We start from the raw sequence: 57,671 nt of genomic DNA, 5'->3' as shown, positions 1-57,671 counted from the left end.
AGGTCGAAGGCTTATTGGGGATATTCATCAACATTTATGCAGCAGTGCGCGCACGAACTGACTTATTCTGCCCAACAAATCGCCCACGACGATTTTCACTTTGTTGGGGCGTTTTCCTCTTTTATCAATCAAAACTCATCACCCTTAGGCTTCTATGCACTTCAGCGTATTTCCCGTGAAGAAGCAGAATTATTGGCGTTGTTTGTTTGCCCAACTCAAATTGGTTGCGGTTTAGGGCAAGCGTTACTGCAACATGCAATAAGTGTGGCAAAATCACAGCATTTCACTTCGCTCGTGATCTACAGCGATCCAAATGCAGCCGCCTTCTATGCAAAAAATGGCGCTAGACGAGTAGGCACGCAGCCTTCAGGTAGTATCGCAGGCCGTGAACTACCGGTTTACCAGATACAGTTGTAACTAGCTCTTAGGCTGATTTGATCTGTGAGTACTTCATGGCATTCAACATCTATTTTTACGTCTTATGGATAGTTTGGCGTGCGCTATTGCGCTTTTTTCAGCAAAACTAGGGCTTTGCCTACTCAAAGTGAGCGTAAATTCTGATAATATCGCGGTATAAACTCGTCCGTTAACAGTGAATTTTTCATGTCAGATCGCGTTATTCGAATTGCTACGCGCAAAAGTGCTTTAGCCATGTGGCAAGCAGAATATGTTCAAGCCAAATTACTTGAAGCTCATCCCCAACTTAAGGTGGAATTGGTGCCTATGTCGACACAGGGCGACCGGATTTTGGATACGCCATTAGCCAAAATTGGCGGCAAAGGCCTGTTTATTAAAGAGCTCGAAGTCGCCATGAGCGAAGGCCGCGCAGATATAGCGGTGCATTCAATGAAAGACGTACCCGTTGATTTCCCAGCAGGCTTTGGCTTGCATTGCATATGCGAACGGGAAAACCCCTATGACGCATTTGTATCAAACACCTATGCCAGCATCGAAGAATTGCCTCAAGGCGCAATAGTCGGTACATCCAGTTTGCGCCGTCAGTGCCAGATTCGCAGCGCCCGCCCAGATTTAACCATTCGTGACCTGCGCGGTAACGTTAACACGCGTTTAGCCAAATTAGATGACGGCCAATACGATGCCATTATTCTGGCCGCTGCTGGTTTGATCCGCCTTGAAATGCAAGATCGCATCAAAACCTATATCGAACCTACTGTGTCCCTGCCCGCTGTTGGCCAAGGTGCTGTAGGCATTGAATGTCGTAACGATGACACTGAGCTAATCGAATTACTCAAGCCGCTAAATCACAGCGACACGGAATCACGGGTCAGAGCCGAACGTGCCATGAACGCCAAATTAAATGGTGGGTGCCAAGTGCCTATCGGCAGTTATGCCGTCTTAAACGGTGACGAACTGTATCTACGTGGATTAGTCGGCTCACCCGATGGCAGCGTACTTTTACAGGCTGAGAAACGTGGCAATGTGAATGATGCACTTAGCATCGGCGTTGATGTGGCTGAGCAACTGCTTAAAAAAGGCGCGGGTGACATTCTTCAGGCGTTATATAAAGATTAAACTATGACTGTGCTGATATTCCGCCCAGAGCAAAAATGCGCCCCAAGCGCAGCGCGCTTTATTACTGCGGGTTTACCTGCGGTTGGCGTCGGCCTGATTAGCACACAAGCCAGTCATGAAGCTCTGAGCTCATTGCCGAGCGCACTTAGCGCCCTATCCTCTGGTGACGGTATTATTGTAACCAGTACGGTAGTCAGTCAGCTATTGGCGCAGCAGCGCATTGAGCTACCAAATTCCGCGACAATTTTTGCCGTTGGTAGCAGTACTGCCCAAGGTCTACGGGCACAAGGTTACGACGTGACTGTGCCTCTCGTGCCTACCACCGAAGGCTTGTTAGCATTGACGCCCCTGAAAGAAATAGCAGGGCATAAAGTTGTTATTATAAAAGGCCAAGGCGGCCGTGAAGATTTAGCCCAACAACTTACCCGGCGCGGCGCTACTGTTTTGCTAGCAGATATTTATCAAAGGATAAAAATTGCCACGCCTAAAGCCACACAAGAGTGGCAAGCAGAGCAGATTAGATGCATCATTGCTACCAGTGGTGAAATAATAGATACGGCGTTTGAGCATTTCGATGCTAAGTGGCTACAATCTTTACCTTGGATTGTGGTAAGCCCACGAACTGAACAAATTGCCGTAAAACAAGGTATAAAGACAATATTTGTCAGCGATGACGCTAGCGACCAGGCACTTATTCGCCGTGCCAAGGAATTTTTGGAGCATTAAATGGCAAACCAATCAGATACAAATAATTCATCAGGCGGCAAGCCAAAGAGCGACACGCCTCAAAATAAGCCAGAACAACCGAAAGATAAGTCCAGTAGCGCACCTTCAAATGCGCCCTCGAGTCCAGCAACGAGCACAGCGTCCACAGCGGTAATAACCCCTGCTGCGCCAAAAGCGGAGTCGGCTGCTCATGGCACGAAAAAGAATCCTACAGCTCCTTTGAAAAGCGACAACAACGTGAAAAAGACGACCAGTGCAAGCGATAGTTCGGGTACACCTAGTGCCACTTCCCCCACCAAAAATCAAAAAAATCAGAAGCCGGCTAAAACCGGTGTTTTGTGGTTTGTTACTATCGTCAATCTGCTGATTTTATTATTGATTGTGGCCGGTGCTTATTGGGGCTGGACACAGTGGGAGCAGCAAAAGCAGACTCAACAGTCGACCCAAAGTGAGCAACAAGACATTCTAACGCGCCAAGCGCAGCAAAATCTGTCTATTACTGATGAAGTGAAAGAGCAAAATAGTCGTCTTGAATCACAGCTACGTAGTGTCAACCAAGAGCTACAAAGCGCTCTTAAAGAGGCGGAGGCTGCGAACAATCAATCTCAGGCCAATAAGCAAATGCTAAGCAGTATCGCCGGTCGTCGCCCTGCTGATTGGTTACTTGCTGAAGCAGACTTTTTAGTCCGCATGGCTGGTCGTAAGTTGTGGTTAGAGCATGACCTAAAGACCGCGATAGCCATGCTGCAGTCAGCTGACAGTCGCCTACAAGACTTAGACGACCCAAGCTTACTGCCCGTACGAGAACGCTTGGCGAATGACATTCAAACTTTGGCCCAAGTCAATCCTGTGTCGTTATCGTCTATCGCATTGCAAATCAGTGCGCTGCTGTCCCAAGTTGACCAGTTACCACTTAATACCTTCGAACGCCCTGATATCGCGCCCCAAGGCGGTGAGGACGTGTCCGATTCAGTCGATGATTGGAAAGCCAACTTATCTCGCGCATGGGCAGCATTCACCAAAGACTTCTTTAGCTATAAAAAGAAGGAAATCGAAGTTCAGCCTTACATGTCGGCACAGCAACAATGGCTGGCGACTGAGCAACTAAAGCTTTCTTTGCTACAAGCCCAAAGCGCCGTGTTGAAAGAGAATATTGAGCTTTATCAACAATCATTGCAAAACGCGCAACGGGTGCTAGACGAAAGCTTCGCTGTTGACGAGAGCGCAGTAGTGCAATTTGACCAACGTATTGAAGAATTGGCTGAAACCGATATTGAGCGCGTCTATCCAAGTCAGTTTAACGCAGCCCCGGCGCTGCAAGACATCATTCAGCAACGTATCGACAATGTCTTCGTTAACGGAGCTAGCCAACCATGATAAGAATTTTAATGGTCTTCGTGGCCTTGCTTATTGCCGTGTTGGTTGGCTCTTTAATATTCGACGACAAGGGCTATGTGTTTATTGATTTCGCTGGCTACGTTGTTGAAATGAACGTGTTTTCCATGGCGATAATGACGATCCTGGTTATCGTAGGTTTGTTACTCTTTTCATGGTTAATCAAAAAGTTAATCATGATCATCTCAGGCTCAAAAAACTGGCTAGGCAACTGGGGTTCACGTAAAAAGAAACGCGCATTCACCAATGGACTTATCGCATTGGCCGAGCAAAACTTCCTTGAAGCTCGCAAGCAACTTGCCAGTATCGAGCAAGAAGATTTCGATGGCTTAAACTTGCTTGCCGCCGCCGAAGCAGAGCTACAACTGCAAAACCCAGCAGGTGCGCAAGAATACTGGCGCTTAGCCACGTCTTACCCTAAATCAGCCTTTGCTGCCCGGTTATGTCTGGTACGCGATCACTTGCAAAATCAGCACCCGGTCAAAGCCCTCGACATTTTGGATGAGCTCGACGACAAACAAAAACGCCAACGTTCCGTCCTGACTCTGCGAGCACAAGCATTGGTTCAAGCGGGTAAATGGCAAGAATTAAAAGACCGCTTACCCTCTTGGAAAAAAGCCCTAGGTGAACATTACGAACACTATATGCAGTTAGCATCAAAAGGTAACTTTGCCGAAATCGCCAGTAAAGAGGGGGCAAACCAGCTGAAAGAAAATTGGCATTCACTGCCTAAGTCGACAAGACGCGACCCTGCTTTACAAGCAGCGTACGTTAAGCAGCTCATTGACCAAGGTATGCATATCGATGCCGAAGCAGCACTGGGCGAGTATCATAAAAACAAACCCCACCCTATGTTGTTACCTCTTTATAAAGAGTTAAAATTGTCTCAGCCAACCACGTCGCTGAAACAGCTAGAACAATGGTTAAAAGCAGACGACATGAATGTCGAGCTACTCTCGACCTTAGGTGCAGTTGCCTATAACGCCAAGGATTTTAGTTTGGCCGAAAAAGCCTTAAGCAAAGCCATTAAGCTGGGCAATCGTCAGCAAGATATATTGCTGTTAGCAAAGATAAAAGAATCGCAACAAGACAATCAGCAAGCCCTGGCTCTTTACAAACAAAGCTTGGCCCAACCCAATGAACTGACTAAAGCGGAATAAGATGCGACATATTATTGCAAAAGCGAAATGGCTACTGACCATTTCGCTTTTTTTTGTAAGCAGTACAGGCCTGCAAGCCGAAACAGATCGCACCTCTCCAGCGTTTGAACTGGTGGTGCTAGGCGACAGTGGCGGTATACAAGACGGAAACTTGAGCGCCTTTTTGCTGCGCTCTGTCACCGAGCCTAACTATGTGGCATTAGATGCAGGCACCTTGGTCAATGGGATAAATCAAAGCGTTGAGCAAGGCGCGTTCGACGAATTGGCCATAGTGGATGATGATAAATGGGGTAAAGCGGGTAGCATTTTGCGTCATCATGTTAAAGGTTACTTAATAAGCCATGCTCATCTCGATCACATCAATGGCATGCTAGTGGCATCTCCAGAGGACAGCAAAAAAAGCATTTACGCGATTCCATCAGTGAACACCATGATCGGTGAAACCTACTTTAACGGCAAAGCATGGGCTAATTTTAGCGACCGAGGTATTCCTCCTATGCTAAACAAATACCAAGTAGTGGACTTGCTACCAGGCAAAAAAGCAGCAATCGCCAACACTGCGCTAAATGTCACTGCTTTTAGCTTGAGCCACCCAGTAGAGTCCAGCGCGTTTGTGATTGAGCACGGGGACGATATATTCGTTTACTTCGGTGACACTGGCCCAGACATAGTGGAAAAACAAGGCAAGTTAGACGCCATCTGGACATATCTCGCTAAACAGATAAAGCACAAAAAACTGCGGGGCATGATTATCGAAACCTCGTTTGAAAACGACCGCCCCCATAACTTATTGTTTGGCCATTTAACGCCCGAGTTGCTGATGAGTGAGCTCGAGAGCTTCGCCGCTAAAATAGGTGGTGAAAAACCCCTTAAGGGTCTGAATGTGGTGATCAGCCATATCAAATATACTTTGGCAAAAAACGTCGACCCTAGAGCTAACATCAAACAACAACTGGATGAAGCAAACAACTTAGGCCTTAACATCATTATTCCACAGCAAGGTCAGAAGCTGCAGTTTTAGCCTAAATGAGTAAGTGATGATGGCCCCACAAAAAAGCGTATTGAATACAATTCAATACGCTTTTTTTATATTTGTATATGACCTCAGGCTACAAGCAGAGCTCGCGCAAGGGAATGGTTGCTGCACCAATTGAGACAGGGTGCTTCTCTATGCCCGATACCACAATTTTAGGCATTGGGCGCTTCGCACCTCGGCGAAATTGTGCATACACGTCGATACGCGGAATGACCATTTCAGCCAACTCTTTAGGGATATGCCCGCCGATGATAATCGCTTCTGCATCCAATAAAGCAGAGCAACAGGTGGCGACTAAATCAAACGAATCTTGCACCTTGAAAATCCATTCTTCTACACCTGGCCAGTTCGGATCAAACTCTTCATGCAAGTTATAAATGGAGCTGAATTTCACACCATTTTTCTTCAAGATCCGCTTCAGTAATTCTAAATTGGGATGAGCGTAAATTTTTGATGGCAACATATCGCCCAACTCACCGGCATTACCATAGGTACCTCGCAGCACCTCCGTGTTGGTCACAACGCCGCCACCAAAAGCTGATGAAACAAATAAATAAACAAAGTTCTTATATTGGCGACCCACGCCCGCTACACCCTCACCTGCCGCCGCGCCTGTGCCGTCATTCACCACCCAAGTAGGCAATGTAAAGTGACTTGAGATAATCTGCACAATATCCACTTGTGACCATTCTTCAAGCATATGGTGGGTGTTCATCTTGCCATCCATTGAGCTAAAGAAACCTGAAATTCCAACCCCAATCCCTAGTACGCGCGACTCATCGAGTTTACAGCGCGCACTTAGTTCAGCGATAAGTTGTTCCGTCGCCTCAAGCACATGTGCAATGCTCATGTCGTCCATTTCGCGGAACTCTGTGGCCATGACATTGCCTGCAAAATCCATCACCGCCACGCCGACAGCATCTAATAATATCGATACACCAAAGGTGCAGGCATAGTCAGGGTTTAGCTCGATGCCAAAACCCGGTTTACCTTTAGGATTAGGGATCATCTCTTCGGTTTGACGCAGCACCTTTGATTGGGTCAGGCCTTTTAATAAGCGGGATACGGTTTGCTGAGGAATTTTGGTGGCAGACACCAATTGGCTTTGGGTGACACGCTGTTCCCAAAAGACAATTTTGATAATATCGCGCTCAATATCTTGGAAAAGCTTACTGCCTTTTCCGAGTTTAAAACCAGAACGCAAATATTGACTGTTGTCGATTGAGAACATAAGTAATACATCTACCTTAAAATTGCTATAGCCTATTTGAAAGCTCAAATAAGAACAAGCAGTGTTATTTTTAAAGCGTTATATTTCAATGCCTAAGATAAGTAAAGCACCCTAGTTAGGGCGCTTAGTGTCAGCATCTAACTGATTTACACTCAGGCTATTCGATAATAATCGCTCTAAAGTCATTAACGTTGGTGTTCGTTGGACCGGTAATAACCAAATCGTCGATGGCCCCGAAAAATTTATGGCTGTTATGCGAGGCTAATAACTCAGCAGCACTGACGCCCGCAGCAGCTGCACGATTTAGAGTAGAGCTATCAATGTACGCACCTGCAACATCCTTACTGCCATCCACACCGTCAGTGTCACAGGCCATAGCAGATATCCCCTCAATGCCGTCAAGCTCTAGTGCTAATGCCATCAAATACTCTTGATTAGGCCCACCGTCGCCATACTCTTTGCCTACGGTAACCGTTAGCTCACCGCCTGAAAATAACATCACTCGCTCGCCATTCGCTCTGCATGCTAATGCTTGCTGAGCATGAGCTTTAGCCACGTCACGAGCTTCCCCTTGAATTTCGTACCCGAGCACTTTGGTTTGCCAACCTTGTTGCTGTGCTACCGCAATGGCGGCATCAATTGCATGCTGAGCGTTGGCCACAATATGATACTCACTCGGCGCGCTATGTTTTGGTGCCACTTCAGGTTTAGCCAAGTAGTTGGCAATACTGCCTACCGGTGTCCAATGGTATTTTTGCAAGATAGCGGCCGCTTGTGCCTTGGTTGAAGGGTCTGAAATGGTTGGCCCAGAAGCGATATCCGCCGGGTTGTCACCCACCACGTCCGATATCATCAAGGTCACGTGTTTTGATTTCGCCGCTTGGGCGAGCCTGCCCCCTTTGACCAAGGACAGCTGTTTACGCACTGTGTTTATTTCATCAATGCTGGCACCGCTGCGCAGCAAAAACTGATTTAGTTGCTGCTTATCTGCGAACGGTACGTCATCCACAGGTAAACACATCAATGACGAGCCGCCACCAGAAATCAGAAACAAAATCGGGGTTGTTGCGGGTGTCTCGCGCACTAAGTCGAGTAACGCTTTACCTGCCACCAAGCTGTTATTATCTGGCGTGGGATGATTTGCCGTGAGCACTTCAATTTTACCGGTGTCACCTGCGCTTTCATATCCGTAGCGGGTCACAACCGCGCCGTAGCACTTGTCACCTAACACTCGGTAGGTTTCGGCGGCCATTTCAGCTGCAGCTTTACCCGCCCCCACAACACAAATGCCGTTGCTTGTATCAAGCTTGCTTAACTGCTCGGCCATGCAAGCACTGGGCTTACAGGCCGCAACAGCGGTGTTGAATAACTCGAGTAGAAAAGCGTGATATTTCATTCTTTAACCTTAAACAAACGCGGTGGGGATATATAAACAAAAGGCGATCATAGCGGCGAACATACCCAGTAACAGGACGATGTCTTTGGTGGTCAAAATTGACAGAGACACGGGCGCAGCTGCGGCTTCTTCTTCGCTTGGCTGGTAAGTAAAAGGTTTGACTTTGCTCATCATCATTGCCATCACAATCGTGACGACGAAGCCGATAAAGTTCCACCAGAACCAGAAAATTTCAGGCGCTATCATCGAGATAAGCAAGTTAAATAGCACCCCGCTAATAAGCCCAATGTTGACGTGTAAACCCGACGTGCTTTTGGTTAATACTGCTAACAAGAACACGGCAAGAATAGGCCCGTAGAACAAAGAGCCGACCTTGTTAATCGCCTCAATAATCGTTGGCGCGATGTTGCCAGCATAAAGAGATAGCACCAAAGTAATCGCGCCCCACACTAAGCCCATGTATTTAGCCAATTTCAGGTAGCCGCCTTGGCTTAATTCTTTATTAGTTATGCGGCAGTAATCTTCAATGGTCACCGCAGACAGCGAGTTAATTGCCGAGCTGAGCGATGACATAGCGGCAGCCAATATTGCGACAACCAATAAGCCGATAAGTCCATGAGGTAAGTAATTTAAAATGAACATCGGCATCATCCAGTCTGGATTATCCGTCGGGATCTTGGCCATAAAGCTAGGCTCAGTCATGGCTAAAGTACCCACAATCAAACCCGAGAAACAATACAAAATTGTGATAGGAAAACGAATAACGCCATTGGCTAAAATCATATAGCGCAGGTTGTCAGGATCTTTTGCTGACAACGCACGCTGGGCTTGGGTTTGGTCACAGCCGTAATATGACGCGTAAAGTACCACACCACCGAATATCATTGGCCAGAAGCCAAAGCCATCGCCGCTAAAGCCGAACGAATCAAACTTAACCGCTTGCAGGCGGTCTGCATCAACATTGGCAACAAATGAATCCACGCCACCTAGGTAATACAAGCCGTACCCGATACAGGCCACAGTGCCTAAGATGATGATAACCATTTGAATGGCATCGCCGTAGACCACCGCTTTCATACCGCCTTGCAGCGAATAAAGCACGGTAATGACACCGGTTAATAAAATGGCTTGCCATGCTTCGATACCCATGGTGCCTTGCAAAATAAGCGATACGGCGTAAATCATAATACCGGTCGCAAATGCCCGGCTAAACTGAAACACAATACTGATCAACACACGAGTGGAGCGACCAAAGCGCATTTCTAAATAATCGTAAATACTGACAATGCCAGCGCGGTAAAGCTTGGGCAGAATAGTCGCCAGAATAAGGATCATGGCCAGAGGCACACCTAATTCGTACGACAGCCACTGCATGCCGCCACCTTCACGCAATCCCACAAAGGCGGGGGCAGAGATAAAACTAATTGCTGATAACTGAGTGGCCATGACCGACAACGCCAAGGGTTTCCAACCTAGACTTTTCCCACCCAGAAAATAGTCACTTTTATTTGTCTGTTCTCGCAACATAAATCCCATGACTAACAAAGCCACCAAATACAATGCAACAACCAAAAAATCTAGAGTATTCATAATTTTATTCACATATCTGCACGAACGTAAACCATACCGCTGGTGCTACTAAATTGAAAGAACGGTGAATAGTTGCTCACTGAGATACCTTTCAGTGAGCAAGCTATTCAACCTAAATGGCGCAAGGAAGCGCCAGTACACACAAACTTACTTTAGAAATCATATCGTGCTGTTAAGCTCACTCTGCGTGGCAAGACTGGGCGACCCACGAAGAACTCGCCACCCGACACTTGGCTGTTACCTTGACGAGGTGAGCCTTCGGTAATGCCGTCAGTGTCGAACAAGTTCCATACACTGACGCCGACACGAATTTGCTGATCGTTATTTAGCTCCCAAGAATAACCGGCACTTAAGGTCGCAATAGTGTGGCTTTCCAGTTCGACTGAGTTATCGTCGTTCGCATAAGCATCACCGAAGTAACTCAAGCCTAAGCGCGCATCAACAAAGCCATTGTTATAAGAAACCGCAAGATTACCCGAGAACTCAGGCTGTCTTCTTGGTTGCTTACCTACGTTACCGCCTTCGCTAAATTCAGCGTCTTGGTAGGTCACGTTACCCTCAAGGATCACTTCGTCTGTCATATTCCAGCGAGTAATCACTTCAGCGCCTGTGGTTTCCGTTGATTGCTGCTTCACCACTTCTAGCAAGCCGCCTGAGCCATCATTTTCGAAGTCCACTGAACGGCGATTATCCAAGTTCGCTATGAACAATGACGCATCTATGTATAAATCTTCTGGGAAATACTTAAAACCAATCGCGCCCAGGGTAATATCTTCGCCCTCGTAGCTTTGTGGTTCACCGTTTTCGTTAAACGTGATACTTCTGATCTGCGGGAAGAAATAACCGGTTGACGCATTCGCGTATAGGTTCAGGTCTTGATCATCCATTTTGTACAACACAGCCGCCGAGAATGCCGCTTCGGTTGTAGCCACTTCACCGTAAGTAAAACGCCCGTTACCTGTGGTGTTAACTTGTAAGTTCGGTGCTAATGATGGGTCGTCATTTACCACAACCACTTCACTGCCTTCAGATTTAGTTGTCCCTTCAGCACGTTCAACACGCATACCGACGTCGAGTGCCCATTGGTCATTTTCCATCTGGTCCGTTACGTAAAACGCCATACGCTTACTGGTTAAATCTTTATTGGTGTAACTTGTGCCTGGCCCGACAATACCGTTTTTCGAATATTGCACTGTATCACCCGCTTCATTGGTAAAAGACAAGTCAACCAAGCGCGCGCTGTCGCCATTGCTAAAATCGGCTAAATAGCTGGAGATAATGTTGTAATCCATCTGCGATGAGTTGATGAAGAAGGTACCGATATTCACGGTATGGTCAAAACCGCCTGCCTCTATGTCACCTGTTAAGTTGAATTCAGTACTGAAGAAATCGCCGTCGCGCTGGCGATCTAATAAGCGGTTACCGAATAACAAGTAATCTTCTGGCAATGCATTGCCTGTTTCAGACCATGTATAGTTAGCGCTGCCTAGTGAGCTTAAAACGTCACCGTTTGCGGTGCGACCTAGGTTATTCGCGTAACCTTCTTGCGTTTCTGGCGTGTTGGCAATGCCGTCGCCATCCAAGAATAAATTGAACTGGTGGTCATAGCTGGCGACTTTCGCTTTACCCGCTAAGCGCCAGTTGTCGGTTAACTCTTTTTCAAAATCAACCCCAAATGAACCGCCTTCTGTAAGTACACCATTTCGAATAGGTGACTCGTAAGTGCCATCGGCTGTGTCGTAACGTAAATCGGCTGCGGCAACGGTTTGAGCCACATAGACGGTTTCGCCATCATTACCGGTTAAACGCTCGCGGCTGTCACCTTCAAGCGGTAAAGGAAGGAAAAACTGCACTTGGTCATCAATCATTTGACCGTGGAAGGTAATATGGCCATCGTCGAATTCTTTACGAATGTTACCTCTAAGTTGGTAACCCTTGGTTTCTAAGCCTGTTTCTAAAGGGCCTTCATCGTAACGATAGAAACCAGAGATCGCGTAATACAAGTTTTCATCACTGGATAACGCACCGCTATTATAGAAGTCTGTTCTAACACGGCCTTCTTCGGCGATTTCGACCTGCACTGTGGTTTCTGGGTCGTCACTGCCCGTACGCGAAATATAGTTGATAATGCCGGCCACTGACCCTGGGCCAAACAAGTTAGACACACCACCACCGACGTACTCGACTCTTTCTATGCCGATGTCAGGACGGTAGTAAACATCTTGTGCTGACGATGTCATGCCAGATTGAAAAGCGGGCATGCCGTCGTAATTAAGGGGAGTAAACTGAAATTGACCACCAGAGGGTAAACCACGAACGAATGCGTTGGTTGCGACTTCACCCCCGCCCCCCTCTACTTTAATACCGGGAACACTCATGAGTATGTCAGCTTGACTCGAAAAACCTGTGTTGGCGATTTGGTCTTTACCAATCAAGGTCGTTTTGGCTGGGGTGTCTGCTTCAGTACGTGCAACACTAGAACCGGTAACAATAATATTTTCATACTCATCATTGTCAGGGGTTTCCGTATTTGCTTCTTGGGCCATTAATGGGGTGGCAAAAAGTATCGAAACTGCACAGGCAATAGGTGTCATTTTCATGGTGTTCTCCAACTCTTTTTAAGATGGTCAATGTCAATGGTGTGTATTCGTCACTTATTCGTTATTAATGTGGCGAACGTTCATTTAATGTTATTAATTTGTTACTTCGAAACGGATTAAAACACACGAAAAAAACATTTACAACCCATAATGAGTGCTTTAAGATTCATTTATCGTCTGATAATCCAAAAAGAGCACCCGTTATGACTACCAACGTTAATAAAGTACATTCTTTAGAGACTGCAGCATTAATTAAGAAAGCCCAGGAGACGCTAGTTGCCAATGACTTAGGTGGCTACACCGTACCAACACACGGTCTGTACCCTTTTCAATGGAACTGGGACTCCGCTATTACTGCATTAGGTTGGAAGCATTTCGACGAACCACGTGCTTGGCAAGAAATCGAAGTTTTGTTCGACGGCCAGTGGGATAACGGCATGGTGCCGCACATACTATTTCATCAAGACTCCACCACGTACTTTCCTGGTCCAGACATTTGGGGCTCTGACAAACGCGTGAAAAGTACTTCTATTTCCCAGCCGCCGGTTGTGGCCACTGTCATGAAAGACATGTTAGATACGGCGGACGATAAAGCCTTTGCTTTGAGTAAAGTTGAGTCACTGTTTTCGAGCTTAGTGGACTATCACTTATGGTGGTATAACGAGCGTGACCCGCTAAATACTGGCTTAGTGGTAAGCTACCACCCGTGGGAATCAGGCATGGACAACAGCCCCGCATGGGATGAAGCCTTGCACGATGTACCTTGCGTAGATTGGGCCTACGAGCGCCGCGACTTAGGTCATGTCAACTCAGCCCAGCGCCCCCATAAAAGCGAATATGACCGCTTCTTGTTCTTGGTCGACTTCTTTAAAAAGCACAAATTCGACAGCGAAGTGATCTTCAATGAGTGCCCCTATAAAGTGAACGACATCGGTATCATTTCGATATTGCACAGAGGCAGTAAAGATATACTCGCTTTGGGTGAAACCTTAGGTATTAAAGACGATCGCTTAGACGTTATCGCTCAACGTATTGCCCTCACTGAAAATGCCATTAATACCCTGTGGTGTCCTGAAGCAGAATACTTCTATTGCCGAAACGTACTCACTGACACCCTATGTAAAGTGCGTACCTCTGCCGGGATGTTAACCGTGTTTGCAGGTTTGGCTGATGCCAAGCAAAAAGACATTTTGAACAGCAAAGCCAAACAATGGAACGAAGCCAGCCAGTATTGTATGGCGTCAACTCACCCCGAAGAAAGCCGCTACGAACCCCAGCGTTACTGGCGCGGGCCTATCTGGTTACACATTAACTGGATGATTGCACTGGGCTTTGAAGCTGAAGGTTACCAACAAACCGCAGATAAATTACGCAATGACTGCCGCGCCCTCGTTGACTTGTCAGGCTATTACGAATACTTCAACCCTGAAACAGGCGAAGGTTGTGGCGGTAAAGACTTTTCATGGACAGCCGCCATCGCCTTGCATTGGTTACTGTAAGGGCAACAAGAAAATGAATATCACGAATAACACCCCATCGTTTCATGCTCCAGCGTTTTTGGTTGAGCATATTAATGACACGCTTAAATTTTATGAAACTAACGTAGACGACCCCCATGGCGGTTTTTACCAAAACTTTTTAGACAATGGCGAGGTGTTCGACAAAGGCACTCGTCACTTAGTCAGCTCAACCCGTTTTGTGTTTAATTACGCCCGTGCGTACCAAGAATTTCGCACTCCGAAATACCTTGAGCGGGTCAAGTCGGGTATCGAATTCATTCGTAATGCCCATTATGTACCTGAAACGGGTGGCTATAATTGGTTATTAACTGTGCAAGACGGTGACGTGACGGTGCAAGACCAAACCAATCACTGCTATGGTTTTGCATTTGTGATCCTGGCCTACAGCTGGGCGCTGCGGGTGGGTGTTATAGAAGCTCGCGAGTACCTGAACGAAACATGGAATACCATGGAGCAACACTTCTGGGATGCACAAGCCGGTTTATACAAAGACCAATGCAACGCCGATTTTAGCGTGTGCGATAACTACCGCGGGCAAAATGCCAACATGCACACCTGTGAAGCGTTGATAGCAGCGTATGAAGCCAGCGGCGAGCGCCACTTTCTTGATCGCGCCATCGCCCTAGCAGATAAAATGACCAACCAACAAGCTGCCCTTATGGGTGGTTTGATTTGGGAACATTACGACCTCAACTGGCAAGTGGACCTTGAATACAACAAAGACGATCCGAAAAACCTGTTTCGTCCTTGGGGTTTTCAACCGGGTCACCAAACAGAATGGTCAAAGCTATTGTTGTTTATCACTAGGCACGACCCGCAGCCTTGGTTAGTCGAGCGCGCTAAAGCCTTGTTCGATGAATCACTTGCCGTCGCGTGGGACAAAGAGCATGGCGGGATATTCTATGGGTTCGCCCCAGATATGAGTATTTGTGATAACGAAAAATACTTTTGGGTTCAGGCGGAATCTATGTGCTGCGCCGCATATTTGTACCACCATACTGGTGACGCTACCTACGCGGATTGGTACAACAAAATTTGGCAATACTCATGGCAGCATATGGTTGATCACCAATACGGCGCTTGGTTCAGAATACTGACCCACGACAACCAAAAAATTGATCAGCTTAAAAGCCCAATCGGTAAAACTGACTACCACACCATGGGTGCTTGCTACGACGTACTCGAACTAGTGCGCCGCCACCCAATGGCGTAAATAACACCACGCTTAGCTGTCGCAACGCTTGTAAACGCAATAAGCAATGCCAGCCCGGCAAAAAGGTAACAGGTAGTACTAGCCTGCATGAAACACTGTGTCCCCCTTGGTTTCATGCGGGCTTTTTATTGTTTGCTTATCAGTGCAATGACTCGCCTGAGCATAACATTGGTATTAACCAGCGAACTTATGCCAAGGCCCTTTGATGGCTAGGGTTCTGGTAGGTGAATACAAATTAACAAACAAGACTGAACCATCAGGCGAGAAACACGCCCCAGCCAATTCGGTTTGCATATGTAAACGCGCAAAATCGTATGCTTCACCTTTCGGGGTAACACCGCGTAAGTGGTTTTCTACCACGTCAGTATATTGGTCTTCGCACACCAAAAGATGGCCGTAAGGAGTAACGGTCAGGTTATCGCCGAAGTTGTACAACGATTCATCCTCGCTTTGTAAGAACAGCTGCAACCTGCCCGGCGCGTCAGCCTCTTGTGGCTGGCCCTCGAAAGCCGATGGCTGATAGCGCATAATCTGCCCTAACTGCTTGCTACCGCCATTGGTGCAGCAAAAATACAATTCGTTGTCTCCCCAGTGGATCCCCTCACCACGAGCAAACAAAGCGGCCCCGTCTTTATAACCTCGAGCACGCAAGTCGTCTTCAGGGCTTTCGGGGTTATCTAAGTTTACCCAATGGGCATCTACCCATTCTTGTAGCGGCATCTGCTGAGCTTCCCAATTGCGCGTATCGTAACCTTGGCTGCCTTTAACGCCGTTAGTACCGTTGAGCACTAGAGCTTGCAGTTGGCCGCCTTGGTCGAGCTGCCCGCGCTGATGAGGAATAAATCGATAGAACAAACTGTCGCCGCGATCCTCTGTCAAATACACAATCCCCGTGCGTGGGTCTACCGCAGCGGCTTCATGGTTAAAGCGCCCCATGGCGGTTAACGGCTTTGGCTCAATTAAGCCGTTTGCCGTGGCTGGCACTTCAAAAATATAACCATGGGACTTGGCGACACCTACACCTGCTTTAAGCACTGACTCTTCACAGGTTAACCACGTATTCCAAGGGGTCGCACCACCTGCGCAATTACGCACCGTGCCAACCAAGGTTAAAAACTGCTCTTCAAGGGTTTGGGTTTTCAGGTTGTACACCAGTTTACTGGTCCCCCCAGGTAGCGCCACGCCATCGTCGGTCTGATCATAAGCCATGGTGCTCTTATGCTGCTGAATGCTCTGCTCAGCTTTGATTAAGTCGCGTGGATGCAACTCATGGTTACGAATAAGCGCCACGCGCTCTTCGTCCAATGGGAAACAGCCCATGCCGTCGGCTCTATCCGGCACGGTGAAACCATCAGACATTTTTTCACCTAACTGAGAAATAACCTGATAATTAAAGCCAGCTGGCAAATCTAAAACCTGTTTGGGATCAGCCAATAACGGGCCAAACCCATGCGTACTGGCTAATGCAGAAGCCGCGTTCACTTTTCCAAAATAACTTGCCGTTAAACCACCAAACGCCAATGCACTTGCACCCAAAGTAAACTGTCTTCTTGTTACCATAATCTTGCCTAAACCGTTGAAATGAAATCAAACACAAAATGTGATGTTATCACATAATATTATTTAAATTGTTCGTTAATGCTGTTAAAGCGTGATTATAAAAGGCAAATACCACAGCAATATGACAACGTGGTTTTATCCGTTAGGCGCAATAAAAGCCAAAAATTGGCTATGAGCAAACATCCCCAATAATAAAACCAAATAACAGTGGAAAATACGCTGTATTTCATTAGAATCAGCGCTCACAAAATGAAGCACCCTTAGCTCAGCTGGGTAAGCGCCAGTCGGCGCAGCCGATGAGAAGTGATTTAACATCACGTCGAGAGGAGCGAACGGAAGTACAGGATGTACGCGCGCTGGGGGAATATCATCATGGACGTGTTTACGCCATAGTAAAAAGAGTAACCCCAAGTTTTATATTGAAAATAGCAGTACCGATACAGCATGTATCAAACAACAAAATATGCACCCGTAGCTCAGCTGGATAGAGCGTTGCCCTCCGGAGGCAAAGGTCGCGCGTTCGAATCGCGCCGGGTGCACCATCTCCAAATTCAAAAATACCTCCCATTCTCCTTTAAAGATCAATTTCAGAATTCGACTCTATTATTTATTGGTGCGCTTGGCCGATTTGAACGCGATCGTTCGACCAAAATGTCAGGAACATTTTGGAACGTCGCTTGCGACGGCCCGTAGGGTAAAATACATGGACGTATTTTATACTCCTGTCGGGTGCACCATTGTCGTGCTATCGCATTGAAGCGACTCACCGAACGCAGTGATTGCTGATATCTGAAATGCCGTTAGCACAGGTGAGTTAAACTGCCTGACGACGTTAATGACGACCTATCAAATCAAATTCCTCTAATAGAACCCATATTTAGAACGTCTCCAATACCCCAACTTGTACGAACAAACGATTTGGCACCCGATAGGTAAGAACCTGTGTTGCGTTCGACTAAAACGTCGGGAACGTTTTAGGACATGCGTAGCATGGTTGCGAAGCGACGACCACCATGGATGGTGGGAGCAATCGCGCTGCGGCAACTCCGTTGTGGGTGCACCATTGACGTGCTATCGCATTGAAGCGACTCGCCGAACGCAGTGAGAGCTGATATCTGGAATGCCGTTAGCACAGGTGAGTTAAACAGCCTGACGACATTAATGACGACCTATGAAATTAAATTCCTCTATTAGAACCCCATATTTAGAACGTCTTCAGTACCCCAACTTGCCCGAATAAACGACTTAGCACCCGATAGGTAAGAACCTGTGTTGCGTTCGACTAAAACGTCGGGAACGTTTTAGGACATGCGTAGCATGGTCGCGAAGGGACGACCGCCATGGATGGTGGAAGCAATCGCGTCGGGTGTACCATTTCTAGAGGCCTGCAGGCCAACTCAAGAAAAGCGCATCATTAAAAACTCGATCTGTGTAGCAAATATGTAGCGACTTAATACTATTTTATTAAAGTGACCTATTTACATTAATTTTTCGCGTCTGTATTTTGGTCGACAAAATCTTACTTGCTGTAGTTCAAATTTTTTCAGGAATGTTTTACTTTGTGCCAATTCAGGCAAATAATGACTGTCTCTTAAACGATTGCGCCGAACTTCCCGGCTGATGGTGCTGTGACTAACACACAACCGTTTTCCTATTTCCCGATAACTGAAACCCTCGCGCAAGTAGGCCTCTATCTGATATCTTTGTCCTTCGATCAACTGCTTGTAACTCATGGTGATACTCTTTTTGTTTGGCGACTTAAGAATACCACCAACAGGCAGTTGTTCGTCTATCCCTAATTAACCATGAGTGGTGCACTTATTATCTGAATTCGGTTATCAGTATTACAATAGGATTTGAATATAAACGATTGGTCTGCTAATGACCGAGGATTAGACAATCCAGTCTTTAGCCTCCTAATATTGTTATCATTTATTTTGCCCATCGCATCACTGAAAATTTAATTCTGTTCTGCCCCCAATACTTAGATAAATAATTTTGTTTTAGTTTTGATGCTAGTTAAAAATTAAGGTTTGCAATCAAATAAGAGAAGCAATTTGCTAAATTTATTGTAAAGCTTATGTTTAGTGCAATTTTAATTCGCCGCCAAACCTTTCAGTAAAGTTAGCTCTTGTGCCTGAATCAGTGTTGCCTAGAGCGCGTTGAATACGATGAAAAAGCCTGATATAAGAATGTTGCTGAAGAATTGGTAGGATATAATCAGCTTTATCTATGCTCAAGCCATCGTATTTTTGTAGCAGAGCGGTGATCTTATCAGTGAGTCCTTTTTTTTCTATTTTATCCTGCTCAATTAAAAATTTAATAAAATACATAACGGTGAATGGCATTGTATTGTTGTAATAAGATTTGCCTTTAATTTTGTTTGAATGGCATATAATTTTATTATCAGCCAATAAATTATTTGGAACTCTTGTGTCCAAAGCTAGATAATATAATATATCTGCGTCCTTAAATGTTGACTCCACAAAGTAATCGAATTTGTCATTCAACTTAATGTGTAGTGTAATTTGGTTTTCACCATCAAAGCTTTGAATGAAATGTACTAATCCATATGTTTCACAAATTCTGATTGCAGCCTCAATATTTTGAGTTTCATAATCGAATAGTGAAGCAATACACTCAATGAAAATCTCAAACGATGCTGTATGAAGCCTTTTAATTAACTGATAAATGCGTAAAAAAATGAATCCATACCATTTCCCCTTCCCATTCTTGTAATAAAATAGGTTGAAATAAATATTCCCGTGACCAGACGTGTCGATCCCATTTTTTGAATTTAGATACAGTTTCCCATTTAAAAACTTATTTCGGTTATTCCAACTATTTGCATTTACATGAAGTTCGCTTGGCTCTGAACTATTTTTAATACTAACCTCAGCCCTCGAAACATAGCTCAGTAAGTTAATCAACGATAGACGATTATATAAAAAATCTCGCATGTTGTAATTTACAGATAATTGAGTCTTCATGGGGTTTCTATCTTCATCAATGGCAGAAAGTGCGTGGTCCATTGCTCTGCTAATAGGTTTGAATTGTTCCGCTGCATTCGAAAGCTTTGTATCCAAGATATAAGTAAATCTTTTCCCTGTAACGGTTTCACAACATGATGGTGTTAATGTATTAACTAAAGGTTCGTCGTCATCCTTTAACTGAGCACCAAGTGAGATTCGCTCGAGCAAATCTTCGTGTGTTCTTGGTCGCATTAACGTGATGTAACTAATATCGTGCGGGCATTTTTTAAAGCAATAATTTTTTATTTGGTGCAAAAACTCTTCATAAAGTTCAGCCCCTACTGCTTTGTTTATATCAATGTTGTCACTACCGTCAATAAAAACTGCTAGTTTCTTTTTTGTAGTAGATAGAAATTCTTTGAGAGCATCGGCAAGTGCTTTTGCATTTTGAAATTGCTTTCTTTGTTCATTATTTTTTTTCTGAGCATTGGCAACCCACTCATCCATCAAATAAGAACGTTTTGCATCTGATTTTTCATAACTTTTAATTCTGTCTCTTATATCTTTCACCTCGTCTTTTAATGAAACGTTAGTGAGGTTTGTATGCGATGCTTTTAATAATTTTTTGAAGCTAATATCACTTTCAGAACTTAGCAATTGCATTAATTCATATATATCCTTGTGCTCATCATTCTCAGAGAATTTACACATTACATATGCTAAAAATAAATCCAAGAAATCATCTAAGGTTATCCTAACTGCGCCAGCAGCAGTCGATGTTATCCAAGATTCGTATAGTTTATGTACGTCGCACCTCAACCAAAGGATATTATTTTTTTGCAATTCCTCATAGTGCCTATAAAGGTAAACTAGGAGTGTAGCCGTTTTACCAGAACCTCTTTCACCAACAATTACACAAGGTTTGCCAGTCGCTACCGAGTAATTTAGAGCAACATCTACTTTAGATAAGTTGCTTTCGTCTCCATCATTATCAACGAATACATCACTCAAAAAATATTTCTTTCCTGGCCTAAAGTGGGTATTAACAAAGTATTCTCTTATATCCTGCAAAAACTGTGAAATATGTAATTCTTTAGTGTGCGCGAAATAGTCTTTCGAATTGTCTATGCTATAGGCACCTTTTAATTTATCTTGGAAGCTGGGAAAGTCTAAAGGGTGAATAAATGTATCGTCAATAAATTCGTTTTCTTCCCAGACTTTTTTGTTATTAAAAACTTCAAGAAATTTTTTAAAATTATTGCTATCGGTCATATCTGAACATCCTTTTATTAAGGGCGTTTCCCAAACTGTAAATTTGTTCTAGAACATATTGGTTAACATTTGAGTCAGGGAAGGTTTCTTCGTCTCCTATAGCGTCGACTACTTCATCGATGCATTCCAGCACTGATGGATGAATAAAAGGCAAAGATTTGAGTTTAAAGCTCTTTAATTGGCGAGATAAATCAAAGCACTGTTCTTGAACATGTTCATTGAAGTCTATTACAGACAGTAAGTTCCATAAATCTCTGCAAATCTTTCGTTCTTCCAGTACTTTTTCTTTGAAAAATGAGTCTCTTAGTTCTTTTTCTTTCAGAAACCAATTTTTAGTAATTTCTGGTACAATATTTTTTGCTAAGTAAACTGTAAATGTTAGTGCGCTGAGAAAAACTATTGAGGTATCAATCATATTCTTTTCGCAGAAGCGTCCTTATTTTTGCGCAAAATGGCCTGACCATAGGCTTCAAGTTAACTAATAGAAACTAAAAGCTAAATTGTACTTTAGAAAGTTAGTATAAAGTTTCAAGAGATCAAGAAGCTAACATAGACAGCCATCCTTAGAATCCTGCAAAATCAAAGCTAACATAGGCAGCCATCTTTAGAATAGTATAAAAAACTCTCCTGCTTAGAACGGAAAATCCCCCTAAACAAGCGTTAATGTACTTTTGAGTTAATGATTGAGAAATTACATAAATTACATAGACACCCATCTTTAGAGTCGTATGAAAAAGCACACCTGCTCAGAAGGGGGTATACCCCTCAACAAGCGTTAAAGTACTTTGGAGTTTAATGATTGGGGATTTTTACTGGAAAAGTGAGCGTTGAGGAAGGAAACGGCGCGCGAGGTCATTTTTTGGCAAGCGTCAATGCTACAAGAGATACATTAGATGTGTCAGTTGTAATGTTTTATGCGAGCGTTAACAACTCTCTCGCTTTGGTCATACCTCGCAGCCGTTGATGATGGGTGTGGCGTTTAAATGCATTCATCATTTGCTCAGCGCCAGCAGCGTAGCAGAAGTGTTTTTCGAACTCAGTGGTTAAGGTTAACCATTGAGCAGCGTCTAATCCTAATCTTTGTAGAATAGGGCTGTTAGTGTTATCGATATGACCGGCCTTGTCATCACGAATGCATCGACCTGTCGTGTCTACCAATTCACAATAGTCTTTGAGCGAATATGCGATACCTCGAGGTATATTTTCACGAGGGTTTCCTACAAACGGCATTAACACGTTCGGTTGTGGTTGTTGGTTTTTAATGGCGTGAATGCGCTTTTTGATACTGGTGTGCTTTGATGTTTCGGGTGTTTTTGCCATTTTTGCCCGAATGGGATTTAAGTCCACATAGGCCAAACACGCTAACACCGCACTTTCATCGAGTAGTGCCTGTGATTTAAATCGCCCCTCCCACTAATTTATCAGGAGTAAATTAGAACAGCTTTAGCTGGCCCGCAGGGAGAGCGCCAAGGATGGCGGCGAATAAAAACGGCCAGTGCAACCATCCTCTTTATTAGCTTCACGAGCAATATGCTCATTTAAATCACGCATAAACCAGCTTATGTCGTACAAACGTTGCCGATAGGTTTCAACGGTCTCATCAAAGGTGATTAGCTCTCCTTGGCTCAGCGTATCGCCCTTCATAAATTTCTGAGTCAGCAATGTGCCTCTGTGCAGCTTGTGATAGCGCCTCAACACTTCATGCCTATCCCAATGAGCAGCCATTGCTTTATCCACACATAGCACCATGTGAGTCTACTTCAGGCATCCTGCCTTACGCCCTTCGGGCCAGCTAAAGCTGTTGTAAAATGTTCCCGACATTTTTACTGATTATTCATGACCGCATAGGCACAAATGTCGATGGAAAATACCGTAGATAAAAACAACAAACGCTCTTCTACCCAACCACGGCGATGCTCGTAACTCTGGCCAGAGTATTTATCTATTCCACACAAGAAAGAACGCCGCACACAGCGGGAAACGCAATGACAAATTTATCGGGAATAAAATTTGAACAGCTTTAGCTGGCTTCGAAGAAGTGAACGACATGGATGTTGTGAATAAAATAGGGGTATCGATTAAACTAATTTGGCTTTTTCGAGGTTGAGGCACAATCCATCTACCCGATAAAAATGATACACCAATCAAGTCTATTTAAGCCCTGAAAATTGACCATTTTTATCATGGGTGTCTTTATATTGTTTGGTGTCTTTATATTGTTTTTTATATCGTTCTTTGAAGTAATCAGCCCATCAAACCAACTGGTTTTAATCAATCCGGTGGTTTTATTAGCAACTAACACAGACAGCCATCTTTAGATTCGAAAACAAGTAACACAGACAGCCAAGTAACACAGACAGCCATCTTTAGATTCGTATAAAAAACTCTTCTGCTTAGAAGGGGGGAAGACCCCTCAACAAGCATTAAAGTACTTTTCATTTGAACGATTAGGGATTTCTACTGGAATATTAAGCGTGGAAGGAGAAAATCCAGCGCAAGGTCAATTTTCAGGCAAGGGATTAGGCTACAAGATATGCATGATATGTAATGTTCGAAATTGATTTATGCGCGCCTTAATAACTCTCTCGCTTTGGTCATTCCCCGCAGCCGTTGATGATGAGTGTGGCGTTTAAATACATTCATCATTTGCTCAGCGCCAGCAGCGTAGCAGAAGTGTTTTTCGAACTCCGTGGTTAAGGTTAACCATTGAGCAGAGTCTAATCCCAATCGTTGAAGAATAGGACTGTGGATATTATCGATATGACCGGCCTTATCATCACGAATGCATCGGCCTGTCGTGTCTACCAATTCACAATAGTCTTTGAGTGAGTAAGCGATACCTCGAGGCATATTTTCACGATGATTTCCTACAAAGGGCATTAAAGCAATCGGTTGCTCTCGTTTATTTTTAGCCGCCTGAGCACGTTTTTTGATACTGGTGTGCTTTGATGTTTCGGGTGTTTTTGCCATTTTTGCACGAATGGGGTTTAAATCTACATAGGCCATACACGCCAGAAGGGCACTCTCATCTAACAGCGCTTGGGACTTAAATCGTCCTTCCCAAAAACGCCCGGTGCAGCCATCCTCTTTATTGGCTTCACGAGCAATATACTCATTCAAATCACGCATAAACCAGCTTATGTCGTACAGACGTCTTCGGTAGGTTTCAACGGTCTCATCAAAAGTGATTAGCTCTCCTTGGCTCAGCGTATCGCCGTTCATAAATTTCTGAGTCAGCAAAGTGCCTCTGTGTAGCTTGTGATAGCGCCTCAACACTTCATCGCTATTCCAATTGTCAGCCATTGTTTTACTCACACATAGCACCACATGCGTGTGATTATTCATGACCGCATAGGCACAAATATCTATGGCGAATACCGTAGACAAAAACAACAAACGCTCTTCAACCCAGCCTCGGCGATGCTCGTAACTTTGCCCAGAATGCGTATCGACTCCGCACAAGAACGACTGCCTTACGCAGCGGGAAACACAATGGTAATAAGGCGTATCGATTAAACTAATTTGGCTTTTTCGAGGTTGAGGCATAATCCATCTACCTGACTAAATGAAACACACATCAAGTCTAGCTTAGCCCTGAAAATTGACCATTTTTATTATGGGTGTCTCTATATTGATGGGTGTCTCTATATTGTCTCTATATTGTTTATTCACCGAATGAAAATACGCGCTCATAAAGTGTGACAGAGCGTCCTTGAACACTGACCGATGCACGCAAGGTTAAATGCCTGAGATGCTCACGCACATCAGACCAATCCACAAGAACAACCGGCATGGGGTTAGCACCGCAAAGCAAGCGAGCGTGCCAACGGTAGATGTCGAGCCGTTCATTATGTAGATTGTTATTACCAAGCAGCCTGTCGATGCGTTTGTTGTTGTGTTTCGGGGCCACGGAGCCTGAGATATTGCGTCCTAATTCGGTCAACGACAGTTGCTGACCATCTAGCAAAGATTGGATGGCAACCATCAAAGAGGAAAGACGTTTGGCATGTAGATTAGGGCATTGTTTTTTAAGCAAATCGTGTAAGATATGAATATCACGCATGGTGTTATTCTTTGTAGGTAGCAGCTTAGTTAGTTTTTGGCGAAATCCTCTTTCTTGATAAAAGACGTCAAATAACGTCATGCGTGTCTATATTATTGTTTCTGCTCATAATTATGAGGAGGGTCGTTAGATTGAGGCGTTATGCATCAAAATCGAGCATCATCAAGGAGTGTTATGTATGGTTGCACCGAGAGTATTTATCTCATATTCACATGATTCAGCTGAACATAAAAGTTGGGTTTTAGATTTCGCGACGACTCTTCGTAATCGTGGTATAGATGCAGTTCTTGATCAATGGGATTTGCGTCCAGGTGACGATCTGCCACATTTTATGGAAACAGAATTAGAAAAATGTGATTACGTAATAATCGTTTGTTCAGAAACATATGTTGCTAAAGCCAACGCTGGCACAGGCGGCGTTGGTTATGAAAAAATGATCGTTACTGCGTCACTACTTACAAAAATAGACAGCAATATAATTATTCCTGTTATCCGGCAGTCATCGTCGATCGATCTTCCTACATTCTTGAAGACTAAACTATATATTAACTTTTCCAATGATTCTGAAGTTGAATATTCACTTGATGAGTTGCTTAGAGTTCTTTTAAATGCACCATTGTTTGAAAAGCCTGAAATTGGGGCGAGCCCGTTTATGCCGCTACAAGGTTCTAAGCCTGATAGAACTGCTGACGGTCTGAAAGCTGCGATGACGGCTATTTCAGCAGCATTTGAGAGAAGTCATATAGATGGGTTAACTATTGGCCAGATAAAGAACTTCACAGCTATCCACCGTCTGAAATTAGAACGTTATTTGAGTCAAGCGGAACAAGAAGGGTTAGTCGAAAGAAATGTTCTTGGGCAATACTCTGTGACAGACGACGGCTTCGAATACCTTGTTAGTCATGGAGTAGTTGATGCATAGCAAACGATTGAAATCGGACATATACAAGAGCGGTTTTCGCCTATTAATCGGGTGTTAAAATCATCAAACATGAACGGCTGGTATTCGCTCACAGAAGTCAGTCGCGTAACCAAGTTAGCCCAACTAAGAAGTTTACATTCTGTCAAATCAGACATCTCTTAGCTTTACAATTTTGATAAATATGGTTTGAGTCATTCAAATTTAAGATTTAGTACAGTTATTTACAGAACTCCAAGTAAAAGCTAAGCAGCCACCAAAGCGTCTTGCCCAGAGCAAAGCGCTAAGCGCCATTCGTGAACACGCGTGACGATCTACTCACAACAGAATCATTTACCTAGAAAGCCCGACACTCGTCACACAGCCGCCTATTCATTTAGTTCACTGAAGAAGTCCTTATACTGCTCTCGCAACTCCACCTTTCTGACTTTCCCTGTGCCTGTAACCGGTAGGGTTTCGCAGATAAAAATGGCTTTGGGGACTTCGAATTGCCCTAGCTGGGCTTTGCAGTGCGCTTCGATAAGAGCAAGGTCAGCTTCATTGAAGGTTGTGCTGATAATGCAGGCACACACGGCTTCGCCCCAATGGGGGTGGCTCACGCCGAAAGCGGCTGCGCGCTCGATGCCCTCTAGTAATTCCAAGGCTTGCTCTACCTTTTGTGATGAGACATTTTCGCCACCGGATTTTATTGTGTCTTTTATGCGATCAATAAACAGCAGTTGGCCTTGGTTATCGATTAAGCCGATATCCCCCGTGTGATGCCAGCCGAATTTGCCCGCCTCTTCCGTGGCTTGCTCGTTCTTATAATAGCCACGCATAACTTGTGGCCCGCGCCATACGATCTCACCCGCTTCGCCGTTTGGCAGCTCGTTGCCTTGCGTATCAATAATCGCTTGCTCACCAGTGCACACTGGCACGCCCCAATAATTACCTTCGCTGAATTCGGTTGGGGTTTTATCTCGATACATACAGGCAACAGGAGCGAACTCGGTTTGGCCGCTGCCCAAATGCATCTGGCAACCAAAGACTTTGCGCACTTTTTCTAGGCTTTTACTATTCATAGCAGCCATGGAATACACCCCTAATTTGAAATGTTGAAAGTCGCGCTGTTCAACATTCGGCGTGGCGAGCAGTGCATGCCACATCATGGGCATAAACACGGCGGTTTCGATTTTTTCCTGCTCAAGGCTATCCACGATGACGTTAGGGTCAAATGCAGCGTGCAGCACAGTACAGCCCCCGCGCATCATGACTGGGTGTAGCACAGCCAAGGCCGCACAATGAAACAACGGCAGCACCAACAACATACGGTTATAGCGATTTAACTCAAGCTCAATGACACCGGTTAACGCCGCTATGGTCAGGGCCAGATGGGATGACTCAACCGCTTTAGGCCGTGACGTGGTGCCCGAGGTGTAGATCATGTGGGCCGTATCTCTGTCCTCAATAATACGATCATTAATCTCTTGCTCACTTTGATTATCAAGCAGCGCTTCTAAGCTGTAATCAGACTTGCCCTTGGTATTGCCCATTTGCACGGTCAGCTTGATGTGTGGATTACCTTGGGTGCTGGCGTGCACTAGCTCGGTAAACATCGCTTCGTAAATAACCGCTGAGGTTCCGCTGTGTTCAAGGTTGTAGCGCACATCGTCCACGCCTTGCATAAAGTTAATGGGTACAGCAATGACACCAAGTTTGTAGCAGGCAAAGTACACGGTGAGCATGTCGCGCTGATTAGTGGAGAATAACGCTAATTTATCCCCTTGTTTAACGCCCTTTTCGATTAAGCCGTGTGCCAACTGATTCACCCGCCGATTTAACGCGTTATAACTAGTTACTCGGCGCATTCCTTCCGGAAAATCCACAATAGCGGGCAGCTCGCCACTGTCTCTGCTGCGCTTACGAAGCAGGTCACCTAAGGCAACGCGCTCTATCAGGTTTCTATTCAATGCGTGGTTATTCATCTTCACATCCTTCGTTGATATTGTGCTGCGCGTTAGCGCAAAACCTTGGGCGGCGCTGAGCGATGAAAGCCGTCCCACGTTGTGCTGTTAACAGGTGCGGTTTGGCCAAGTGGTGCAAGTGCAGGGGCTGAGCCCATACTGGCTGCGCCGTCCACCCATATAGATTGGCCACTAATGAAATTGGCGCCTGGGCTCATTAAAAAACAAATCAGCGACGAGATTTCTGCTTCGCTAGCAATACGCCCCAGGGGGACTGCATGTTTTAGATTGTTTATCGCGGCCTGCATCTCTTGGGGGTAGGTATCAAGGCCAGAAGAGGCCACCCAACCCGGCGCTACCGTATTCACTCGCACGCCATATCGGCCCCACTCCCACGCGGCCGTTTTAGTGAGGTTCTCGACACCTGCGCGGGCAGCACCAGAGTGCCCCATACCCGGCATGCCGTTTTTATTATCCGCGGTGATATTGACTATGCTGCCGCCATGAGCTTTGAAGTGCTGTTTAAACAGTTCTCTGGCCATCAAAAAGCCGCCCACTAGGTTGGTTTGCACCACGCTTTCAAAGCCTTTTTTGCTGATGGCCTCTAGTGGCGCGCGAAATTGCCCACCGGCAATATTCAACAAGCCATGCACGTGCTCATGGGCTTTTAAAATGGCGCTTACAGTGGTGATGACCTGCTCTTCATCGCGGATATCCAGAGCGAAATAGTCTGCACTTCCGCCATCATCGATGATCTCATTACTGGTACACTGCAATTTTTCTAGATTGCGGCCAAGCAGAACTACGCTCGCCCCTAAACTCGCCAATTCGTGGGCGGTGCAGCGACCAATTCCACTGCCGCCTCCCGTGACAACATATGTTTGCCCAGCAAAGCTGTTTGCCCTTAAGCAAGATTGATAGCCCATGGCTTTCCCCTCAATTCGCAGCTGATCATAGTCAAGCGCGTCAATTTCGCTATCTTCTTAGCACGCGAACTCATCACATGTTTTCCCAGCTTTTTGGCACCCTAACCGGCATCGACAACAACATTTGCGCGGCTGCCTTGCCTTGGGTATCGGTTCTGAGTGACGCGGTGCCGCCACCGCCCAGCGCTTGGGTCATAAAGAAGTTAAACCCGTTTATGCCTGGCAGGTTATAGCGCAAGACGTGCCCTTCAATTTGATGGGCAAAGTAGGTCGCGACAGCCTGCTCAGTCACTTGCTGGTAAAGCACAGGTAAGAATTTAGGCTCTCGCGCTATAAGCCCAATATTGACGTTATCGCCTTTATCACCGCTACGGGCATAAGCCAATTTAACCAGCGGCACGCTGATCAGCGACTCACAGCTTGCAGCATCAGAGCTTGTAACGTGAGCTTTAACAACATCTGGCGAAAATTGCGCAGCCTCGATAGGGGTAGATGACTCAGGGGTCAGGTAGCATTGGGTGAAAAGCACGGTTTTGTTTAATTGCACCGTAACGGGTACGTCTGACTTCTCAATCAGCGTTGAATGTACGCGAATCAATGGTTGCGGTTTGGGCCGCCCAGCCCCAAAACCACTCATGCCCGGCGCTGCTGAGGTGGCTAAATAGGCAATTTCACTGGCGGCAAAGTGCAATGCCACCTTGTTATCGTGATGCAAACCAAACTTGGCAATGACCTCCCGAGTATTTTGGGCTTTTGCGTGGGGGCCGTAGGTATCTTCTGCACCCATAATTTCGATACTGGTGCGCCGATAACCGCTTAACCCTTTTGCAGCAAAGGCTCGCTCGGTGCGCTTAACAAGGGCGTTTATATTGACTCTGGCTTTGTCTGCTGCTCGCTCGCCTCCCATAAAGAAAGAGCTTATCAACTTGTAGCCATCAACGTAGGTAGCGCACACCTTATACTGATTACCCGGCGCTCGTCCCTTTGCTCCTGAAACGCTGACCCTATCTTTGCCTGTTTGGGTAAGGGTGATATTGCTAAAGTCACAGGCGACATCTGGCAATAAATAATTCGCTGGGTCGCCTATTTCATACAAAACCTGTTCACCGATCGTGGCCTCAGTCACCATGCCACCAGTGTTTGGCACTATGCCTACCTCGAACGCGCCGTTGGCGCTCACTTGGGCAATAGGGTAGCTCATGGTGGAAAAGTCAGGCACCAAATGCCAGTCAGTGAAGTTACCGCCGGTGCACTGGGCACCGCACTCTAAAATATGCCCCGCCAATGCGCCTTGGGCCAGTTTATCGTAATCGTTTTCTTGCCAATTAAACTCGTGCATAAGCGGCCCTATCACTAAGGCACTGTCGACTACGCGCCCGGTTACCACCACATCTGCACCAGCCGCTAAGGCGTCGGCGATGGGGCGCGCACCTAAATAGGCGTTCATGCTGGCTAAGCGCTCGGGTAAAGGCTGCCCAGTTTGCATTTCTGCAAGGTCGTCGCTGTTCAGATTGGAGCGATTGGCGGATAGGTCATCACCGTATACCCCTGCAATATTCAAGCTAATATCAAGCTCGCTGCATAACTGCTCAAGTGCCTTTATGCAGCTTGGTACATTCATACCACCGGCATTGGCTATCACTTTTATGCCCTTTAGGGCGCAATCGGCCAGCACGTCTTTCATCGCCACGGTGACGAAATCCACGGCGTAGCCGTAATCGCTGTTTTTGGCTTTGGCTTGAGACAAGATAGCCATAGTGACTTCGGCTAAATAATCAAATACCAAGTAGTCAATATTGCCATCGTCCACCAGCTGGCGAGCCGATAGCTGGCTGTCACCATAAAAGGCCGATGCACCGCCAATTCTTACTGTTTTGTTGCTCATAAACGTCCTCGATTACGCATCGCTGTGCGTATCGTCGTTGCTACTGATACTGACCAATAGCTGTTTAGATTTCACTTGCTGGCCTATTACTGTGCGCACCTCAGTGACGCGCCCTGTGCTCAGCGCTTTTAACTGATGTTCCATTTTCATGGCTTCCATGACGACCATAAGTTGCCCGGCTTCTACGGCTTCTCCCTCTTTTACCAATACATCGACTATCACCCCGTCCATGACGGCATTGATTTCGCCACTCGCGTTCTGCTCACTCACACTTGCTGGCAGCTGGGTAATATCGTCTATTCGGTAATGCCCGCTGCCATCGTCTAAAAAGAGTGTTTTGTCTTGCAGCGCATAGCTAAAACCTTGGCGGATGCCCTCTTCAATCACCACCGCTTGATTCGCCCCATGACTTACTAAGGTAAGTTCTGCCTCTTGGGTCTCACTTTTGACTAGGTAACTATCCCCTTGTTTGTGTATTTGCACTGCATAGACGTGCTCATTGATTTTCAGGGTGAAGTGATACACCTGGGGCGCTGCACTGCTCCAAGTAAGCTGGCCAAATGAAGCGTGCTGACCAGATAAAGGGTGCTGAAAGTAAATCATGGCGGCTCTGGCAAGTGTGCCTATAGTGGGGGCTGTATTTTGGGTACTGGCATGCTCAGTAAAATGCTGCTCGATAAAGGCCGTTGTCGTTTCACCGTTCATAAAAGCAGGGTGGCGCAGTACATTGAGCAAGAAGGCTTTATTGGTATTTACCCCAACTAATTGAATGTCTTCAATGGCACTGGCGAGTCGCCGTGCGGCGGTTGCCCGGTCTGGCCCATAGGCGATGACTTTCGCCAACATGGGATCGTAATGAGCACTGACGGTATCACCGGTATTGATGCCGTGATCGACACGAATACCTTCGCGTTCAGGGTATTGCCATACAAGAATATTGCCCGTTTGGGGCATAAAGCGTTGCCGAGGGTCTTCCGCGTACAACCGCACCTCAATGGCGTGACCGTCAAGGTTAACCTCTTGTTGCGTTAACGGCAGCGCTTCACCCGCAGCTACCCGCAGTTGCCACTCCACTAAGTCCAGCTCTGTGATAAGTTCAGTCACCGGATGCTCCACTTGTAAGCGGGTATTCATTTCTAAAAAGTAGAAGTTTTTGTCCCTATCAACCAAGAACTCTACCGTGCCTGCGCCTTGATAGCCGCACGCTTTGGCTGCACTCACAGCAGCTTGCCCCATGCGTTTCCGTAATTCTTCATCGACAAAGGGCGATGGCGCTTCTTCAACCACTTTTTGATGACGACGCTGTATCGAACAGTCACGTTCACCTAAATAAACGGTATTGCCGTGACTATCAGCAAATATTTGAATTTCGATATGCCGAGGGGCCAAAACCGCGCGTTCAAGAATTAATTCACCGCTACCGAATGCACTAAGTGCTTCAGAGCGTGCGGTTTTTATCTGCGCCGCCAACTCACCTTGCTCAGTGACCAAACGCATACCGCGCCCGCCACCACCAGCAGAGGCTTTAACCATGATAGGAAAGCCTACATCTGCTGCCTTTTTAATCAGCACTTGGTCGCTTTGTTCTGCACCTTGATAGCCAGGAATACACGGCACGCCGGCGTCTAACATGGCTACCTTGGATAGCCGCTTGCTGCCCATCAATTCAATGGCCGAGGCGTCAGGGCCGATAAACTGAATCCCCGCGGCATCACAGGCCCGTGCAAACGCTGGGTTTTCAGATAAAAAACCATAGCCAGGGTGAATAGCATCGGCTTGGGTTTTGTGCGCCGCAGCAATAATGTTGTCGATCATCAGGTACGACTCGGACACATTGGCAGGGCCCACACACACCGCTTGATCGGCGGCGAGTACATGAGCAGCGTTTTTGTCTGCCTCGCTATACACAGCCACGGTGCGATACCCCATTTGGCGAGCCGTGCGAATAACCCTCAAGGCAATTTCGCCGCGATTGGCGATCAGTATTTTGTGAAACTGATTTTGCTTTTTAAGCCCATGGGGTTGGGTTGCACCAGCTTGTGTATCGCTATTTTGAATGTTTATCATTTGCTCAGTACTCATGTATGCCTGCCTCTATTTACAACAGCTCTACTCACACCAGCTTGGTTTGCGTTCTTGCATAAAGGCTTGGGTGCCCTCTTTACCTTCATCAGACGCTAAGGCTTGGGTAAATACATCCGCGGCTTCATCCAATAGAGTGTCTAGTGCGATAGTTCCCACCTTTATCATGAGGGCTTTGGTATTGGCATTCGCCTTTGGCGCACCGCGCCGGACGTGTTTTAGCACCTCATTGAGCTGGGCTTGCAGCGCCTCTTGCGTCTCGCAAACAAAATGCACAATACCCAAGGCTTGGCTCTGGTCTGCCCCTACTCGCTCGCCCAATAACGCCAGACGCCGTGCTTGGGTTAGGCCGATACGCGTGACGACAAAAGGGGCGATTTGTGCGGGTACAACACCAAGCCCAGTTTCAGGCATGGCAAAAAAAGCACTTTGATGGGCGATAGCAATATCAGACACGCACGCCAAGCCAAATCCGCCGCCTAACACAGCGCCTTCAAGCTGGGTAATAACCACTTGGGGCGCCTGATTTACTTGGGCGACCATGCGCCCGAAGCTGCGGTTGAAATGCCAAATAGCCTGTTGCTTATCTTGTTCACTGGCCGCGTCGCTGTGCATATCTGAAATATCACCGCCCGCACAGAAATTGCCTTCGCTACCGCGAATAACCACTGCACGCACCGAGCTGTCTTCGGCTATATCGCTAAATACCGCCATAACGTCATTGACTAAGGCCAAATTCATCGCGTTTTTCTTGTGTGGCCGATTAAAGCTAATGGTTAACACCCCTTGAGCAAGGCTGACTAAAATTTCTCGATACTGCTTTTGGCTTACATTCGACATTTCTTTATCTCTATTTGGTTATCTCTATTGCGTTATTCGTGACTAGCCCAGACTAAGGCGGCGCCCCATCAGGTATTTTTGCCGCTAGAAACGAGGCACACCAAACTGGCTGGTATTGACCTTTCGCGCTTGGCCTTCACGGCAAATATCCAGCACGAAAGCCAATATTTCTCGGGTGTCTCTTGGGTCGATAATGCCGTCATCCCACAAGCGAGCTGAATTAGCCAATGCGCCGGATTTGGCTTGCATCACTTCTACCGTGCGCTTTTCAAGCGCGTCCAGTTTTCCTGTGTCGATAGCATTAGCACGAGCCATTTTGGCGCTGGCTACCGTTCTAAGAACACTACCTGCTTGGGCTGGCCCCATAACGGCCACCACCGAGCGGGGCCAGGCAAACATAAAGTTAGGCTCGATACCCCGGCCTGCCATAGCGTAATTGCCGGCGCCGTATGAGCCGCCCAGCACAAGGCTGATTTTAGGCACGCTGCTATTAGTGACCGCTTGAATAAGCTTGGCGCCATGCTTAATGATCCCGGCACGCTCAGATTCAGTTCCCACCAAAAATCCCGTGGTGTTATGCAGGAAAACAATCGGCGAGCCCGACTGTTCACATAATTGTATAAATTGCGCTGCTTTGGCTGCGCCGTGAGCAGTGATAGGCGCATTATTACCAATCACGCCGCATACCATGCCGTGCAATCTCATATGCCCACACACGGTTCCCATGTCGTACTCGGCTTTAAAATCGAGAAAGTCTGAGCCATCGGCAATGCGTGCAATCACTTCTCGCACGTCGTAAGGCGTCTTTGCTTCTTTTGGGACAATGCCCAACAGCTGCTCCTTGTCGTGCAAAGGCTCTTGGTACTGATTTACTGCCTGAGGGTGGGCACTGTCATTCCAGTTCAAACTGGCGGTGATCTCACGCACAATGCGAATACCATCTGCGTCATTTTCAGCTTGATAGTCGGCAACACCGGAAATTTCGCTGTGCATTTGTGAGCCGCCAATTTCTTCGTCCGTGGCAATTTCACCCGTCGCCGCTTTTAGCAATGGTGGGCCCGCCAGATACACAGTGGACTGGCCTTTGATCATCACCACATAATCCGACAGCCCTGGTTGGTAGGCGCCGCCAGCTGTTGCGCTACCGTGCACCAAAGTAATTTGCGGGATACCCGCCGCTGACAGCTTAGCCTGCATGGCAAAAGCCGCGCCTGAGAACCCAAACCAATCTCCCAATGAGGTTAAGTCGCCACCACCACTTTGGGCTAAGGCAATCACGGGCAATTTGTTTTGCAACGCCATTTGGTACATGCGCAGGCGCTTGTGGCTGCCAAGTTGAGTAATGCTGCCACCTTTGGTTAAGTAATCATCAATCATGACAATACAGCGGGCGCCAGATACATAGCCAATGCCAGCGATGACGCCGCCACCAGCAGCAGAACCGTCGGTATCCCCTTCTTGCATGTAACCACATAAGCTCGATAATTCTAAAAAGGGCGCGCCGGGGTCAAGTAGTCTTGATAACCGCTCTCTGGGGGGGATAAGCCCGCGCTTAATGTAGCGAGGGGCTTTTTCGTCGGCCAACTGAATAACACGCTTTTCAATCGCTCTGATCTCTAAGACCGCTTCGTGCATGACGAGGGTGTTTTGCTTAAAAGACTCACCGTGCTCATCAAGCTGGGTGTGAAATAGGGCCATGTGACCAATCCTTATTTAATAAGTGAGAACGTGACGTGGTGGGCATTGCGAGACGCCTATTTAGTCTTGATTGCTTAAGAACGCTGGGTGCGCTACTGCGCCGCGATACTCTTCTTTGAGCTGCTCAACTAACTCAGCCATCGGTAACACGTGCTTGATACCTGCTATACCGTGCCCTGCGCTCCAAAAATCTTTCCACGCGTTGCTTTCGCCTAGATCTAAGTCCACATGAGTTTTGGCGGTAAAGTTGGCTAAGTCGACCCCTGCGCGAGCGATAGAGGGTTTTAAAAAGTTACACTTAACCCCGGTGAAGGTATCGGTGTAGATAAGGTCGCTTATCTGTGAGTCCACCAGCATGGACTTATAATCTGGGTCTACTTCTGCCTCTTCTGTGGCGATAAAGCGGGTGCCCATATAGCTAAAATCAGCCCCGAGAATTTCGGCAGCGCGCACTCCCATGCCGTCATTGATTGCCCCGGCAAGCGCTAGTGGTCCATTCCAAAATTCACGGATCTCTCGCACCAAGGCAAATGGGTTTATTTCTCCGGCATGGCCACCCGCGCCAGCGGTGACGATGATGATGCCGTCAACACCGGCCTGAATGGCTTTTTTGGCATGGTCAGCGCGAATAACATCGTGGAAAACCAAGCCGCCCCATTGGTGAACCTCTGCAACGACGTCTGCGGGGTTACCTTGACTGGTGATCACAAAAGGCACTTGGTGCTTTTTAACCACCGCGCGATCACTTTCTAATCGCGTATTTGAGGGGTGCACGACTAAATTAACCGCAAAAGGTGCAACAGGCTTTTGGGGGTTTGCCGCGGCATATTCAGCAAGTTCACTGCTGATCTGCGTGAGCCATGTATCAAGCAAATCTTGGGGGCGTGTATTAAAGGTGGGGAACGACCCCACTATGCCATTTTTGCAGGCACTGATAACGAGCTTCGGGCTAGACACTAAGAACATCGGCGCGCAAATCACGGGTAAGCTCAGTTTATTGTTAAATAAGGCGGGTATCGCCATGTTACTTATCCTTTGTTAATCCTGTATGCATCGAGGGACGATATTGCGGACGCGCAGGCTCATCATCAGAGCTGCTAGCGCATGCCAACACTTGTCATAGGGCGATTATCGGCGCTTAGGGAATATGTCCATGTGCTTGGCGATAATGCCCAGCATCATTTCGTCACTGCCCCCGGCGATAGATAAAATGCGCGTGTCGCGATAGGCTCTGGCAACAGGGTTGTCCCACATAAAGCCCATACCGCCCCAGTACTGCAGGCAGGAGTCGGTGACTTCACGCCATAAACGGCCGCTTTTGAGTTTGGCCATCGATGCAAGGTAGGTGGCATCTTCACCATCGATATGCTGCTGGCAGGCACGCCATGTTAGTGCGCGAAGAGCTTCAACTTCGGTTTGCAATTCAGCTAACTTAAAATGCACGACTTGGTTGTTCAGTACGGGCTGGCCGAAAGTGTGGCGCTCTTTGCACCACCCAATGGTGTCTTGGATCATGCGCTCCATTCCTTTGTGCGCGCTTGCGGCGGCGTACATTCGCTCTTCTTGGAATTGCATCATTTGCATGGTGAAGCCCTTGTTTTCATCACCGATACGATTACGTTTGGGCACCCTTACATTGTTGAAAAATATTTGCCCCGTGTCGCTGGCACGCATGCCTAACTTATTTAAGGGCTTAGAGATTTCAATGCCGGGCGTATTCAGCGGCACAACAATAAGGGATTTATTGGCATGCACATTACCGTCACTGGTATTGGCCAACAGGCAAATCCAATCAGCTTGTGTGGCATTGGTTATCCACATTTTGCTGCCGTTGATGACGTAATCATCGCCGTCACTTTTTGCTGTGGTTTTCAAACCTGCCACATCAGAGCCTGCACCAGGCTCACTGACGCCAATACACGCCACCATGTCACCGGCAACAGCTGGGGCTAAAAATTCACGCTTGAGTTCGTCGCTACCAAAACGCGCTAAAGCTGGGGTGGCCATATCGGTTTGTACACCAATAGCCATGGGAAGCGAGCCACCATAGGCGCGACCTAATTCTTCAGCAAACACTAAGTTATAGCTGTAATCTAGCCCAGAGCCACCGTACGCTTCGGGTTTATGAATGCCCAGTAGCCCTAAGTCACCCATCTTTTTAAACAGGGTGTGCAAAGGTGCGATACCGGCGCTTTCCCATTCTTCAATGAAGGGATCCATTTCATTATCGACAAAGTTTTTGACTGTTTTTCTAAGGGCATCGTGCTCTTCGCTAAGCTGCATTGTTCTCTCCAGATTCAACATCATTGTCACTATCTTAAAGATGTAAAAATTCTGTTAACAGCGTGACTCAGGTCATTTAACTGGTCATTCAGGCCAATTTTGTAAATAATGCCAAATAAACAGGAGAAAACATGCTCAAGCACGTGACATTGTTTGCCAGCGAAAATGCAATGGGACTCAGCTTAGGCCTGACTCATGATGTGTTAGCGTTTGCATCTACCTTGCAGCAGCGCTTACTCGGTCAGGCGATTGAGATATCTTTGGTAACCGTAGATGGTAAGCCCACGTCTACATTCAGTGGATTGGCCATTACACCTGACTGCGCATTAGATGAAGTTCAAGACACAGATTTGATTATTCTGCACAGTATATGGGGAGAGGTCGACACGCTACTGAGCAAACAAGCAGCGCTTTACCCTAGACTTCGCACTTGGCACGAGCAAGGCAAACCTATAATGGCGGCAGCCACCGGCGCTTACTTTTTAGCAGAAGCAGGGTTATTAAACGATCGAATAAGTACCACCCACTGGCATAAGCAAGCAGACTTCGCTAAGCGATATCCCAAAGTTGATGTTAGAGCCGAACGCTTCATCACAGCCACGGGAGAGCTGTACTGTTCAGCAGGCATGAATGCAGGACTTGAAATACTCGTTTACTTGATTTCTAAACTCTCATCGTCGTTGGTGGGTGAGGCAGTAGAGCACGCGTTTCTTGTAGACTTTCGAACCGGTTATGCTGGCGAATTCACCTCAATCAGCCATCAAACTTATCACCAAGACGATGAAATACTGTCGATTCAGCAATGGCTAGAAATGCACTTCATGAGCTCGATTTTGATTGAGCAATTAGCAAGTAAAGTGAATATGAGCCCCAGAACGTTTAAACGGCGGTTCAAAGAAGCCACAGGTGAAACGCCGCTGGGTTATATTCAGCAATTGCGCATTGAGCAAGGCAAAGAGCACCTTAAACATAGCGATAAAAGCATCGAAGAGATTTCATGGGCCGTCGGCTATCAAGATGCAGGACACTTCAACCGCTTGTTTAAACGAAAATATCGCAAGAATGCTTCCGCCTGGCGTCAACAATACCGCTCTTATTGAGCTTTTTTATACCATCGCTGCTGTCAGGCGAACTTGATTGCCCCTTCGCTCTAGCACAAGCCTATGTCGACTCAGGCTGACTCACCTGACGGTCTTCATTTCCTGCCAGAGTTATCTGCCGGTGCCCTCTCGCCAACAAATACGCAGCGTACAGGGCAAGCGGAATATTGATTTGCAAGGCTGCAATGGTAAAGGCTGCAGCGCCAGCCTTGGCTGTGTAAGCTGCGATGAATATGAGCAGTGAAAACGCCAGTACATGTTTGAGCCTAGCGACCCATAGCTGCACGTTTTGCTGGCGCGTCGCTACTACGAGGGCAGCGACCAAGCCGAGCCAAATGAAGAGGTCGATTCGCACGTGCACAAACAAATTGAGCAGCGCGCTCACGCTAAGTATCAGCGGAGTGCCCCACACCAGTGTTGGCCACCACAGGTTGATCACATCGGTAGTTTTGCGTTTTTTCAGCCAAATATTGATACCCGTGGCCGATACCACGGTTAACATCATACCGAGTACAAAATACAATAACTTGCTTGCGATGCCAGCAAATTCACCAAAATGCAAGCGATACATTGAAAAGATAATTTGTTTGGCAAGACCGCCATCACGGTATCCGGCGGTTTCTAAGAAATTACCCTGAATATCAAAACGATAATTCTCAGAGTAAATCAACCGACCAGGTTGTTTCACGTACGCTTCGATAAATTGTCCCGGCGTATTTGGCTCGTGAATGGTAAGAAATAACGGCGTACCTTCAGGATTATGCTGCTCAATATACTCCATGGCGCGGCCTATCTGTGGTCTTTGTAAGGGTTGCTCTAAAGCTGGCTCAGGGGTGAACAACTCATCCAAAACCGCCTGATTATCCCCTGCATAAAATGCTTGCGACACCAGCCCAATCAACACAGTGGCCAAGCCGAAATAGGCACCTGTTACGCCAATCATTATGTGAAAAGGCGCTGCCCACACACTGAAGCGATTATGCAAATCAATGTTTTCTTGCAGCCCAGTGCCGCCGCGGCGAAAGCGAAAGGCGTCTTTGATGATACGAGGATGGGCAAGAAAGCCAGACAAAATTAGCGCACACAACAGCGCACCAAACGCACTAACGAGGATCATGCCGAAGCTTTTGGGTAGATGCAGATACAAGTGCAAATCTACCAGCATTTTAGTCCAGTGAGACTGCTCTACTTCACCTAATGAGCCATCAGGATTAACGAAATGCGCGATATGGTCGTTCTCGACCACCACCCTTGGGATACCCGAACCTGGAAAGACCACATACATGTGCTCAGTTTCTTCGGGGTAGGTTTCAACAAAATTGTCATACGCTTTTTCGATGACGGCAATATCAACCTTGCCTGTTTCAGGGATTTGCGGTTGCTCCCAGCGCTCAAGCTCTTGATGGAACACTGCTAAAGTACCGGATAAACAAATTATGTACATAAACGCGCTAACAAATAGCCCCAACCAAACATGGGCAGAGAGCGACCGTTTACTGAGAGACGGGGTGTTTACTAGTTTTTTTTGAGGATCTACTTTTGAATTTTTCATGGCTTAAACAAATAAATAAAGGCTGGAGGCAAGCGATACAAATACACTAAATATCAGAGGGTTGCGTTTGTTCTCGCAGGACAAATGCCAGAATGACAAGCCCGACCAAACCAATGGCAAAATGATAACCCCTGTTACGAGCTGAGTTGGCCGCTCTAAAGGCAGTATATCTAGTGAGGCAATCACTAACAGACTGCTAACGACCATCAGTAAAACAAGATGATAGAGAATATATCCGCTATTTTTCGCGAGCTTATTTGCATTGAATTGTATCGATTTATCAGCTTTTACAATGTGCTTGCTAGGCATTTGTGTTTTTTGCTCACGTAGTATGCCTAGCCACACGTAAAGCGCGGGTAACCCGAGTGCAAACACGAGGCCGTATTCTGTGCCAAGCGCCACGATCAATAATGGTAAAGTGGCTAATAAGCAACCCCATCCAGCCAGTGCGTAGCGAGTAGAGTGTTGCTTCCAGCTCATATAAAGTACATAGCAGCCTAATAAGCCCAGCGCTATGGCGAGTAACAGTATCATTGGTATTCCCGTGGTTTTTATTATGTGTAAATCGTGAGCGATAAATTGCCTCTTCAACGTCGCCTCGTAATGCACAAGTGCGCTACAGCTTACATAAAGAAGGCTAAATCACTAATGAAACTGATGTAGGCACACTCATCACCGCACTTTTTCCTTTGAAAGGCTTTTTGAGCGCAGGTAGCAAGGTGCTTTGCAAATACCCAATAAAAAGATAATGATAATGATTACCATTAATGCTGTAAAGCGAATTCGACGTGACAGTAATTTAGCTCTTACTGGTGCTCTTTCTTTATCACGTACACCCACAATGCGTAGCAAAACGTGACGACCTATTAGCAGCCGCTCTTATACATACTTAATAGACTTGCCCTCAATCACAAACTTGGGAACTTGGTTATCAGCCGGGCTTCCTTCGCTGAGTGGACAACCGCGTTCTTCTTTGTCTCAGTGCTTTACCGATATCTTTTCACTGATTTTTTATTTACTTGCAAGCACCTCTACTACCAAATATCTCTGCGTTATTAAAAGCATGCTTCACGATTTCACACGCAATAATAAAAACAGCAGACTAAACATGCGAATGCAAATAGTTATCATATAGAATAGAATTTGTGTATGATCCCCGCGTTCGTCATCCACTCACCGTTAAAACATACATATAAACAAGGAAAACTAATGAAGCTGTACAACCTATTTAGCTTGTCTTTATTCACCCTCGCCATGCAAGCTCAGGCGCAAGAAGCGACAGATGCCATTGAAATCAAGCAAGCAGATGCAGAGGTTGAACACTTACTTATTTCCGGTGTACGTCAAGATAGGATCAGCGGGGGTGCGACCGGTCTAACAATGAATATAAGCGAAACGCCTCAATCGATTAGCGTTATCACGTCAGACTTGATGGACAATTTCGCCGCCTTTAACATTAACGATGCTCTACGGTTAGCCACAGGCGTGACAGTAGAAGCCTGGGAAACCAACCGTACTAATTACTCCTCTCGTGGCTTTGAAATCAAAAACACCCAAATTGACGGTGTGGGTTTACCGAATGATTGGGGCATAGTGACAGGGGCCATTGACGCCTATGGGTACGAAAGTATTGAAGTTATTCGTGGTGCCAATGGTTTGCTGACGGGTGTAGGTAACGCATCGGGCACAATCAACTATGTACGCAAACGCCCCACGAATGAAACAGGCGGCGAAGTCAGTGTTATTGCTGGCTCCTATGATTTCAAACGTATTCAAGCCGACTATAACACCCTGCTCACAGAAGATGGGCGCTGGGCTGCCCGGTTTGTGGTGGCTGGCGAGGACACCAACTCCCATTTAGATGGATTATCAGATAACTTAGGTTATTTCTACGGCGTGGTTGATGGTCAGCTAACGGATCACTCTACTCTTACTGTCGGGATATCTCATCAAGACGCCAATACTGATGGCAATTTGTGGGGCGGCCTGGTATTCAATTATACAGACGGTACCCAAGCCGAGTGGGACGACAGCGATTCCACCACACAAGACTGGACCATGTGGGACACCCAAAATACTAACGCCTTTGTAGAGTTCACCAGTCAACTCAGTGACAATTGGCGCCTTGATGTGAACTATCACAAACGCTATTTCGAAGAACAAGATAAGCTGTTTTATGCCTATGGCACCATCGACAAAGAGACGAACTTAGGACTTTTAGGTTATCCCGGTCGTTATGACTCAGATATCGATTCCGATTTACTTGAAGTAAAAACATCAGGTTTTTTTAGTGCATTTGGCTTTGAACATGAAGCGACATTTGGTGTTAGCTATGCCCAAAGTACGGACACTATGTTTAACTACGCAGCCGATTTTACCGAAGCCGCATGGGGTGCATTGCCAGCATTTCCTTATGCCCTTGACGCTATCGCCGAGCCTGATTGGCAAGAGCGCACACTGTATTCAGAAATTAAGCAAAACCTAACCCGCGTATTCGGCTCAACCAAAATTACATTAAGTGATAGCCTGTTTATGATTGCCGGTGTAAATGCCATTGATTTTGAGCGAAGTGGCGATAACAGTGGTACCACTATCGATAATAGCGAAAGTGAGCTAAGTCCATATGTCGGCTTTACCTATGCTATAACAGAAGACATCAATGCCTACGCTAGTTACTCAGATATCTACCAGCCCCAAGAACAGTATGATTTATCGGGGCAATACCTTGACCCAACTAAGGGCAAGAATACCGAAGCTGGTATTAAAGTTCAGTGGCTAGATGAGAGCCTACTAACTACGTTTGCTTATTTTACCGCGGAGCAAGAAAACCTAGCCTCATATGCAGGTATCAATCCTGATAACGGGCAATATTACTACAACGGCATTGATGTTGACTCAAAAGGCTTTGAGATTGAAATGACAGGTCAGCTCACAGACGATCTCAGTGTGATTTTGGGCTATACCGCCATTGAAATTGAAGACGACCAAGGTGCTGATGCCAATACTTGGGCACCTCGTGACTACGTTAATTTCTCGTTGAATTACACCGTGCCCGTAGTGCCAAGCCTAACAGTCGGTGTCAGTGGTCGCTGGCAATCAGAAACCAAAAACACTGATTACAACGTCACCCAAGACAGCTACTTTTTGCTAAACGCCTATGCCAGTTACGACATTACCAATGACCTCAGCGTTAGAGCGAATTTGAATAATATCACTGACGAAAAATACCTTAGCAGCCTGCACAGCTCGTTTTTCTATGCCGCGCCTATTAACGGCACAGTCAGCGTGACTTACAGCTTCTAATCCCACAGCTTCCCACCCTATCTAGTGTGAGAAGCTGCGTTATTGATAGCGCAGCGATAAACAAAAAGTGAGCAAAAAAAGGGCAAATTATATTTGCCCTTTTTGGTTTTAACGTCCTTAGCTAATCACCAACCAGTGCAAAAACATAGTGGCCGTGTTCGTTGATATCTCGGGTGACTTCACCCTCGAAATACAAATAGTTGAGGTGCGCCAGCGCTTCGGCAATAGCAAAGAACATATTGTGTTCATTCAATTCCCGCTTAAACAATACAGGTAAGCATTCTTTAATGGTTTTACCTTGTGCACAAAACGCTTTTAAGTTGGCGAGATGCTCATAGTGATGCTCAGCCAGTTCATCAACCCGCTTATGCAATCCAACGAAAGGTTGTTTATGTGATGGCAGCACGAGTGCATCAGTGGGTAACGTTTTAAACTGCGGTAGCGTGTCTAAGTACATCTTTAAAGCATTAGCGTTTGGCTCAGTGCTGTACACCCCTATATTTGGGGTGATAATCGGTAGTACGTGATCCCCTGATATCAATACATTCGTTGTGGGGTTAAATAGGCAGACATGCTCTGGCGAATGTCCGCGGCCAATCAACACTTGCCATTGATGCTGGCCAATGGTCAGCTCGTCGCCCTCTTGTAAACGCTCATGATGCAATGGGATGGGGCGAATAACCTGCCCGACTCCTTTGTTCGTTTTACGGTTTTCACTGGCGGTTGCCACGTATTCAGGCGACATGCCACAGCGTACTAAGTACTCATCGTCTTGCCAGTCTGATGCTCCTCGACTGCCGGCACTCATAGCTCGGCCAACAAAATATTCTGAGTGGCTCATGTATAATGGCGCGCGATATTTATCAACCAAATAACCCGCCATGCCGATGTGATCTGGGTGCATGTGGGTCACAATGACCTTAGTCAAAGGCACATCCAATTTACTCAGTAAGCTATCCCATAGCTCTTGTGTTTTGCTAACCCCAAAGCCGGTATCGATGAGCGCGTAGCTTTTATCCCCCGTGACCGGATCATTGTCTTCTATCAAGTATAAGTTGATATGATCCAGCTCAAAGGGCAACGGCATGCGCAACCACAAAATACCCGGTGATACCTGCTGCCACTCACCCGGTTCTGGTGGTTGCACATCAATAAAGTCGATAGTCATTGGGCGTACTCCACAATTTATATCATCCTATTACAATCAACTTTGATCTAGATCACCACGCACAACGATGAATCAATAACTATTAAAGCCTTGAATAGCACACTGTCGAACAGTCGTTAAAGTAAGCCAGCGCTTCGCTCGCTTAACCACGCAAACACTTATCTTTATAAGCATTTATTTTGGCAAGCATTACAGGCGAACCCGCTGTAGCATTCATCGCAATTAGATTAGCAATGGAGATCACGTAATGAAGTTTTTAGTTTTTTTGGGCGCCGTTCGCGATAGCACGCCTCCGCGCCCTGCCCGCTTGGGTCTTCGTGTCGCTAAAGCCTGCATGGCGTGTTTAGATGCGCGTTTTCATGAGCATGAGTTTGAATTGATTGATGCGCTGGATTACCCACTTGAGCCGGTCTTCAAACCCCATTTTGCTTACGCTAAAAGCAAAGCGCCCCCAGAGCTGAATACGCTAGCAGAAAAGATAGCCGCCGCAGATGGCTTTATCATGTAATACCAACTCCATTAAATAATTAGCCACTCAGCGAAAATTTAAAGGGACTTAATTAAGGCGCTTGAATGAAGTAATAGTGGTTCTCTTTCGAGTTCGAGCAACGCAGAGTAAGTCCCTTTAAAATTCGCCCAAAGGGAATTCCCCAGCGGGTTTTGTACTGCGTTCTCGGTATTTGAAAGGGAACAACCATTACTGTACACCGACGCCTTGTTCAAAACCGGCTGGATGAATTCTGAGGGGGTAATTATTTAGTGGAATTGGTATAGGCCCTGAGTACAACCATTCCATGAGTCCAGCTTTGGCCAACTTGCTTAATCACTTTGGCAGTTCGTTGTTTTCTTATAAGCCTAGTGCCATCGTCACCTACTCTGCTGGGCAATGGGGCGGCATGCGCGCAGCCGTGGGCATGCGTACGTTTTTATCCGAGCTAGGCTGCCTGCCCGTTTCAGCGATGATCCACGTTCCTAAAGCCCAAGAGGTGTTTACTGAAGATGGCACACCACAGACAGGTGAAGATCAAAGGTCATGGTTTGATTATTTTAGCCGTACATTTACGCAATTAGCTTGGTGGGCACAGGCCACTAAAACACACGGTGAAACAGTCAACCCACATGAAATGCTTAAGACATTTAACACCACACCTGCACAAAGAAATGCGCCTTAGGCGCATTCAGTGATGATATAAGTGACACAGTCGTGTTGAGCAATGTCACATACTCTATGAATATTAACCAGATAGCCTCGATTGCAGGGCTTTTTTATAGGCTTCAAATGCGGGAATGGCTGAGGTGACAATGGATGCTAGCGTAATAATCATGGCGATTTGCAGGGTTTCCCACGATAGCAAGTTAGCACTTAAGAATAAGCCATAGTGGGCGGCCAGTTTATCGCTAAACAGCGCGATAGATCCGCTGACGAGCGATACCGCACTGGCAATGGCGATGACCACCAGCATCAGTGCTTCTAATAACACCAAGCCAAAAATAATGCTGGGCCCTGCGCCCAATGTACGCAGCACCGCTATTTCCCCTTTGCGCTCATTCATGGATGCCAGCAACATGGTCGACAAACCAAACAAAGATGACAGCAACACCAGCACGCTAATGACCCTAAGTACGTTCTCAACGGTTCCCATCATTTGCCACAACTCTGCGAGTGCCACTCCAGGCAAAACGGCCATCAAGCGGTCATCTTGGTAGTTGTTCAAATCTCGCTGTAGCTTAAAGGTGGCAAACTTAGTTTTTAAGCCCAATATCACCGCAGTGACGCTATCAGGCTGTATCTTTTGTGCTTCTTCGCCATCGAGAATTTTCGCTAACTGAGACGGGGGTAAATGTATGGCTTCTATGGCGGGCAAAGTTACGTGCACGGTTTTATCAACTGGCGTGCCGGTAGGTTTTAAAATGCCACTGATCACAAACGGGCTATGATCATGGTGACTAAAACTGGTATGACCGATCCCATGGGCAACAATGATTTTATCTCCCACTTGGTAACCTAGCGTTTTGGCGACATCCGCGCCAATCACGGTGTCGAACATACCAGCAAATGGCTTACCTGCTGTGAACTCAAGCGATTTTTTATCACCAAACTGATAGTGCGTGAAATAGTCACCATTGGTGCCCAGCACCCTAAAGCCGCGGTGAGAATCTCCTAAAGAAATAGGAATGGCCCACGCGACCTGCTGATCGTTTTTGAGCATTTCGTAACTTTGGTAGTCTATGTTGCTGGTGGGATCACCCATACGAAATACGGAATATAGAAGTAGGTTGAGTTGGCCGCTTGGAGCGCCAACGATAAGATCAGCCCCGGAAATGGTGCGATTAAAACTGGTTTTAGCTTGCTGGCGAATATGCTCAACGCTTATTAGCACGCTGATACTAATCAACAAAGATAGAAAGGTCAGAATGACTGATTTTTTGCGGCTACATAAGCTGCTCCAAGCGAGAGAAATCAACATGCTGCACTCTCCTTACCCTTGCCCTTACCCTTCCCCTGACACAAACTGGGCATATCAATACTGGTGCTAAAAAAACGCTTTAATGACATATCATGACTAACGAAGACCAAGCTCGCGCCCGCGGTTTCGCACATATTCAGTAGAATATCCATAAACGCATCTCGTGCTGAGGCATCTAGCGCCGAGGTGGGCTCGTCTACCAGTAACAACTCAGGCTGATTTATCAACGCTCTGGCAATGGCCACCCGCTGCTGTTGACCCACGCTCAGGGTATTGGCAGGTTTATGCATCACATCTGCAGGCAAATTTAACTTTGCCAACAAGCCGCTAACCGACTCTTCTATGTGTTTATCACGCTTGGCGGCAAAGTAATTGGCTAGCTGAATGTTCTTTAGCACGCTTAAGTAAGGCACCAAATTGAACTGCTGAAACACCACGCCGATATGGCGTGCCCGAAAAGCGTCTCTGCGCCTTGCCGATAAACTAGAGAAAGGCTGACCTAATAGTTCGATGCTACCTTCTGTTGGGGTAAGCACCCCAGATAGCAAATTCAATAAGGTCGTTTTACCCGAGCCGGAATCACCGTGCAGGAATACGCGCTCCCCTTGAGCAAGCTGCCAATGAGGAATATTCAATACCGTTTCACTGCTCGATTTGCCGTAGCGATGCCGAACGCCTTTAAGATTAATCGCCAGAGGGGCTTTGTTTTTAATACTGTCGGCGCTTTTGCTTTTTGCTGCACTGTCGTCGCTTACTGCGGTCTCTCTGCTTCCTACGTTGTCGCTGCTTTCTACGCTGTGGCCGCTTCCTGTGCTGTGGGCGCTTTCTGCGTTGTGGGCACTATCATCTGTATTCACTGCTTTCATAAGTCCGTCTTTGGTGCTCTCTTAAACTATAAACTTAACTATTGATATGTTATAACATTTACATCAAATCAAGACGATGCAATTTTGCAAGCAAAGATGTAAGAAATGAAGATACAAATTTTAAGTTCATGGGTCACGTTATTAATCTTTAACTTTGTTTTGCTTAGTACAGCAAACGCCGCACAAACCACTGGAAGCTACCAAGAAATTGAATGGATAGCCTTGATGCCTAAAGACGATCTTGAAGCATTGATGAACCCGCCTGAATACCTGTCGGGTATCGAAGATGGCTCAGAGCAAGACTCGGTAGAGGCGCTTGGGCAACAAGAAGGTGTTGACGAAAATACTAAGCGCTTCCAAAAAGCCTTGAGTTCTACCCGCGTTATTAACACCTATGAAAATAAACCGATTCGTATCCCTGGGTTTATCGTGCCTTTAGCGTCTGATGAATCCCAAAACATCACTGAGTTTTTCATTGTGCCTTATTTTGGTGCTTGCTTACATATGCCGCCACCACCGCCTAACCAAATTATTCATAGTAAAGCTGAACAAGGTATAAAACTAGGCAGCCTGTACGACCCGTTTTGGTTTGAAGGCACACTCGTCATTGATACCACAGAAAATGAACTAGGCACTTCAGCTTATCGCCTTAAACTGAATAAAGCCTATCCTTTCGAGGAGGAATAAATGCAAACTCAACATTCTTTAACCACTTCATTTATGGCCTTTATCGGGTCTGTAACAGATAGCATGCTAACAGCGCCAAGAGCATATCCTTTGCTAAGAAAACGGTCAGTTATTAGCTTATTGGTGTTGAGCAGCGTATCGATTCAAGCAAACGCTTGTCAGTTTCACGGTGGCCGCAACTTTGGAATTTTCCCTTCGTTTCACCCGCTGCAAGACATGCTTTCGCAGGAAAAAGTCAGCCTACCTATTTCTGTTAGCCACCCTAGATCAATCGATACACCTGCTAACACAGATGCAACGCTCAATATTCAATACGACATCCCTGATGGGTATCAAAATGTGGTGATTACCTTTTCAGGTAGCGAGAACGTTCGTTTTTTAGAAGGGGTGCAAATGCCAGTTCGCGGGGTCTCAGGCAGTTATCCATCAAAATATCAAGTCAGCAAGCCAGGTAACCACAAGATATCGCTACATATTAATGCGTTAGAAAAAGACGAGCCGATTAGTTTTCAGCAAAACATCCAAGTAAGCGCGATATAAAAACAAGGTCTGATGAAAGAAGTAAAGTAAGAAAGCATATGTGTTACGCCAAGGGAGCCTTTAGATTTCGGGGCAATGCCCCTCAATGAGCAGTAAAATTAAAGTGACTGCTATTTTGCTGCTCTTTTTTGGAGCGGGTATCTTGCTAACCAAACTGCCAGAACGCAATTGGTCGCTGCAGTTAAGTAAACTGTTTTCCAGCTCTGTGCTGTACGTTAGCCCTGATTCTGAATTGCGCGAACGCTTAGCTAACGGTGAAATTACCCCTTTAGGCTGGGGAGAACTGTTACCCAAGTCAGACAAAGAAGTGCTGGCAAAATACCAATCAAGTAGCGACAAGTCGCTGAGCGAACAAGTAATCCTTTCTTTGCAAGCTACCACCAACCAGCGCTACCAATCAGCCTTATACTCCACTGACGTGGTCGAAGACGCCATAGGTAAGGCGGTCAGTATTTCAGGTTATATGGTACCTATCGATTTGAACGAAGACAGAAGCGTTAAACGCTTTTTTTTGGTGCCTTACTACGGCGCATGCATTCACTACCCGCCGCCCCCGCCGAATCAGATGATTTATGTGGATTTGATCGACGGCTTTTCAAAGATCATGATGAGCCAAGCCTTTACCCTCACCGGCGTATTAGAAAAAGGCTTGTTTGAAGATCATCAAGGCACATCGGCATACATTCTAAACGTGTCACAAATTGAAAAGTTTAACGAGCAACCCGACGAATATCGCACGCACTAGATGCACTTCTATTGATTACTTTATTGACTACTTTAGAAAAAGTGACACCGCACAGTGGTCGCTCAACATGGCCTCTTCATCCATGTTTTTATACCGGTGCACATGGGCGGATGCCGCTATTAATGTGCTTTGCATGCCTCCTAGCAAAATATGATCAATCGGCTCAGGGTAACGAGGATGACAACCACGTAATGCCTGTGTGGCGATATCAATACCGTATTCATCACTGGTTAGTCTGCTAGCTAAGTAGTTGTGTTCACTTGCCAATCTATGATTGAAGTCACCGAGCACCATGTAAGGCAACCCCGACGTTTGGTGAGCTGCAAGCCATTCTTCTAACACGGGAACTTGCTGAGCGAGCGTCTGGCATGCAGCTTTATCGCTCGTTGCGTAATCATCTACAAAACAGCCGCTTTTTAAGTGTACATTTAATATATCGGTCGGGCCTAACGGTGTGTCTACCGTCACGGCTAAGCCAAAGCGTAACCCAGTTTTTTGCAATCCTAGCTGGGCATTTTGCTGTACTTGAAGAATTGAAATGCCTTTTTTAATCGCAAACGCTACTTTTTGCTGAGTGGAGGTAAACCCGCTTTCTCTGCACTCGTAAGCAGGGCTGTCAGCTCTGGCCGAAAGCACCAACGCCCAATCCCTCTCAGGAAAAACTAAACGCAGCGCCTCCCTTGATGCCACTTCTTGTAAGGCGATCACACTGGCATCTAACCCAGCGATATACGCTTTTATTGCCGCGATATCTTCGCTGGTTCTTGGTTTACACCCTGCGTTGCTGGGATATGCAAAATGCTCTGTATTCCACGTGACCACCCTGAAACCATCCATACCAGAGGTGTTTTCACTGCCTTGCGCTGCCCCAATGTCGACATCTTGAGCTACAACACGTGCGCTTACCGGCTCTATAGGTACCTGTTTAGCGAGACGGGGGGAAACAATCTGACTTTGCATGGCACAGCCACTGCTCATCGCAATTACAGTGCCCAAACAAACTGCTTTACATAGTGTCTTCATCGGCGTTGTCCTTGAAATCGATGGCCACTGCATTGTGTGCGTGTAAGCTTTCTTGGTGCTCCACTTTGAACCAATAATCGAGTACATTTTCCTTGCGCTCGAGGGCGCGTTTCAATCGTCTTGCGGCGTCTTCACAAAACATCAAATTCTCGGCATTTAATTTGGCAAATGCTTGCTCGTCTTGGCGTTTGACAGCGGTTTGCACTGGCGTGCCAATTGTTGTTTCAAGCAGGGTGATGAGTTCAGGCAAGTTAGGCAGCGCATCCCCACCTAGCGTGAGTTTGATGTAGGCATAAGAACGTTGACTGTGTGGAGTAGCAACGGCGCCTGTTTTAGACGTTATCCACTGGGTTAGCTCGCTTTTAGATATCATCTCATCGTCAAATCGCTGGGAGATAGCATCACTTAGCGCTTGTTGAGCCAAGGCAGATGAGCACGGGCACGTACTTGAATAAGCAATGGTTAACGATAAGACCGTACGCGCTACCCCTTTAACCAACTGAGTCGATATGCCAATAGGATAACTCTGATAACCAAACTCATTGCTTAGCAACGCCTTTTTACGAAGCGTTAGCGCAAAATCTAAGTTTACCTGAGCCCCTTGGCTGAGCCCCTGTTGCGATAAAATTAGCTCATTCAACAAGGCTGTAAGGGTAGTGCTGCTTAGTAACTCTGTGCCCAAAATGTCATTCAATTTTAAGAATAAACGCGACATATGAATGCCTTTCGCGTCGCTTTTATCCAAACTGACATACACATCGGTTTTCGCGTTCACATATGCTGGCACCTCACCTGACAGTGGTACTTGAATAGGCACGGTTATGCCTTCCATGCCAACCCATTTAAGCGGTGCGGCTGATGCCACGTTTTCGCTGGATGTAATATCCGGTAATGTCATACCCATATACTGCGCAGTTCCCTTACTCGTTGACTAGTACATTGACTAGCCCGATTAAAAATGAACGATAAATGGTTGCCTGTTATCGTCCGAAAAATTGATCTTCTACTGGCGATAACACAATAAAACCCGCATTGAGAAAGTGCCTTAGGTTTATGAAATAAAGTCCAAGGTCAATAATAAGCGCTTCTCATTCGCCCCATTAGGTGGTGAGCGATGCACTAGGCCTGCGCCTTCATTTCCTTCCCAGCCTTCCCCCTTAAGCAGTGCCACGTCGCCTACTGCCAGCGCTTGAATCGCGTTTGGCTCAGCATACAAACCTGATTGATCATCTGGCATGCCGTTATTACCCGTGCCTAATTTAGTGCGATCAACCTTATCGTGGGGGAGCCACTGGGTACCTGTGCCACTAAAGGTGGTGACTAACCGACACGGCACCCAATCCACATGGAAGCGAGGACACATGGCTTGTTCCAACACTTTTAGACGCAATCCAACCCGCTTTAAGTCAAACAAACAGCAGAACATATCCACCAATGACGCGATGTTGTCAGTAAACTCATCGTTGAAGCCACGTGGAGTTAATAACTCGTTGATATCTTCGATAATAGCGTTAGCGCGAATGCTCTTCTCGAGGTTCAGGCGCGGATTTTCCTCTATGCATTGTGCTACATGAGCGAGCAATTCTTCGCTAAGTGAACGCTGCCACACAACCAGATTGTGCGTGTCTTGGTAAATATCGGTCAGAACAGTGAACTCGTCACTGTGCGAGTAAGTCATTTCAGACATTAAGGCGTTAGTGCGTTGCCCAGCAATGATGTGTTCTTGGTCGTGCAGTGGAGTAGCGATGCTCATGCTTCGTTCTCCCACGCTGGAAAAGGATCAGCCAGCGTTTTCCAATGCGCCTTTCCTTGCAGCAGGGCGTCATCTGTTAACAAGCATTCGTCTAGCGCGTTAGTGATCGCCGCTTCGTCCAGGTTCTGACCAATGAACACGAGCTCTTGACGCATATCACCAAAGGGCTCTTCCCATAACGCGTCGATCGACTCAAGGTATTCTTCGTCGGTGGGCCATTGCGCCTTAGGTACGGCTTTCCAAAATAAGCCTCCAAAACCATAGCGGGCAATGCCACCAGCTTGATTCCATTGCCCTGCAAATTCAGGGCGAGAGGCTAACCAAAAATAGCCTTTAGAGCGCAACAACTTGCCGTAACCTTTGGTGTTGTGCAAAAAGTCATAGAACTTCTGGGGATAAAATGGCCGCCTAGCCGTGTAACTAAAGCTTTGAATGCCGTATTCTTCTGTTTCTGGATTATGTTCACCGCGCATTTCTTGCAACCAACCTGGTGCTTGTTGCGCCAGCTCAAAATCGAATAGTTCAGTTCCGATGATATCCGCGATGTTCACCTGGCCGTTTGCAATGGGGATGATTCGCGCTCGGGTATTTAGGTTTTTCAAGATGGCGTTTAGGCGCTCAACTTCTGTGCTATCAATTAAGTCTGTTTTTGACACCAGTAACACATCAGCAAACTCCACTTGCTCAATGAGTAGGTCGGCGACACTGCGTTCGTCCTCTTCCCCTAAGCTTTCGTCGGTTTGTGATAAATACTCTGCCTCGTCATAATCTTTGAGAAAATTAACGCCATCGACCACGGTTACCATGGTGTCCAGAGTGGCAACATCTGACAGCGATACACCATCTTCATCGGCAAAGGTAAAAGTTTCGGCTACCGGTAGTGGCTCTGAAATACCGGTGGATTCAATCACTAGATAATCAAATTTCCCTGAGTTGGCCAGTTTGCCCACCTCAATCAGCAAGTCTTCTCTGAGGGTGCAACAAATACAGCCGTTGCTCATTTCTACCAGTTTTTCATCGTTTCGATTAAGTGAGATCTCATTTTTTAACAATGAGCCATCAATATTAATTTCACTCATATCGTTGACAATAACCGCCACTTTTTTGCCTTGTCGATTATTCAGTACATGGCTGAGCACCGTGGTTTTACCTGCCCCTAAAAAGCCTGAAAGTACTGTAACCGGCAGTTTTCGATGAGCGTTTCCTGAGCTGTTTTGCACTGGCTCTTGCACTAGCTCTTGCATTGAATCTTGCATTGATTTAGTCCTGTTTAAGAATGTCTACTTGGTTGCATTGGCGACGTAAGTGATAATTAAGCAAATGCCCATAAGCGATTATGCTGGTACCAATCACGGTTAAAATCACTTCGCCGTACCTGCCCAGGGTGGCGTGCCCCAATAAAGTCGCAGCGATTAAAAGCGCCAACCCTGTTAAGCAAATCGCTAACACTTTGTTGCTTCGGTGATGAAAATAGCCAATAAAAAGCGCCACCGAGCTGATGGGTACAACCGCGTACATCATCCAGCGGTGAAATAACTCGTCATTAAAAGCCAGCACACCAGAGAGCGGTGGCAGTAGTATTAAAACAAAGGGTAAGAAAAGGCAGTGAACCATACACAGTAGCGACAGCCCCACTGCCGCTTTGTCGCTCACGTGTTGTAACTTAGTCATAAAGGTCTCACGATAGGTTTTGATTGCTCGTCGATTTGCATTTTGCACACACGCTATAAAGTTCCACTTGTGATCCGACGGATGAAAAACCAACACTTTTTGCCTGCTGTGTAAGGGTACTTATCACCTCATCTGGTAGCTCGACTTCTTCGATGTGCTGGCATGATTTGCAAATCATGTAGAGAGGTGGATGATGATGACAGGCTCCCAATGAATGATTGCAAACAACGTACTTGTTGATAGATTGCAGTCGGTGCACTAAGTGTACCGACTCTAAAAAGTCCAATATGCGATAAACAGACATCGTCATAATTTTAGGCTTAATGATTTGGTTGTATTGCTCAGTTATTTCATAAGCCGACAATGGCTTATTAACCTCAATTAGCACTTCAAGCATGTGTTGGCGGGTGTCAGTCAAACGACTGCCCGCTTTCTCACATACCCCTTTAGCAATTTTGAAATAATCTTCTGTCGCTACAGCACCCATACTCACCACTCCAAATTAGGGTTTTCTGGGTTTAAGACGGCAGTTCCCTGCCCAGCGTCCGTTATCCACTGGGCTTGAATACGACCTAGGGACGGCAACCACTGAAAAAGGGCTACGGATAATTTTTTATGACTTGTGTCGCAAGCAAAGTGGTATTCAACCTCTACATCTTGGTGCTCTGCGTGTTTCAGCCGATCTGAGGGCTCTTTATCCGCTGATGGCCCTTTACCCGCTGAGTGCTCTTTATCCGCTAAAAGCTCTTCATCGGGATTGTCAGCATGGTGGTTTTCTCTGGAGCTATGTTCCTCGTGGGCAGCTAGCACATGATTGGCATGGTGGTCGTTATAACGCTCATCTTCGTGCGAATCATTGTTGCCACCACTTTCGTGCTCGTGATCGTCGGATAAAGAATGCTCGCTCAAAGAGTGCGTTACCTCACTTAATGTGCAGTGTTCACCTAAATCGACTACGGCGTCATTTTTATCTAGCCGTTGAATGAGTGAATGTACGGTCTTTTCTTGCTGTGCATTCTCAGGAGCATGTTCGAAGCCAAGTACATCGGCAGCAGGCAAAATAAATTGCACGTGCCAGTCGCTGTTTTCTTGTGAAACAAACAACTGTCCCTGACCATGCTGATGCACTTGGGCTGTCGTTGAAAAACAACAGTTCATTAGGGCTGTGAGCATTGTTATGCGTTTGATCATGGCTTGTATCCCCTTCCTTATAAATGCAAAACCCTGTACTGCTGGCTCTACTTCGTGACGCGTCTATCGACTTAATTTAAAGATTAATTCGGCGCTGACTTGCCCTAAAAGCATTCGATGAATTCACTTACTATTTGGTTTTGCGCCCTTTCAATTGGTTACAATATAACATAACATTTAATAAATGATACAATATAACATCACACGGGAACATAAAATGAATAGGATATCTCCTCTAGCAGCCCTAATAAGCGTGCTATTGCCAGCCAGTGTTTTAGCGCAAACCATTGAAGGCACAGTAGTTAATAATGATGGTCGAGCGGTTGCTGGAGCAACGGTAGAAGTAGAAGGTGTCGGCATTGAAACTATCACCGACCAAGAAGGCCGTTTTACGTTCACAGAGTTAACGCAAGGTAAGAACGAGCTACATATTTCTTCACCGGGCTTTGCCCATCTACATCAAGATATTTCGGTGCCAGAACAAGGCACGAGGCAAATAGAATTTATTCTGCAGCGCTCGCCTATCGAAGTGATTGACGTATACGCCACACCCATTCATATGTCGGTGATGGAATCAGCGTCTCCTGTGAGTGTGTTATCAGGCGAAACCTTGCGCCGTCAACAAGCCTCGACATTGGGTGACAGTTTAGAAAAGCTTCCTGGGGTGCAATCAAACTTTCATGGAGGTGTCGCAAGTACCCCTATCATCCGTGGCCTAAGCGGCCCCCGGGTGCTGATCTCACAGAACGGTTTAGACGTCAGTGATGTATCAAGAGTTGGGCCGGACCACTCGGTAGCAAGTGAAGCGTCGACATCTCAACAAATTGAAGTGCTGCGCGGTCCTGCCACATTATTTTACGGTAGTGGTGCTGTTGGCGGCGTAGTTAACGTAGTCGACGGTCGAGTACCTAGTGACAACACCACTCGCGGCGAATGGTTACTCGAAACCAGCTCGGTTGATGATAAAAAGCTTGGCTCATTTAACGTGACCACTGGCTATGAGTCATTTGGGTTTTACGCCGATGGCTATTGGCGAGAATCAAATGATTATGACGTTCCAGTGGCACCAGATGCTGACTCAGACGAGCCCCAAGAGCACGTGGTTAAGAACAGTTCAGAAAAATCTGATGGCATCACCTTAGGTGGTAGCTACCTAATGGACCAAGGATACATAGGTGTGGCCGTTGAGCAATTTAACCGCGAGTATGGCATACCTGGGCATTCGCACGGAGGCGAAGACGAAAGCGTTTACGCTGATTTAGAACAAACCCGCGTACAGCTTTTAGGTGAGTTAAACCTTGATAACGAATGGCTCAGCAAGATTAACTTACGCGGCGGTTTTACCGACTATGAACACGCGGAAATAGAAGAAGGCGCTGTTGGCACTTTATTCGAAAACGAAACACATGAGCTAAAGCTCGACTTTATCCATACCCCATTTGCTGATTGGAACGGTGGGCTGAGTATTCATTACAAAAACAGTGATGTTGCTGCTCAAGGCGAAGAAGCATTTACGCCGCCCTCAGAAGCGCAAACCATTGCTTTAGCCATCATGGAAGAAAAACACTTTGGTGACGTGTTATTGCAATTTGGTGCCCGCATTGAGCGTGTCACTATTGATGCAAATAACGTGTTGCTGCCAACGCTTGAAGCGCACGCCCACGACGACGAAGCTGAAGAAGATGAGCACGACCATGACCACGAGCATGAAGAAGAAGCCTCTGTCACACGCGTTTTCGAGCTAGATCACGAATTTACTCC

The 57,671-nt window shown here is 46.4% G+C and carries 44 protein-coding genes, 1 tRNA gene and 4 pseudogenes (2 of these 49 running past the window's edge); 18 read left to right on the top strand and 31 right to left on the bottom strand.

The window, feature by feature from the left end; all coding sequences use genetic code 11:
- From AC0L6N_RS21860 to AC0L6N_RS21835, 6 genes are all read left to right on the top strand, one after another.
- Positions 1-417: the 3' portion of a GNAT family N-acetyltransferase gene (locus AC0L6N_RS21860; RefSeq protein ID WP_473481415.1), read on the top strand. Its footprint begins 63 nt before the window's first position; 417 of the gene's 480 nt are visible here — the last part of the coding sequence; its start codon lies off the left edge, out of view; the stop codon is at positions 415-417.
- A gap of 186 nt (positions 418-603) precedes the next feature.
- A complete protein-coding gene (gene hemC, locus AC0L6N_RS21855; RefSeq protein ID WP_473477683.1) occupies positions 604-1,533 on the top strand; it encodes a hydroxymethylbilane synthase in 930 nt (309 codons plus the stop codon).
- A gap of 3 nt (positions 1,534-1,536) precedes the next feature.
- Entirely contained in the window at positions 1,537-2,259 is a 723-nt protein-coding gene (locus AC0L6N_RS21850; protein ID WP_473477681.1) for a uroporphyrinogen-III synthase, read from the top strand.
- Entirely contained in the window at positions 2,260-3,636 is a 1,377-nt protein-coding gene (locus tag AC0L6N_RS21845) for a uroporphyrinogen-III C-methyltransferase (RefSeq protein ID WP_473477679.1), read from the top strand.
- Positions 3,633-4,814, top strand: a complete 1,182-nt coding sequence (locus tag AC0L6N_RS21840; RefSeq protein WP_011573268.1) for a heme biosynthesis HemY N-terminal domain-containing protein — start codon at positions 3,633-3,635, stop codon at positions 4,812-4,814. The genes AC0L6N_RS21845 and AC0L6N_RS21840 overlap by 4 nt, the downstream gene beginning before the upstream one ends.
- Position 4,815: 1 nt before the next feature.
- The gene (locus AC0L6N_RS21835) at positions 4,816-5,835 is read left to right on the top strand and encodes an MBL fold metallo-hydrolase (RefSeq protein ID WP_473477676.1); all 1,020 of its coding nucleotides are present in this window, start codon (positions 4,816-4,818) and stop codon (positions 5,833-5,835) included.
- A gap of 88 nt (positions 5,836-5,923) precedes the next feature.
- Here the strand turns inward: AC0L6N_RS21835 and AC0L6N_RS21830 are convergent, their stop codons facing one another.
- The 4 genes from AC0L6N_RS21830 to AC0L6N_RS21815 form a co-directional block, all read right to left on the bottom strand.
- Positions 5,924-7,081 carry an ROK family transcriptional regulator gene (locus tag AC0L6N_RS21830; RefSeq protein WP_041713163.1) on the bottom strand — a complete coding sequence of 386 codons (1,158 nt, stop codon included), beginning with the start codon at positions 7,079-7,081 and terminating at the stop codon, positions 5,924-5,926.
- Between the two features lie 157 nt (positions 7,082-7,238).
- Positions 7,239-8,477, bottom strand: coding sequence for a glycerate kinase type-2 family protein (locus AC0L6N_RS21825; RefSeq protein ID WP_473477674.1), 1,239 nt, complete (start codon positions 8,475-8,477; stop codon positions 7,239-7,241).
- A gap of 9 nt (positions 8,478-8,486) precedes the next feature.
- Positions 8,487-10,067, bottom strand: coding sequence for a sodium:solute symporter family protein (locus AC0L6N_RS21820; RefSeq protein WP_011573264.1), 1,581 nt, complete (start codon positions 10,065-10,067; stop codon positions 8,487-8,489).
- A 152-nt stretch (positions 10,068-10,219) separates the two neighbouring features.
- A complete protein-coding gene (locus AC0L6N_RS21815; RefSeq protein WP_473477672.1) occupies positions 10,220-12,667 on the bottom strand; it encodes a TonB-dependent receptor in 2,448 nt (815 codons plus the stop codon).
- Positions 12,668-12,870: 203 nt separating this feature from the next.
- On the opposite strand from AC0L6N_RS21815, the gene AC0L6N_RS21810 reads away from it, so the two are divergent.
- Complete coding sequence (locus tag AC0L6N_RS21810) at positions 12,871-14,166, top strand: MGH1-like glycoside hydrolase domain-containing protein (protein WP_473477670.1); 1,296 nt, start codon at positions 12,871-12,873, stop codon at positions 14,164-14,166.
- Positions 14,167-14,179: 13 nt separating this feature from the next.
- A complete protein-coding gene (locus AC0L6N_RS21805; protein ID WP_473477668.1) occupies positions 14,180-15,400 on the top strand; it encodes an AGE family epimerase/isomerase in 1,221 nt (406 codons plus the stop codon).
- 174 nt (positions 15,401-15,574) lie between these two features.
- Here the strand turns inward: AC0L6N_RS21805 and AC0L6N_RS21800 are convergent, their stop codons facing one another.
- Positions 15,575-16,960 carry an alkaline phosphatase PhoX gene (locus tag AC0L6N_RS21800; RefSeq protein ID WP_473477666.1) on the bottom strand — a complete coding sequence of 462 codons (1,386 nt, stop codon included), beginning with the start codon at positions 16,958-16,960 and terminating at the stop codon, positions 15,575-15,577.
- A 465-nt stretch (positions 16,961-17,425) separates the two neighbouring features.
- Between AC0L6N_RS21800 and AC0L6N_RS21795 the strand changes: the two genes are divergently transcribed.
- Positions 17,426-17,502, top strand: a tRNA-Arg gene (locus tag AC0L6N_RS21795).
- Positions 17,503-18,558: 1,056 nt separating this feature from the next.
- On the opposite strand, the pseudogene AC0L6N_RS21790 reads toward AC0L6N_RS21795, so the two are convergent.
- The 6 genes and pseudogenes from AC0L6N_RS21790 to AC0L6N_RS21765 form a co-directional block, all read right to left on the bottom strand.
- Positions 18,559-18,699, bottom strand: a pseudogene (locus tag AC0L6N_RS21790) (helix-turn-helix domain-containing protein); the annotation flags it as partial.
- 345 nt (positions 18,700-19,044) lie between these two features.
- Positions 19,045-21,204, bottom strand: coding sequence for a hypothetical protein (locus tag AC0L6N_RS21785; RefSeq protein ID WP_473477663.1), 2,160 nt, complete (start codon positions 21,202-21,204; stop codon positions 19,045-19,047).
- Positions 21,194-21,619 (bottom strand): hypothetical protein, encoded by a 426-nt coding sequence (locus AC0L6N_RS21780; protein ID WP_473477661.1) that lies wholly within the window; start codon positions 21,617-21,619, stop codon positions 21,194-21,196. The genes AC0L6N_RS21785 and AC0L6N_RS21780 overlap by 11 nt, the downstream gene beginning before the upstream one ends.
- Before the next feature lie 497 nt (positions 21,620-22,116).
- A pseudogene (locus AC0L6N_RS21775) lies at positions 22,117-23,316 on the bottom strand (transposase).
- 450 nt (positions 23,317-23,766) lie between these two features.
- Positions 23,767-24,750, bottom strand: coding sequence for a transposase (locus AC0L6N_RS21770; protein WP_473477658.1), 984 nt, complete (start codon positions 24,748-24,750; stop codon positions 23,767-23,769).
- A 127-nt stretch (positions 24,751-24,877) separates the two neighbouring features.
- Positions 24,878-25,267: pseudogene (locus AC0L6N_RS21765) on the bottom strand (IS4 family transposase); the annotation flags it as partial.
- 178 nt (positions 25,268-25,445) lie between these two features.
- On the opposite strand from AC0L6N_RS21765, the gene AC0L6N_RS21760 reads away from it, so the two are divergent.
- Complete coding sequence (locus AC0L6N_RS21760; protein ID WP_473477655.1) at positions 25,446-26,189, top strand: toll/interleukin-1 receptor domain-containing protein; 744 nt, start codon at positions 25,446-25,448, stop codon at positions 26,187-26,189.
- Between the two features lie 365 nt (positions 26,190-26,554).
- Here the strand turns inward: AC0L6N_RS21760 and AC0L6N_RS21755 are convergent, their stop codons facing one another.
- The 8 genes from AC0L6N_RS21755 to AC0L6N_RS21720 all read right to left on the bottom strand — a co-directional run bounded on the left by AC0L6N_RS21755 (position 26,555) and on the right by AC0L6N_RS21720 (position 37,843).
- Entirely contained in the window at positions 26,555-28,150 is a 1,596-nt protein-coding gene (locus AC0L6N_RS21755) for a class I adenylate-forming enzyme family protein (protein WP_473477653.1), read from the bottom strand.
- A 32-nt stretch (positions 28,151-28,182) separates the two neighbouring features.
- Positions 28,183-29,055: an SDR family oxidoreductase gene (locus tag AC0L6N_RS21750; protein ID WP_473477650.1), complete on the bottom strand. Its 873-nt coding sequence runs from the start codon at positions 29,053-29,055 to the stop codon at positions 28,183-28,185.
- A gap of 73 nt (positions 29,056-29,128) precedes the next feature.
- A complete protein-coding gene (locus AC0L6N_RS21745) occupies positions 29,129-30,940 on the bottom strand; it encodes an acyclic terpene utilization AtuA family protein (RefSeq protein ID WP_473477647.1) in 1,812 nt (603 codons plus the stop codon).
- A 12-nt stretch (positions 30,941-30,952) separates the two neighbouring features.
- Positions 30,953-33,022 carry an acetyl/propionyl/methylcrotonyl-CoA carboxylase subunit alpha gene (locus AC0L6N_RS21740; RefSeq protein ID WP_473477645.1) on the bottom strand — a complete coding sequence of 690 codons (2,070 nt, stop codon included), beginning with the start codon at positions 33,020-33,022 and terminating at the stop codon, positions 30,953-30,955.
- 27 nt (positions 33,023-33,049) lie between these two features.
- The gene (locus AC0L6N_RS21735; RefSeq protein WP_473477643.1) at positions 33,050-33,862 is read right to left on the bottom strand and encodes an enoyl-CoA hydratase/isomerase family protein; all 813 of its coding nucleotides are present in this window, start codon (positions 33,860-33,862) and stop codon (positions 33,050-33,052) included.
- 84 nt (positions 33,863-33,946) lie between these two features.
- Positions 33,947-35,560 carry an acyl-CoA carboxylase subunit beta gene (locus AC0L6N_RS21730; protein WP_473477641.1) on the bottom strand — a complete coding sequence of 538 codons (1,614 nt, stop codon included), beginning with the start codon at positions 35,558-35,560 and terminating at the stop codon, positions 33,947-33,949.
- Between the two features lie 60 nt (positions 35,561-35,620).
- Positions 35,621-36,583, bottom strand: coding sequence for an NAD(P)H-dependent flavin oxidoreductase (locus tag AC0L6N_RS21725; RefSeq protein WP_473477639.1), 963 nt, complete (start codon positions 36,581-36,583; stop codon positions 35,621-35,623).
- Positions 36,584-36,688: 105 nt separating this feature from the next.
- Positions 36,689-37,843, bottom strand: a complete 1,155-nt coding sequence (locus tag AC0L6N_RS21720) for an acyl-CoA dehydrogenase family protein (RefSeq protein WP_473477637.1) — start codon at positions 37,841-37,843, stop codon at positions 36,689-36,691.
- A 131-nt stretch (positions 37,844-37,974) separates the two neighbouring features.
- Between AC0L6N_RS21720 and AC0L6N_RS21715 the strand changes: the two genes are divergently transcribed.
- Complete coding sequence (locus AC0L6N_RS21715) at positions 37,975-38,943, top strand: GlxA family transcriptional regulator (RefSeq protein ID WP_011573244.1); 969 nt, start codon at positions 37,975-37,977, stop codon at positions 38,941-38,943.
- A gap of 61 nt (positions 38,944-39,004) precedes the next feature.
- On the opposite strand, the gene AC0L6N_RS21710 is transcribed toward AC0L6N_RS21715, so the two are convergent.
- Together AC0L6N_RS21710 and AC0L6N_RS21705 are read right to left on the bottom strand one after the other, a co-directional pair.
- Positions 39,005-40,495, bottom strand: a complete 1,491-nt coding sequence (locus tag AC0L6N_RS21710; protein WP_473477636.1) for a PepSY-associated TM helix domain-containing protein — start codon at positions 40,493-40,495, stop codon at positions 39,005-39,007.
- A gap of 3 nt (positions 40,496-40,498) precedes the next feature.
- Positions 40,499-41,029: a hypothetical protein gene (locus AC0L6N_RS21705; RefSeq protein WP_473477634.1), complete on the bottom strand. Its 531-nt coding sequence runs from the start codon at positions 41,027-41,029 to the stop codon at positions 40,499-40,501.
- Positions 41,030-41,704: 675 nt separating this feature from the next.
- Between AC0L6N_RS21705 and AC0L6N_RS21700 the strand changes: the two genes are divergently transcribed.
- Positions 41,705-43,798: a TonB-dependent siderophore receptor gene (locus AC0L6N_RS21700; protein ID WP_473477631.1), complete on the top strand. Its 2,094-nt coding sequence runs from the start codon at positions 41,705-41,707 to the stop codon at positions 43,796-43,798.
- A 121-nt stretch (positions 43,799-43,919) separates the two neighbouring features.
- Here the strand turns inward: AC0L6N_RS21700 and AC0L6N_RS21695 are convergent, their stop codons facing one another.
- Complete coding sequence (locus AC0L6N_RS21695) at positions 43,920-44,966, bottom strand: MBL fold metallo-hydrolase (protein WP_473477629.1); 1,047 nt, start codon at positions 44,964-44,966, stop codon at positions 43,920-43,922.
- 247 nt (positions 44,967-45,213) lie between these two features.
- Here AC0L6N_RS21695 and AC0L6N_RS21690 point away from each other — a divergent pair, with 247 nt between their 5' ends.
- Both AC0L6N_RS21690 and AC0L6N_RS21685 read left to right on the top strand, forming a co-directional pair.
- Positions 45,214-45,474 (top strand): NADPH-dependent FMN reductase, encoded by a 261-nt coding sequence (locus tag AC0L6N_RS21690; protein WP_473477627.1) that lies wholly within the window; start codon positions 45,214-45,216, stop codon positions 45,472-45,474.
- Positions 45,475-45,730: 256 nt separating this feature from the next.
- Positions 45,731-46,138, top strand: a pseudogene (locus AC0L6N_RS21685) (NADPH-dependent FMN reductase); the annotation flags it as partial.
- 63 nt (positions 46,139-46,201) lie between these two features.
- On the opposite strand, the gene AC0L6N_RS21680 reads toward AC0L6N_RS21685, so the two are convergent.
- Both AC0L6N_RS21680 and AC0L6N_RS21675 read right to left on the bottom strand, forming a co-directional pair.
- On the bottom strand, positions 46,202-47,434 hold the full coding sequence (locus AC0L6N_RS21680; RefSeq protein WP_473477624.1) for an ABC transporter permease: 1,233 nt from the start codon (positions 47,432-47,434) through the stop codon (positions 46,202-46,204).
- Positions 47,428-48,300: an ABC transporter ATP-binding protein gene (locus AC0L6N_RS21675; protein ID WP_473477622.1), complete on the bottom strand. Its 873-nt coding sequence runs from the start codon at positions 48,298-48,300 to the stop codon at positions 47,428-47,430. The genes AC0L6N_RS21680 and AC0L6N_RS21675 overlap by 7 nt, the downstream gene beginning before the upstream one ends.
- 105 nt (positions 48,301-48,405) lie before the next feature.
- Between AC0L6N_RS21675 and AC0L6N_RS21670 the strand changes: the two genes are divergently transcribed.
- The 3 genes from AC0L6N_RS21670 (at position 48,406) to AC0L6N_RS21660 (ending at position 50,272) form a co-directional block, all read left to right on the top strand.
- The gene (locus AC0L6N_RS21670) at positions 48,406-48,987 is read left to right on the top strand and encodes a DUF3299 domain-containing protein (RefSeq protein ID WP_473477621.1); all 582 of its coding nucleotides are present in this window, start codon (positions 48,406-48,408) and stop codon (positions 48,985-48,987) included.
- Positions 48,988-49,527: a hypothetical protein gene (locus tag AC0L6N_RS21665; RefSeq protein WP_473477618.1), complete on the top strand. Its 540-nt coding sequence runs from the start codon at positions 48,988-48,990 to the stop codon at positions 49,525-49,527.
- A gap of 85 nt (positions 49,528-49,612) precedes the next feature.
- Positions 49,613-50,272, top strand: coding sequence for a DUF3299 domain-containing protein (locus AC0L6N_RS21660; RefSeq protein ID WP_473477615.1), 660 nt, complete (start codon positions 49,613-49,615; stop codon positions 50,270-50,272).
- A 27-nt stretch (positions 50,273-50,299) separates the two neighbouring features.
- Here the strand turns inward: AC0L6N_RS21660 and AC0L6N_RS21655 are convergent, their stop codons facing one another.
- The 7 genes from AC0L6N_RS21655 to AC0L6N_RS21625 all read right to left on the bottom strand — a co-directional run bounded on the left by AC0L6N_RS21655 (position 50,300) and on the right by AC0L6N_RS21625 (position 55,910).
- Positions 50,300-51,295, bottom strand: coding sequence for an endonuclease/exonuclease/phosphatase family protein (locus tag AC0L6N_RS21655; protein WP_473477613.1), 996 nt, complete (start codon positions 51,293-51,295; stop codon positions 50,300-50,302).
- Positions 51,279-52,199, bottom strand: a complete 921-nt coding sequence (folE2, locus tag AC0L6N_RS21650) for a GTP cyclohydrolase FolE2 (RefSeq protein WP_473477610.1) — start codon at positions 52,197-52,199, stop codon at positions 51,279-51,281. The genes AC0L6N_RS21655 and folE2 overlap by 17 nt, the downstream gene beginning before the upstream one ends.
- A gap of 147 nt (positions 52,200-52,346) precedes the next feature.
- Complete coding sequence (locus AC0L6N_RS21645) at positions 52,347-53,048, bottom strand: DUF1826 domain-containing protein (protein WP_473477608.1); 702 nt, start codon at positions 53,046-53,048, stop codon at positions 52,347-52,349.
- Entirely contained in the window at positions 53,045-54,292 is a 1,248-nt protein-coding gene (zigA, locus tag AC0L6N_RS21640) for a zinc metallochaperone GTPase ZigA (protein ID WP_473481413.1), read from the bottom strand. Before zigA ends, AC0L6N_RS21645 begins: the two co-directional genes overlap by 4 nt.
- A 16-nt stretch (positions 54,293-54,308) precedes the next feature.
- Positions 54,309-54,719, bottom strand: a complete 411-nt coding sequence (locus AC0L6N_RS21635; protein ID WP_011573228.1) for a MerC domain-containing protein — start codon at positions 54,717-54,719, stop codon at positions 54,309-54,311.
- Positions 54,720-54,726: 7 nt separating this feature from the next.
- A complete protein-coding gene (locus AC0L6N_RS21630; protein WP_011573227.1) occupies positions 54,727-55,206 on the bottom strand; it encodes a Fur family transcriptional regulator in 480 nt (159 codons plus the stop codon).
- Between the two features lie 2 nt (positions 55,207-55,208).
- On the bottom strand, positions 55,209-55,910 hold the full coding sequence (locus AC0L6N_RS21625; protein WP_473477606.1) for a ZrgA family zinc uptake protein: 702 nt from the start codon (positions 55,908-55,910) through the stop codon (positions 55,209-55,211).
- 217 nt (positions 55,911-56,127) lie between these two features.
- Between AC0L6N_RS21625 and AC0L6N_RS21620 the strand changes: the two genes are divergently transcribed.
- Positions 56,128-57,671 carry the 5' portion of a TonB-dependent receptor gene (locus tag AC0L6N_RS21620; RefSeq protein WP_473477604.1) on the top strand. 850 nt of this gene lie beyond the right edge of the window, so 1,544 of the gene's 2,394 nt are visible here — the first part of the coding sequence; the start codon lies at positions 56,128-56,130; its stop codon lies beyond the right edge, outside the window.

This window comes from Paraglaciecola sp. G1-13 (genome assembly GCF_055809255.1).
This window is presented reverse-complemented; position numbering and strand designations above follow the sequence as displayed.

Bases quoted from the DNA above. Each gene is read 5' to 3' on its own strand.
- hemC (WP_473477683.1), top strand. From the start codon at position 604: ATGTCAGATCGCGTTATTCGAATTGCTACGCGCAAAAGTGCTTTAGCC.
- AC0L6N_RS21850 (WP_473477681.1), top strand. From the start codon at position 1,537: ATGACTGTGCTGATATTCCGCCCAGAGCAAAAATGCGCCCCAAGCGCA.
- AC0L6N_RS21845 (WP_473477679.1), top strand. From the start codon at position 2,260: ATGGCAAACCAATCAGATACAAATAATTCATCAGGCGGCAAGCCAAAG.
- AC0L6N_RS21840 (WP_011573268.1), top strand. From the start codon at position 3,633: ATGATAAGAATTTTAATGGTCTTCGTGGCCTTGCTTATTGCCGTGTTG.
- AC0L6N_RS21835 (WP_473477676.1), top strand. From the start codon at position 4,816: ATGCGACATATTATTGCAAAAGCGAAATGGCTACTGACCATTTCGCTT.
- AC0L6N_RS21830 (WP_041713163.1), bottom strand. From the start codon at position 7,081: ATGTTCTCAATCGACAACAGTCAATATTTGCGTTCTGGTTTTAAACTC.
- AC0L6N_RS21825 (WP_473477674.1), bottom strand. From the start codon at position 8,477: ATGAAATATCACGCTTTTCTACTCGAGTTATTCAACACCGCTGTTGCG.
- AC0L6N_RS21820 (WP_011573264.1), bottom strand. From the start codon at position 10,067: ATGAATACTCTAGATTTTTTGGTTGTTGCATTGTATTTGGTGGCTTTG.
- AC0L6N_RS21815 (WP_473477672.1), bottom strand. From the start codon at position 12,667: ATGAAAATGACACCTATTGCCTGTGCAGTTTCGATACTTTTTGCCACC.
- AC0L6N_RS21810 (WP_473477670.1), top strand. From the start codon at position 12,871: ATGACTACCAACGTTAATAAAGTACATTCTTTAGAGACTGCAGCATTA.
- AC0L6N_RS21805 (WP_473477668.1), top strand. From the start codon at position 14,180: ATGAATATCACGAATAACACCCCATCGTTTCATGCTCCAGCGTTTTTG.
- AC0L6N_RS21800 (WP_473477666.1), bottom strand. From the start codon at position 16,960: ATGGTAACAAGAAGACAGTTTACTTTGGGTGCAAGTGCATTGGCGTTT.
- AC0L6N_RS21785 (WP_473477663.1), bottom strand. From the start codon at position 21,204: ATGACCGATAGCAATAATTTTAAAAAATTTCTTGAAGTTTTTAATAAC.
- AC0L6N_RS21780 (WP_473477661.1), bottom strand. From the start codon at position 21,619: ATGATTGATACCTCAATAGTTTTTCTCAGCGCACTAACATTTACAGTT.
- AC0L6N_RS21770 (WP_473477658.1), bottom strand. From the start codon at position 24,750: ATGCCTCAACCTCGAAAAAGCCAAATTAGTTTAATCGATACGCCTTAT.
- AC0L6N_RS21760 (WP_473477655.1), top strand. From the start codon at position 25,446: ATGGTTGCACCGAGAGTATTTATCTCATATTCACATGATTCAGCTGAA.
- AC0L6N_RS21755 (WP_473477653.1), bottom strand. From the start codon at position 28,150: ATGAATAACCACGCATTGAATAGAAACCTGATAGAGCGCGTTGCCTTA.
- AC0L6N_RS21750 (WP_473477650.1), bottom strand. From the start codon at position 29,055: ATGGGCTATCAATCTTGCTTAAGGGCAAACAGCTTTGCTGGGCAAACA.
- AC0L6N_RS21745 (WP_473477647.1), bottom strand. From the start codon at position 30,940: ATGAGCAACAAAACAGTAAGAATTGGCGGTGCATCGGCCTTTTATGGT.
- AC0L6N_RS21740 (WP_473477645.1), bottom strand. From the start codon at position 33,022: ATGAGTACTGAGCAAATGATAAACATTCAAAATAGCGATACACAAGCT.
- AC0L6N_RS21735 (WP_473477643.1), bottom strand. From the start codon at position 33,862: ATGTCGAATGTAAGCCAAAAGCAGTATCGAGAAATTTTAGTCAGCCTT.
- AC0L6N_RS21730 (WP_473477641.1), bottom strand. From the start codon at position 35,560: ATGGCCCTATTTCACACCCAGCTTGATGAGCACGGTGAGTCTTTTAAG.
- AC0L6N_RS21725 (WP_473477639.1), bottom strand. From the start codon at position 36,583: ATGGCGATACCCGCCTTATTTAACAATAAACTGAGCTTACCCGTGATT.
- AC0L6N_RS21720 (WP_473477637.1), bottom strand. From the start codon at position 37,843: ATGCAGCTTAGCGAAGAGCACGATGCCCTTAGAAAAACAGTCAAAAAC.
- AC0L6N_RS21715 (WP_011573244.1), top strand. From the start codon at position 37,975: ATGCTCAAGCACGTGACATTGTTTGCCAGCGAAAATGCAATGGGACTC.
- AC0L6N_RS21710 (WP_473477636.1), bottom strand. From the start codon at position 40,495: ATGAAAAATTCAAAAGTAGATCCTCAAAAAAAACTAGTAAACACCCCG.
- AC0L6N_RS21705 (WP_473477634.1), bottom strand. From the start codon at position 41,029: ATGATACTGTTACTCGCCATAGCGCTGGGCTTATTAGGCTGCTATGTA.
- AC0L6N_RS21700 (WP_473477631.1), top strand. From the start codon at position 41,705: ATGAAGCTGTACAACCTATTTAGCTTGTCTTTATTCACCCTCGCCATG.
- AC0L6N_RS21695 (WP_473477629.1), bottom strand. From the start codon at position 44,966: ATGACTATCGACTTTATTGATGTGCAACCACCAGAACCGGGTGAGTGG.
- AC0L6N_RS21690 (WP_473477627.1), top strand. From the start codon at position 45,214: ATGAAGTTTTTAGTTTTTTTGGGCGCCGTTCGCGATAGCACGCCTCCG.
- AC0L6N_RS21680 (WP_473477624.1), bottom strand. From the start codon at position 47,434: ATGTTGATTTCTCTCGCTTGGAGCAGCTTATGTAGCCGCAAAAAATCA.
- AC0L6N_RS21675 (WP_473477622.1), bottom strand. From the start codon at position 48,300: ATGAAAGCAGTGAATACAGATGATAGTGCCCACAACGCAGAAAGCGCC.
- AC0L6N_RS21670 (WP_473477621.1), top strand. From the start codon at position 48,406: ATGAAGATACAAATTTTAAGTTCATGGGTCACGTTATTAATCTTTAAC.
- AC0L6N_RS21665 (WP_473477618.1), top strand. From the start codon at position 48,988: ATGCAAACTCAACATTCTTTAACCACTTCATTTATGGCCTTTATCGGG.
- AC0L6N_RS21660 (WP_473477615.1), top strand. From the start codon at position 49,613: ATGAGCAGTAAAATTAAAGTGACTGCTATTTTGCTGCTCTTTTTTGGA.
- AC0L6N_RS21655 (WP_473477613.1), bottom strand. From the start codon at position 51,295: ATGAAGACACTATGTAAAGCAGTTTGTTTGGGCACTGTAATTGCGATG.
- folE2 (WP_473477610.1), bottom strand. From the start codon at position 52,199: ATGGGTATGACATTACCGGATATTACATCCAGCGAAAACGTGGCATCA.
- AC0L6N_RS21645 (WP_473477608.1), bottom strand. From the start codon at position 53,048: ATGAGCATCGCTACTCCACTGCACGACCAAGAACACATCATTGCTGGG.
- zigA (WP_473481413.1), bottom strand. From the start codon at position 54,292: ATGCAAGAGCTAGTGCAAGAGCCAGTGCAAAACAGCTCAGGAAACGCT.
- AC0L6N_RS21635 (WP_011573228.1), bottom strand. From the start codon at position 54,719: ATGACTAAGTTACAACACGTGAGCGACAAAGCGGCAGTGGGGCTGTCG.
- AC0L6N_RS21630 (WP_011573227.1), bottom strand. From the start codon at position 55,206: ATGGGTGCTGTAGCGACAGAAGATTATTTCAAAATTGCTAAAGGGGTA.
- AC0L6N_RS21625 (WP_473477606.1), bottom strand. From the start codon at position 55,910: ATGATCAAACGCATAACAATGCTCACAGCCCTAATGAACTGTTGTTTT.